Here is a 57,671-nt window from a genome sequence, read left to right as displayed (position 1 = left end):
CCGCCGCACACGCGTGCTTCCGAGTGCCGCGCGGGAGGGCTCAGCGCAGGACCGCGGGCGTCGGCCCGTCCGGCCGCACGGTGATGCTGTAGACGGCGCCCGACGGCTTGGCGCGGAACTCCACCGGGCCCATCGGCAGCAGGAGTTCGAGGAGGGCCGTGGTCTCCCGGAGGGCGAACTGGGTGCCCAGGCAGGCGCGGGCGCCGAGGCCGAAGGGGAAGTAGGCGCCGAGCTGGCCCGGGCGTTCCGCGCCCGGGGCGAAGCGGGCCGGGTCGAACCGCTCGGGGTCGGGCCACAGGGCCGGGTCGCGGTGGGTGAGGTACGGGCAGACCAGCACGTCCGTGCCGGCGGCGATGCGGTGGCCGGCGACGACGTCGTCCTCGACGGCGTGCCGGGGGAGCAGCCAGGCGGAGGGGTAGAGCCGCAGCGTCTCGCTCACCAGCGCCTGCGGGTCGGCCGTCCGGGCCCCGGGGTGGTCGTCGAGGAGCAGGAAGAGCCAGGTCAGCGTGGTGGCGGTGGTCTCGTGTCCGGCGACGAGCAGGGTGACGAGCTCGTCGCGGATCAGGGTGTCGGTGTACTCCGGGAAGCGGTCGCCCGCGTCCAGCAGCACCCGGAGCACGCCCGGTTCCTCCAGCGGGCCGGCCGAGCGCGCCGCGTCGATCGCCGCGTGCGCGACGGCGTCGACCCGGGCCAGGTCCTCGGCGACCGCGTCCCGGGCGTCCGCCGCGTTGGTCGGAAGCTTCGGCATGGCGGCCACCACCCGTTCCACCGACCGGAGTTCGTGGTCCGTCCGGTCGTCCAGCGGCAGCCCGGTGAGCGCCCGCCAGACGGTGTCCAGGGCGAAGCGGCGCATCTCCTCGCCGACGTCGAAGGTCTCCCCGCTGCGCCGGTAGCCCGCCCAGCGCTCGGCGGTGCGGTGGGCCGCGGCGGCGATCCGCCGCTCGTACGCGCGCATTCCGGTGCCGGTGAACTGGGACTGCAACAGCCGTCGTTGGCGCTTCCAGGCGTCCCCGGTGGCGGACAGCACGCCGTCCCCGACGAGCATCCGCGCGCGGTGCGAGCGCTTGACGTAGCGGTCCGGGTGGCGGCCCAGGACGTGCTGCACCGCCGCCGGGTCGGTGACCAGGACGGTCGGCGTCGGGCCGAGCCGCACCGCGGCAAGGCCGCCGACGCCGCGCTGCGCCCGGGCCAGCAGTTCGACGAGTTCGGCCTCCTCGGCCCGCCACTGCTCGACGGCCTCCGGGGCCAGCTCCGGTACCGGGCGGGTGTCCGTGCTCACGGGTGGTGTCCTTCCGCTGTGCTGACGGTGCGTCCGCTGCGACTCTATGCCAGGCCGGGGTGCGGCCGGGCTGCGCCGACCGGGTGGCGGTCCCGGCCGGGGCCGGCGCGGCGGCCCCGGCCAGCCGTATACGAACGGGTATCGTGCGGCGGGGCCGACCGGCCCCGCTCGCTGCGCGGATGGGAGAACGCATGCCCGGGACCCGGCACCTCGGACGCGGCCGGACCGGCCGCACCGCCCGGTGGCTGGCCGCCGCCCTGCTCGTACCGGCCCTGGCGGCCTGCGGAGGCGGCGGCGGAGACTCCGCCTCGGGGCAGCGCAGCGACACCGGCCAGAGCGGCGCCGGGCAGACCGACGACGGTGGCCGGACCGACGAGCAGCGGACCCAGGACACCGGGAACCAGGGCGGGTTCAAAACCGCGGGCGAGCCGACGGCGAGCGTCCAGGGCGCGGACAACAGCGCCCTCATCACACTGCACTTCACGTCGAGGAACAGCTTCGACGCCACCATCAGCAAGGTCGCCGACTGCGGCAGTTCGCACTACGCCACTCCGCTCACCCCCCAACCGATCCGGGTCACGGACGGGCAGAGCGAGGTCGCGGAGTTCACCCTCCCGGACTGGAAGCCGGGCACGAAAAAGCGCACGATCTGCCTCACCGTCACGGTCGACGGCTCCAGCAAGGGGATCCAGGCCGAGGGGAACGTGGAGATCATCTCCTCCACCCCCGACACCACCACCTCCCCGGACACCACCACCTCCCCGGGCGGCAGGACTCCCGACGGCGGGGTGAGCCCGGACGGCGGCACCTCCCCGGGCGCGGGGAGCAACTCCTGAGCACTGCCGAGGAGGAGCCCCCGCGCGAGTTCCCGCACGAGCGCACGGGCGGGCCCCGGGACGAGCCGCAGGAGCCGCCCGTGCGGCCCTGGACCGACTGGATCGCCAAGCTCGCCACCTGGGTCGCCCCGACCACCATCCTCACCGCGCTCCTCTTCTTCTTCGGCTACGCCTACACCAGCTCGCTCTACAGCTACTTCGGCATCGACGCCGGAACGATCGGCTTCGCCACCCAGGACCTGTTGCTGCGCAGCTCGCCCGCGCTCTACGTCCCGGCCGGAGTGGCGCTGTGCGGGGCGCTGGTCGGCGCGCTGGGCTACCACCTCGCCACCAGGGCGGTCGGGGGCGGTAGGGGCGGCGCCCGGACCGTCCGGTGGATCTGCCTGGCCGTCACCGCGCTGACGCTGCCGCTGCTGGTGCTCGGCTTCCTGGCCGGGTTCGAGGTGGTCGACGCCGGCCCGATGGGCACCCCGCTGCTGCTCGGGGGCGCGCTGCTGCTCGCGGTGCTGGCCCGCCTGATGTACGTGCGCAGCACCGGCGCGGCCTACCCGCTGACCGGGGAGCGCGCGGCGCTGGGCATCAGCGTGGCGCTGGTCGTGCTCTGCTCGTACTGGGCGGTCGGCGGCTACGCCCAGCAGAAGGGGACGGCCGACGCCGAGCAGCTCGCCCACCACCTCTACCGGCGTCCGGCGGTCGTCCTGGACACCTCGGAGCGGCTCCACCTGGGGTGGGCGGGGGTGCGGGAGACGGTGCTGCCCGATGTGGAGCAGGGCGCGCGGTTCCGGTACCGCTACGAGGGCCTTCGGCTGCTGGCCCACTCCGGCGGCCGGATGTTCCTCGTCCCGCGCGACTGGACCTGGGAGACGGGCAACGGGCTGATCCTCCCCTTCGACTCCACCGTCCGGGTCGCCTTCCACCCCGGGTGACCGCCCGCCCCGGATGACCGCCCGCCCCGGCACACGGCTGCGCCGCGGTCCGTCCCCCTCGACGGTCCGCGGCGCAGCGCTCTGTGGATAACGTCAGGTCGCCCCGGTCACACCGGCTGCCAGAGGGCCGGGACGATCGGCGGCTCCCAGCCGACCTGGGCGGTGTGGCCCTGGACGCAGCGGTAGCTCACTCCGTTGTAGGTCACCAGGTCGCCCGCCCGGTAGGTGGCGCCGGGCGTCCAGGTGCCTCCGGGGTTGGGGTTCCCGTTGCCCACGACCAGGGAGAAGCCGGTGCTGTGGGTGGCGGAGCCGGTCCCGGTGAGGGTGATGGCGTAGGTGCCGGCCGGGGTGGCGGCGGAGGTCGCGACGGTGACGGTGGCGGAGCCGCCGGACTGCACCGAGGACGGGCTGAAGGTGACGGTGACGCCGGCCGGGGCGCCCGAGGCGGTCAGGTTGACCGTCTGGGCCGATCCGGAGGTGGTCGCGGTGGAGACCGTCGCCGTGGCGCTGTCCCCGGGGTTGACGGTGGCGGTGGCCGGGTTCACCGCGAGGGAGAAGTCGTTGGTGGGGGTGCTGCCGCCGACCGAGGTCTTCCAGATGGTGTAGGCCACGCCGTCGGCGCTGCGGTTGAGCACCGTCGCGTCGACGTTGCCGGTGGTGTCGCAGGACTGGTGGTAGCAGGAGTCGTAGGAACGGCCCGCCGTGCCGCCCCACTTGGCGGCCTGCGCCGAGGTCTTGGTGTCGCTGGCGCCGGCCGCGTAGCCGGAGGTGGGGATGCCGGCCTGCTGGAAGGAGTAGTCGTCCGAGCGGCCCTGGCCCTCGACGTTCTCCTCCGGCTGCAGGTTGAGCGAGTCCCAGTAGGCCTTCATCGGTGCGGAGGCCGCGGAGGAGATGTTGTTGACGAAGTAGCCGGCGTTGGGCGAGCCGACCATGTCGAAGTTGTAGTACGCCTTGATCGCGGAGCGCTGCGTGGAACCCAGCTGGCCGACGTAGAACTGCGAGCCCTGCAGGCCCTGTTCCTCGCCGGTCCACCAGGCGAACCGGACGTGCCGGGTCAGTGTCGGGTTCTGCTGGGCCAGCACGAGCGCGTTCTCCAGCAGGGTGGCCGAGCCGGAGCCGTTGTCGTTGATGCCGGGGCCGGCGCCGACGCTGTCCAGGTGGGCGCCGAACATGGTGACCTGGTCGGCCGGGCCGCCCGGCCAGTCGGCGATCAGGTTGTCGGACTGGTAGGTGCAGGAGGTGCAGGTCTGCTCGCTGACGGTGTAGCCGGCGGCCTGCAGCTTGCCCTTGAGGTACGCCACCGACTGGCTGTGCCCGGCGGTGCCCGCCCGGCGGTTGCCGCCGTTCTGGTTGGCGATGCCGTTCAGCTGCGCCAGGTGGGCCTGGACCTTGGCGACGTCGATGTCGGGCGCGGGCCCGCCGGGGTTGCCCCCGCCGCCGACGGTCAGGGTGTACTGGGCGGTGTGGGTGGCCGCTCCGGCGGTGCCGGTCACGGTGATCACGTACGTCCCGGCCGGGGCGCCCGCGGAGGCAGCCAGGGTCAGCGTCGCGGACGCACCGGTCTGCACGGACGACGGGCTGACCGTCGCGGTGACCCCGGCCGGGGCGCCGGAGACGCTCAGGTTGACGGACTGCGCGGTGCCCGAGGTGAGGGTGGTGCCGACCGTCGCCGTGGTCGAGGAGCCGGGCTGGACGGAGCCGGACGCCGGGCCGAGCGACAGCGAGAAGTCGTTGTTCCCGGACGGCGTGCAGGTCGGGTCACCGCTCTGCGCGGGCACGCTGATCGCGTCCCAGGCGGCCTTGGCCCGGGTGAAGAAGGTGCAGGACGGGTCCAGGTTCTTCGCCGCGGTCAGGGTGGCGGTGCGGTAGCGCTTGTACGTCATGCCGCTGGTCTTGAGCAGCATGCCGCCGTAGAAGACCCGCCCGGCGTCCTTGATGCCGATGCCGGTGACCGAGGAGTTGTTGCAGGTCGGGCTGGTGGGCTTGCCGCCGCCCGGGTTGGAGCCCTCGGCCAGCAGGTAGAACCAGTGGTTCAGCGGGCCGGCCGCCGCGTGCTCCTCGGTGTTCGGGATGGAGGAGGAGTAGCAGTTGGGGTTGTTGCTCACCAGCGAGGGGTTGTACATGTTGCGGATCGGCCCGCTGCCGACCAGGTTGATCATCTCGCCGACGGTGTAGTCCGGGTTGTCGTACGGCGCGGGCTCGTTGGCGTAGGCCTCGGTGAGCGCGCCCATGATGTCGCCGGTGGACTCGCCGAGCCCGGCCTCGTTGTTGGCGCCGCCCGGGGTGTACTGGTCGATGCCGTGGCCGAACTCGTGGCCGACCACGTCGATCGAGGCGATCCACTCGTTGGCCTGGCTGTGGCCGATGGATATCGTGCTGCCGTCCCAGTAGGCGTTGACGTCGTTGAGGCCGACCTTCACCGGCCAGCTGCCGCCGTTGCCGTTGTGCCCGTTGCGACCCAGCCAGTCGCGGAGCATGTCCCATTCCTTCTGGGCCGCGAACATGGCGTCGCCGCAGCCGGTCTCCTTGCTGGTCGGGCTGCCGGTGCCCCAGGAGTCGGTGGACTTGGAGAAGACCTGGCCGGTGCTGTAGTCGGAACAGCTCAGGCCCGGCCGGTTCGGGTCGCGCAGCGAGTACGAGCCGCCGGATCCGGTGGTGCTGATGGTGACCGGTGCCGGGCCGTTCCACTTGCTGTTGACGGTGCCGGCGTGGACGTCGTCGTAGCGGTCGACGACCTCGCCGGTCGCCGCGTCGACGAAGACGTGCAGCCGGCTCGGGGCGTTGCCGTTGCGGCCGCTCAGCACGGTCTCCCAGGCGAGCCGGCCGCCGTTGCCGTCCTTGACCCGGACGACCAGCCGGTTCGACTCCACCGCGTCCACCGCGGGCAGTTCGGCGCGGGCGGTCCGCTCGGCCCGGTCGGCGTCGATCTGCGGGGTGACGGAGCCGCCGATCGGGCCGGGGGCCGCGGACTGCAGGCCGCGGACCTTGCCCTGCCCGTCGGCGAGCACGACCGCGTCGCCGCCGACGACCGGCAGGCCGCGGTAACTGCGTTCGTAGGAGACGGAGTAGAGGCCGCCGACCCAGGGGGTGACGGCCCGGCGCTCGTAGGTCTCGCCGGGGCCCTTGGCGAGTGCGTCCAATCCGGCCGCGGCCGCCGCGTCGGCCGCGTCGACGGCGGCGGCCAGGGCGTTCGGCGGTGCCGGGGAGGGGGTGGGCGCGGCGGTGGCCGGCCCCGCGGTGGCGGCGATCAGGCCGGCCAGGACGGTCAGGGTGGTCGCCGTGGTGAGCAACCGACCGGTGGAAACTCTGCGTTGCATCGAGGCTCCTCGCATGTGGGGGTCCTCGACCGCGGACGGCAACGGCTGGTGGCGCACCGCAGGCCGGGGCAGGGGGAGGGCCGTGCGGGCCGTCCGCGCTCGGGTGCCCGAACCCTCACATGGCGTCATGCCCGGGTCAATGGCTGGTGCGGGCGAGGCATGGGGTTGGCAAATTCCGTCAAGCCCGCGGCTCCGCTTTGCGTCAAGCTGGGCTTTCCTCCCAGTGGTTGAGACCACGTCATGTACGGGGCGGGCGGCCATCGAGTACCGTCCTGGTCATCGGAGTCGTCGGAACCACTGGAATCGTCGGCGGGCCCCGCGATCGGCCGGGGCCGAGGACGCACCCCGGGGAGGCAGCCGTGGAGCGGAACCGCGTGGCCCCAGCGACGGGCGTTCCGGCACCGCCGCCCGACCAGGGCCGGGGCGCCTGGCGGGAGTTCGGTGCCCGACTGCGGCACTGGCGGCGCCGGGCCGGCCTCACCCAGGCGCAGCTCGGCGCCGGGATCGGCTACGACCACACCGCCGTCAGCAAGATCGAGCACGGCGCCCGCCGGGTCACCCCCAGGGTCGCCGACCGGATCGACCGACTCCTGGGCGCGGGAGGCGAGGTGAGCGCCGCCTGTCTGCGTGCCGAGACCGCCGAGCTGTGCGGCGTCGACGTCTTCTCGCCCGCGCTGCTGCGGCCCCCGCTGCCGGGCGTCGCCCCCGCCGGTCCGGCGCCCGCCGCCCCCGCCCCGGCGCGGCTGCCCGACTACGGCCTGCTCTGCCCGCTGCACGGCGCCGAGGGCTGCGACGTCCCCGCGGCCGCCGAACTCGCCGGTCTGCACGCCGAGTTCTGCGCCATCGGGACGCCCACCGGGACAGCCGCCGGCCCGGCCGCCGGCCCGCCGCTGGACGCCGCCACCGCGCACGCCCTGACCGGACTGCTCGCCGCCCGCCTGCGCTCCGGCGAGACCGGCGACCGGCCGGGCCTGGCCGCCGCCGTCGAGCGCACCCTGCACGCCGTGCTCGCCAGGCTCGCCGCCGCACCCGCCGCGCAGCGCCGTCCGCTCGCCCGGCTGGCCGCCGAGCACGCCCACGCGGCCGGCGCGCTGCGCATGCAGGACGGCCGCAACGCCACCGCGATGGCCTGCTACGACCGCGCGCTCACCTGGGCCGGGCTCGCCGGGGACCAGGCCACCCAGGTCGGCACGCTCAGCGACCTGAGCATCCTGGCCCGGCTGGACGGTGACCCGGAGGCCGCGCTCGGCTACGCCCGGGAGATCGACCGGGTCGCCCCCGGCCGGCCCTGGGCCGGTGCGATGGGCCGGATCAGCCGGGCCCGTGCGCACGCCCTGACCGGCGACGTCCGGGAGACCGTGCGGCAGATCGGCCTGGCCCGGTCGCACCTGGACCACGTCGGGGTCGAGGACGAGGCCGACGTGCCCTGGCTCTCCATCGCCTCGATGCGGATGCGGGTCGAGTCCGCGGCGGCCGCCGCGCTGCGCGACCTCGCGGCGGCGGGGGACGACCCCCGGCTGGCCCGCCGGGCGCTGAGCGCCACCGAGACCGCCCTGGGTCTGCTCGGCCCGACCCAACTCCCGGCCAGTCGCCTGCTGTTCGTCGTCCGGGCAGCCGACTGCCTGGTCTGCGCGCACGATCCACGGGCGGCCGTCGAACTCCTCGCTCCGGCCCTGGAGGCCACGCCCGCGGCCGCCCTCCCCGCGCTGGTGGAGCACGAGCTGCGCGGCCTGCGCGACCGCCTGGCGGCGTGCGAACCGCGCGCCGCGCACCGGCTGGCGGCGCTGGTCCGGGCCTGAGCGGCGGCCTCCGGCGCGGTGTTCGGCGCGGTGTCCGTCACGGGGCATTGCGGGGTGCGGGCGAGGATGGGGCGCTCGACGGCGCTCACCCGGCGGTGTGACGGCTCCGCACCCCGGCAACTCCCGTAACTGCGCCAAAATGCGCCCTCTTCACGCCGTTCGAGCGTCAACTTCGTGCGCGTATCGTCCGCCGATCGGGTCATTCATGGCGTTAACACGTCGAATGACTGCCCCGACCATCGGCTCCCGCTAGAGTCGTGGACGAATCCAGTCGTTAGTCCGCGAAGAACGGGGGGCGCGTGCTGTACGCCATCGCACGCCGGCTCGCCCATCCGCTCCTGCTCCTGGGCGTTCTCTGCACCGCCGTCGCCACCCTGCACCTCCACTGGGCGCCGGACCGGGTCTCCCCGCTCGTCCTGGTGGCCGTCATCGGATACCTGGCGGTGCTGGAGCGGGTGATCCCGTACCGGACCGACTGGCACCCGACGCGTCGCGAACTCGGCTGGTACAGCGTCTACTTCGTGCTGAGCATGGTCGGCGGTGCGCTGGCCCAGGGCGTGGTGACCGCGCTGGTCGAACTGCTCGGCCCGGCGCACCCGGCGCTCCCCTTCGCGGTGGAGATCCCGCTCGCGCTGCTGGTCGGCTCGCTCGGTGACTACCTCGTGCACCGCTGGTCGCACCACAACCGGTGGCTCTGGCGGCTGCACGGCGTGCACCACGTCCCGGAGAAGGTGAACGTCGCGAACAATGGCGTGAATCATTTCCTGGACGTCTTCTTCGCACAGTCCGTCGTCCAACTCTCATTGGCTCTGATCGGGTTCTCCGCGGATTCAGTGTTCGTGGTCGGAATATTCGTTCTGGCGCAGGGGTATTTCGTCCACGCGAACATCGACGTCCACCTCGGCCCGCTCGGTCACGTCCTGGCCGGACCGGAACTCCACCGCCTGCACCACAGCACCGACCTCGCCGAAGCCGGCCACTACTCCTCCGACCTCTCGCTGTGGGACCACGTGTTCGGGAGCTTCACCTGGCGGCCCGGCCGCGTGCCCACCGCCGTCGGCCTCACCGATCCCGCGGCGTTCCCCACGACCGGCGAGCTCGGCGCCAGCCTGCTCCACCCCTGGCGCCGGGCGAAGACCACCGAGCAGTCCGTCTGAGCCCGGTCCGCGCAGCCGCCCCTCGCCCGTGCCCCGGCGCCGCCCCAGCATCCATCACCCTCCGGATTGGACCATGACCTCCTCGCCCTCCGCCGCGCCCCGCGAACCGATCGCGATCACCGGTATCGGCTGCCGCCTACCGGGACACGCCAACGACCACCGGACCTACTGGCGCAACCTGATCGAGGGCCGGGACTGTCTTACCGACACGCCCGCCGACCGGTACGACACCGGAACCCTGGGCAGCCGGGACCGGGCCAAGCCGGGGCGGCTGATCGGCGGCCGTGGCGGCTACATCGATGGCTTCGACACCTTCGACCCGGACTTCTTCGGCATCAGCCCGCGCGAGGCCGAACACATGGACCCGCAGCAGCGCAAGCTCCTGGAGGTCAGCTGGGAGGCCCTGGAGGACGGCGGCCTGCGCCCCGGCGAGCTGGCCGGCCGCGAAGTGGGCGTCTACATGGGCGCCTTCACCCTCGACTGGAAGATCCTGCAGTTCGCCGACCTCGACTTCGCCACCATCGCCGCGCACACCGCCACCGGCACCATGATGACGATGGTCTCCAACCGGATCTCGCACTGCTTCGACTTCCGCGGCCCCAGCGTCTCGATCGACACCGCGTGCAGCTCCTCCCTGGTCGCGGTCCACCTGGCCTGCCAGAGCCTGCTCCGCGGCGAGACCGAACTCGCCCTGGCCGGCGGCGCGTTGCTGCACATGGCGCCGCAGTACACGATCGCCGAGACCAAGGGCGGCTTCCTCTCCGCGGACGGCCGGTCGCGCGCCTTCGACGCCTCCGCCGACGGCTACGTACGGTCCGAGGGCGTCGGCGTGGTCGTACTCAAGCGGCTCTCCGACGCCCGGCGCGACGGGGACCCGGTGCACGCGGTGATCCTCGGCAGCGGCGTCAACCAGGACGGCCGCACCAACGGCATCACCGTCCCCAACGCGGACGCGCAGGTCACCCTGGTCGAGCGGGTCTGCGCCGAGGCCGGCGTGCTGCCCGGCAGCCTGCAGTACGTCGAGGCGCACGGCACCTCCACCCCGGTCGGGGACCCGATCGAGGCCGCCGCGCTCGGCCGGGTGCTCGGCGTCGGCCGCCGCACCGGGGACCGCTGCTACGTCGGCTCGGTCAAGACCAACATCGGGCACACCGAGGCCGCCGCCGGCGTCGCCGGGCTGATCAAGACCGCGCTGGCCCTCAAGCACGGCCGCATCCCGCCGCACCTCAACCTGGAGCGGCCCAACCCCGGCATCGACCTGGCCGCACTGCCCTTCGAGATCCCGACCGAAGCGGTCGACTGGCCCGAGCACCGCGGCCCGGCCCGCGCGGGCGTCAACTCCTTCGGCTTCGGCGGCACCAACGCGCACGTCCTGCTGGAGGAGCCGCCCCGCCCCGGGCCCGCCGCACCGGTCGCGGAGCCGGCGTGCACCGTCCTGCCGCTGAGCACCAAGGACGCCGCCGGACTGCCCGAACTCGCCGCCGCCGTACGGCAGGAGCTCGCCGCCGGGGCCTCCCTCGCCGACCTCGGCCACACCCTGGCGCACCGCCGCCAGCACCTGCCCGAGCGGCTGGCCGTCGCGTACGGCTCCCGGCAGGACCTGGACGAGGCACTGGCCGCCTGCGAGCGCGGCGAGGAGCACCCGCGGGTGGCCCGGGGCCGCGCCCGGGAGCGCGGACAGCGGCGCCTGGCCTGGGTGTTCACCGGCATGGGCCCGCAGTGGTGGGGGATGGGCCGGGGCCTGTACGAGAGCGAACCGGTCTACCGCGAGGCCGTGCTGGCCGTCGACCAGGAGATCCGCGAGCAGGCCGGGTGGTCGCTGCTGGCGGAGCTGGAACGGGACGAGGCGGACTCCCGGATGGCCGAGACCTGGCTGGCCCAGCCCGCCAACTTCGCCGTCCAGGTCGGGCTCTCGGCGCTCTGGCGCAGCCACGGTCTGCGCCCCGATGCGGTGGTGGGCCACAGCACCGGCGAGGTCGCCGCCTTCCACGAGGCCGGGGTGTACGACCTGGCCGACGCCGTCCGGGTGGTGCTGGCCCGCAGCCGGCTCCAGCAGCGGCTGGCCGGCACCGGCAGCATGCTCGCGGTCGGCCTGCCGGAGGCGGAGGCGGAGCGCCGGATCCGGCCGTACCGCACCCGGATCTCGCTCGGGGCGGTCAACAGCCCGTCCGCGGTGACCCTGGCGGGGGACACCGAAGCCCTCGGTGAGGTGGCCGAGGAGCTGAAGCGGCAGGGCGTGTTCGCCCGGCTCCTGGACGTCGAAGTCCCGTACCACAGCGTGCGGATGGACCCGATCCGGGACGAGCTGATCGCCGCGCTCGCCGCCCTCAAGCCGCAGGAGGCGCGGCTGCCGCTCTACCTGACCGCGCGGGAGGGGCTCGCCCGCGGTCCGGAGCTGGACGGCGGGTACTGGTGGGAGAACGTCCGCAACCCGGTCCGGTTCCGGGCCGCCGTCGAGCGGATGGCCGAGGACGGGCACGCCCTGTTCCTGGAGCTGGGCCCGCACCCGGTGCTCGGGCACGCGATCCGTGAGTGCGCCGAGCAGGCGCACACCCTGCCGTCGATCCGCCGCCGCCAGGACGAGCCCGAGCGCCTCGCCCGCAGCCTGGCCGAACTGCACACCCTCGGCGTCGAGTTCAGCTGGCAGGCGCTGCACCCGGCAGGGCGGCCGGTGCCGCTGCCGGGCTACCCGTGGCGGCGCGACCGGTACTGGGTCGAGCCCGCGGCGGTCGCGCAGGTCCGGCTCGGCCGGGTCGACCACCCGCTGCTCGGACGCCGCACCGCGAGCGCCCAGCCCGGCTGGACCACCGCGCTCGACCCCGAACGGCTGCCGTACCTGACCGACCACCGGATCGAGGGCCAGGTGGTCTTCCCGGCCGCCGGGTACCTGGAGATGGCCGCCCAGGCCGTCCGCGCCCTGACCGGCGGCACCGAGGTGGTGCTGGCCGAGGTCGAGCTCAACCGGGCGCTCTTCCTCTCCGAGACCGAGCCCGTCACCGTCCAGCTCGGCTACGCGCCCGAGGACGCCCGCTTCAGCATCGCCGCCACCCCGGCCGGCGGCGAGCCCACCGTGCACGCCTGCGGCCGCGTCCGCACCGGCCAGCGGCGCTCGTACGGGCCCGCGCTGGACGTCTCGACGCCGGACGCCCACGGGCAGCACCTCGACGGACCGGAGTGCTACCGGCGGCTGGCCGAGCGCGGCTACGACTACGGGCCCGCATTCCGGGCCGTCGAGCAGGTCTGGGCGGGCCCCGGCGAGGCACTGGCCCGGATCCGGCCGACCGCCGGACTCGGCCCCGACGCGGCCGACCACCACCTGCACCCGGTGCTGCTGGACGCCTGCTTCCAGACCCTGCTCACCACCACGCTGCACACGCCCGAGGGCGGCAGCGTCCGCCTGCCGGTCGCCATCGAGGAGGTCCGGCTCGACGAGATCGGCGACCGGCCCCTGTGGGCGCACGCCACCGTCACCCGGGACAGCGGCGACGAACTCGTCGGCGACATCGCCCTGTACGCCGAGCACGGCACCCCGCTCGGCCGGATCACCGGCTTCCGGGTCGCCGATGTCGCCCAGGCCCCGGCCTCGGTCGGCCTGGCCACCATCGACGGCTGGCTCACCGAGGTCGCCTGGGTGGAGGCACCCGCCCCGGCCGCCGAGGAGGCCACCGGTGACCTGCTGCTCTTCGCCGACGGCGGCGGCCTCGCCGAGCGGCTGGCCGCACTCGCCGCCGAACGCGGCGCCCGCTGCCACCTCGTCCGCCCCGGCCCCGAGTTCCGGTACGCCGAGGGGCACTCGACCGTACGCCCCGACTCCGCCGAGGACGTCCGGCGACTGCTCGCCGCCCTGGAGCCCGGCTACGACACCGTCGTCCACCTCTGGAACCTCGACCTGCCCGCGCTCGACGCCACCACGGCCGACCGGCTCGACGGCCTCGCCACCCTCGGCGCCTACTCCCTGATCGCCCTCGCCCAGGCGCTGCCCGAGGCCCGCCCGGACGGCCGGCTGCACATTGTCACTCAGGGCACCCAGCCCGCCGCCCCCGGCGACCGGGTCGAGCCACTGGGCGCCCCCGCCTGGGGCATCGGACGGGTGCTGTGGCAGCAGGAACTCGTCGCCCAGCGCGGCAGCCTGATCGACCTCGACCCGGCCGTCGCCGCGACCGACCAGGCCGGGGCGCTGCTCGCCGAACTCGCCGCCCGGGACGAGCAGGAGATCGCGCTGCGGGCCGGCGGCCGCCTGACCAGCCGACTGCGGCAGGCCGAGGGCCTCACCCGGCCGCTCCCGCCGGTCCTGCGCCCCGACGGCAGCTACCTGGTCACCGGTGCCTTCGGCGCCCTCGGCCGGCTGCTGTGCCGCACCCTGGTCAAGCGCGGCGCCCGGCGGCTGATCCTGGTCGGCCGCACCGCCCTGCCCGAGCGCTCCCGCTGGGCGCACACCGACCCGGACACCCCCGCCGGGGAGCGGATCGCCTTCCTGCGCGAACTCCAGGGGCTCGGCGCCGAACCCCTGCTCGCCCCGGTGGACGTCACCGACGAGGGAGCCCTCGCCGCCTGGCTCGCCGACTACCGGGAGCGCCAACGCCCGCCGATCCGCGGCGTGTTCCACCTCGCCGGGCAGGTCAAGGACACCCTGCTGGCACAGATGGACCGGCCGTCCTTCGACGCCGGCTACGCCCCCAAGGTCGCCGGCGGCCACCTGCTGCACCGGCTGCTGCGCGACGAACCGCTCGACCACTTCGTGCTGTTCGCCTCCGTCGCCTCCCTGCTCACCACCGCCGGGCAGACCAACTACGCGGCCGGCAACGCCTTCCTGGACGCCCTCGCGCACCACCGCCGGGCCGACGGCCTGCCCGCGCTCAGCCTGGACTGGGGCCCCTGGGCCACCGGCATGATCGAGGAGCTGGGCCTGGTCGCCCACTACCGCGACGCCCGCGGCATGAGCTCGCTGCCGCCGGACGCCGGGACGGCCGTCCTGGAGCGCGTCCTCGGGCAGGACCGCGCCCAGCTGCTGGTCGCCACCGTGGTCGACTGGCCGACCTTCCTCGCCTGGTACCCGGCGCCCCCGCCGCTGGTCGCCGACCTCGCGGCGAGCGCCGCCGAGCAGGCCCCGGCCGAGACCGGCGGCTTCCTGGACGCCTACCGGGCGGCCGACCCGCAGACCCGGCGCGCGCTGGTCACCGAGCGGTTCACCGCCGCCGCGGCGGCCGTGCTGCGGATCGGCGCCGAGCGGATCGACACCGACACCCGGCTCGGCGCGCACGGCCTGGACTCGCTGCTCGCCATGGAGCTGCGCGCCCGGGTGCACGGCGAGCTGGGCGTCGCCCTGCCCGTGGTGGCCCTGCTCAGTAACGGCACCGTCGGAGACCTGGCCGACCTGCTCACCGCGGGCCTCGCCGAGCGGCTCGACACCGACGGCGACGCCGCCCGGGCCGAGGTCGACCTGCACACCGACGAGTCCCGCTACCCGCTCACCCACAACCAGCAGGCGCTCTGGTTCCTGCGCCAGCTGCACCCGGACGGCTTCGCGTACAACATCGGCGGCGCCGTCGAGGTGCGGGCGGTGCTCGACCCGGAGCTGGTCTTCGCCGCCTTCCGCCACCTCGTCGCCCGCCACCCCGGACTGCGCGCCGCGTTCACGGCGGAGGAGGGCCGGCCGGTCCAGCGCATCCGCGCGCAGGCCGAGGCCGACACCGGGCTGTTCGACGTCGAGGGCCGCCCGTGGGAGGAGATCCACGAGCTGATCGTCCGCGAGTACCGGCGGCCGTACGACCTCGCCGAGGACCCGCTGGTGCGGCTGCGGCTGTTCCGGCGCGGACCGGACCGCTGGGTGCTGATGAAGGCCGTCCACCACATCGTCTCGGACGCGATCTCCACCTTCACCTTCATCGAGGAGCTGTTCGAGGTCTACGAGGCGCTGCGTCAGGGCCGCACCCCCGACCTGCCCCCGGTCGCCGCCCGCTACCTGGACTTCCTCAACCACCAGAACCGCTTCCTGGCCGGGCCCGCCGCACAGCGGATGCTCGACTACTGGCGCGGCCACCTGCCCGCCGAGATGCCGGTGCTGGCGCTGCCGACCGACAAGCCCCGGCCGGCCGTGCAGACCCACAACGGCGCCTCCGAGTTCTTCCGGCTGGACGCCGAACTCACCGCCCGCGTCCACGAGCTGGCCCGCGCGCACAACGCCACCCCGTTCATGGTGCTGCTCAGCGCCTACTGCCTGCTGCTGCACCGCTGGTCCGGGCAGCCGGACATCGTGGTCGGCAGCCCGGTCACCGGCCGCACCCAGGAGGAGTTCGCCTCCGTCTACGGCTACTTCGTCAACCCGCTGCCGCTGCACGTGAGCCTGGCCGGGGAGCCGACCGTGGCCGAGCTGCTGGCCCGGGTGCGGGAGAGCGTGCTCGGCGGGCTCGACAACCAGGAGTACCCCTTCCCGCTGCTGGTCGAGCAGCTGGGGCTGCAGCACGACCCGAGCCGCTCCGCGGTGTTCCAGGCGATGTTCATCCTGCTCACCCACAAGGTCGCCGTGGAGCGCTTCGGCTACCGCCTGGAGTACATCGAACTCCCGGAGGAGGAAGGGCAGTTCGACCTGACACTGTCCGCCTACGAGGACCGCTCGGACGGCTGCTTCCACTGCGTCTTCAAGTACAACTCCGACCTCTTCGAGCCCGCCACCGTCCGGCGGCTCGCGGCGCACTACCGCAACCTGCTGGACGCCATGACCCGCGCCGCCGAGCGCGAGCCGGTCGGACGGCTGCGGATGCTGGACGCGGCCGAGCGCCGCGAGATCCTCACCGGCTTCAGCGGCGCCGAACGCCGGATCGACCACGACACCCCGCTGCCCGAACTGATCGCCAAGGCCGCGGCCGAGCACCCCGAGGCCGTCGCCGTGGTCGCGCCCGGCCGCGACGAGGTCCGGCGCCTCACCTACGGCGAACTGGACCGGCGCTCCCGGCGCGCGGCCCGGCGGCTGCGCGAACTGGGCGTCGGCGAGGGCTCGGTGGTGGCCGTCTGCCTGGACAAGTCACCCGAGCTGATCACCACCCTGCTGGCGATCTGGCGGGCCGGCGCCGCGTACCTCCCGCTCGACCCCGGGCACCCGGCGGACCGGCTGGCGTACCAGGTGGCCGACGCCCGGGCCGAGCTGGTCGTGGTCGACCAGCGCTGCCCGCTGCCCGCCGAACTGTCCGCCCGGCCGGTCACCCTGGAGGAACTGGAGCGGCCCGCCGCGGCCGCGGGGCCGCTGCCCGCCGCCGACCCCGACCGGGCCGCCTACGTCATCCACACCTCGGGCTCCACCGGCCGCCCCAAGGGCGTCCGGGTCGACCACCGCAACCTGGCCGCCGTCACCGCCGGCTGGCGCGCCGAGTACCGGCTGGACACCGAGGCCCGGGTGCACCTGCAGATGGCCGGGACGGCCTTCGACGTCTTCTCCGGCGACCTCGCCCGGGCGCTCGGCACCGGCGGCACCCTCGTCCTGGTCGACCGCGAACTGCTCTTCGACACCGCCCGGCTGCACCGGGTCATGCGCGAAGAAGCCGTGGACTGCGGGGAGTTCGTGCCCGCCGTGGCCCGCGCACTGCTGACCCACTGCGAACGCGACGGGCTGCGACTGGACTTCCTGAAGCTGGTCGTCGTCGGCTCCGACTCCTGGAAGGCGGCGGAGCACCGCCGGCTGCGCGCCCTGTGCGGCGAGCGGACCCGGCTGGTCAACTCCTACGGGCTGACCGAGGCCACCGTCGACAGCACCTACTACGAGGGCGCGGCCGAGGAGCTGGAGCCCGGCCGGATGGTGCCGATCGGCCGCCCCTTCCCGAACAGCGCGCTGTACATCCTCGACCCGTACGGCGAGCCGGTCCCGGCGGGCGTGCCCGGCGAGCTGTGGATCGGCGGCGCGGGCGTCGCCGCCGGCTACCCCAACGACCCGGAGCAGACCGCCGAGCGCTTCACCACCCTGGAGCTGGACGGCCGGCCCGTACGCCTCTACCGCACCGGCGACCTCGGCCACTGGGACACCGCCGGCACCGCGCACCTGCTCGGCCGGATCGACAACCAGGTCAAGGTCCGCGGCCACCGGATCGAACCGGGCGAGATCGAGGCCCACCTCACCGCCCGCCCCGAACTCGCCCAGGCCTGCGTGGCGGTGCGCCAGGACTCCTCCGGCGAGACCGTGCTGGCCGCCTACGTCGTGCCCGCCGAGGGCACGGTGCTGGACCGCCGCGAACTGCGCCGCCACCTGGCCGAGCACCTGCCCACCGTGATGATCCCCTCCTACCTCACCGAGCTGCCCGCCCTGCCGCTCACCCCGAACGGCAAGGTCGACCTCGCCGCCCTGCCGGAGCCGAAGGCCGACACCGGCGGCGCCCGGCACGAACCGCCCGTCACCCTCTACGAGACCCGGGTCGCCGAGCACTGGCGCACCCTGCTCGGCCTGGAGGAGGTCGGCCTGCAGCACGACTTCTTCGAACTCGGCGGCAGCTCGATCCGGCTCATCGAGCTGATCCACCACCTCCAGACCGAGTTCAACATCGGCATCCCGGTCGGCCTGCTGTTCAAGGTCACCACCCTGCACGGCATGGCCCGCACGATCGAGCAGATCATCACCGGCGAGGTGGCCGGCGGCCAGCCCCACCTCTGGTTCAACGCCGGGGCCACCGGCGGCCGGACGGTCTTCTGCTTCCCGCCCGCCGGCGGCCACGGCCTGGTCTACCGGCAGCTCGCCGCCCACCTGCCCGAGCACCGGATCGCCGCCTTCAACTACCTGACCGGCGACGACAAGACCGCCCGCTACGCCGACCTGGTCGAGGAACTGGACCCGTCCGGCCCGCACGTCCTGCTCGGCTACTCGCTCGGCGGCAACCTCGCCTTCGAAGTGGCCAAGGAGCTGGAACGCCGGGGCCGGACGGTCGGTTCGGTGCTGCTGGTGGACGCCTACCGGGTCCTGGACGCCTTCGACCTCGGCGAGGAGCACGTGGCCGTCTTCGAACGCGAACTCCACGAGCACCTGCACCGCCACACCGGCTCGCGAATCGTCGCCCGCGAGACCCTCGAACAGGCCCGGGACTACCTGGAGTTCTGCAGCCGCACCCCCAACACCGGCACCGTGCGCGCCCAGCTCGACGTGGTCTGCGAGCGCGAGCGGCTGGGCGTGCACGTCGGCGGGGAGGACGGCTCCTGGCACGGCGCCTCCACCACCGGCACCGCCGTGTACGCCGGCCACGGCAGCCACGCCGAGATGCTCGACGGCGAGCACGCCGCCCGCAACGCCGAACTGGCGGGTGCCATCCTGGCCGGAGGCACCGCCGATGGCCGCGGCTGACCGCGGACCGGACTGGTCCACGAGGGAGCGGGCCCCCGGCGGCCCGCCCCGGGTCATCGTGATCGGGGCCGGCCTGGCCGGCCTCGCCACCGGCTGCTACGCGCAGATGAGCGGCCTGGAGACCCGGATCTTCGAGAAGCACGTCCTGCCCGGCGGCTGCTGCACCGCCTGGTCCCGGCAGGGCTACCTGTTCGACTACTGCATCGACTGGCTGATCGGCACCGCCGAGGGCACCGGCGCGCACCAGGTCTGGAGCGAACTCGGCGCCCTCGACGGCAAGTCGGTGACCCGCTTCGACACCTTCAACCGGGTCGTCGACGAACACGGCCGCGCCGTCACCTTCTACGGCGACCCGGACCGGCTGGAACGCCACCTGCTGGCCCTCGCCCCCGGCGACGCCGGGCCGATCCGGGCCTTCTGCCGGGACCTGCGCCGCTTCGCCGCGATCGACCTGCCCTGGGAGCTCACCCCGCCACCGCTGCGCACCACGGCGGAGCGGCTGCGCACCCTGCGCACCGTCCTGCCCGCCTTCCGGCTGTTCTGGCGCACCGCGACCACCCCGATGAGCGGCTTCGCGGAACGCTTCCAGGACCCGCTGCTGCGCCGGGCCTTCCCCAACATGTTCCTGCAGGAGCCCGCGGGCTTCCCGCTGCTGCCGTACCTGTACACGCTGGCCGCCGCGCACAACGGCAACGCGGGCTTCCCGCAGGGCGGTTCGCTGGGGCTGGCGCGCTCGGTGGAGGAGCGGTACACCGGGCTCGGCGGGGTGATCGGCTACCGCTGCCGGGTGGAGCGGATCCTGGTCGAGGAAGGGCGCGCCGTCGGCGTCGAACTTCGCGACGGGTCACGGCACTTCGCCGACCACGTGGTCGCCGCCTGCGACGGCCCGACGGTCCTGGACCGGCTGCTGGAGGGCCGCTACTCCAGCCCCGCCACCGACCTGCTCTACGGCGAACTGCTCGACAAGCCGGGCAACCTGTACCCGGCCGTGGTCTCGGCCTTCGTCGGCGTCGACGGCCCGCTGCCCGAGGGCGAGCCGCACAGCACCACCTACCTGCTGGCGCCCGAGGAGGGCGCCCGGCTGCCCGGCTCGCTGCAGCACAGCCTGGTGGTGCAGCTGCGCTCGTCCTACGCGGACGGCTTCGCACCGCCCGGCAAGTCGGTGCTGCACTGCACCTACTTCAGCGACTACCGCTCCTGGAAGGACCTGAGGGTCCGGGACCGCAAGGCGTACCGGGCGCGCAAGCAGGAGGTCGCCGCGTTCGTCCGGGGCTTCCTGGAGCGGACCCACCCCGGCCTCGCCGGGCGGATCGAACTGGTCGACGTGGCCTCGCCGGTGACCACCGAGCGCTTCACCGGCAACACCTACGGCAGCATCCTCGCCTGGCAGGCCTTCTCCGAGGCCGAGGACGCCGCCAACCGGCTGGTCAACCGGGACCGGATGCGGCTGCCGGGCCTCAGCGGGTTCTCCATGGCCGGGCAGTGGACGGCGCTCGGCGGGCTGATCCGGGCCGCCACCAGCGGCCGGTTCGCCGCGCAGTACCTCTGCCGGGAACTCGGCCGGCCGTTCCGGGCCTGGCCCAGCGACAACCGGGAGCCCTGGCACCCGGGCAAGTGGGGCAGCCTGCCGCAACTCGACCGGGCCACCGTGGGAGCGCCGGACGCGGGGCTGCCCGAGGCGGTCGGGCCCGAGGCGGTGGTGCCCGAGGCGGTCGTGCCGGAAGCGGAGGCGGCGGAAGTGGGAGTTGCGGAGTGAGCGGGACGACGGCCGACAGGCGGACCATGGTCATCATCGGCGCCGGGCTCGGCGGCCTGTCCACCGGCTGCTACGCGCAGATGAACGGCTACCGCACCCGGATCCTGGAGATGCACGAGATCCCCGGCGGCTGCTGCACCGGCTGGGAGCGCGGCGAGTTCACCTTCGACTGCTGCGTCAGCTGGCTGCTGGGCAGCGGGCCGGGCAACGAGATGCACCGGATCTGGCTGGAGCTCGGCGCCCTGCAGGGCAAGCGGATGCGCAACTTCGACGTGTTCAACGTGGTGCGCGCCCGGGACGGCCGGGCGGTCTACTTCTACTCCGACCCGGACCGGCTGGAGGCCCACCTGCTGGAGCTGGCGCCCGAGGACACCCGGCAGATCAGGCAGTTCTGCGCGGGGCTGCGCAAGTTCCGCCTGGCGCTGGCCCGTTACCCCTTCCTCAAGCCCGTCGGACTGATGGGACGGCGCGAGCGGTGGCGGATGCTCGCCTCCTTCCTGCCGTACTTCAACGTGATCCGGCGCTCGATCACGGTGCTGATGAGCGACTACTCGGCGCGGTTCCGGAGCCCGCTGCTGCGCGAGGCGTTCAACTTCGTCCTGTACGAGAAGCACCCCAACTTCCCGGTGCTGCCGACGTACTTCCAACTCGCCTCGCACGCGGGGCAGTCGGCCGGGGTGCCGGAGGGCGGCTCGCTCGGCCTGGCGCACTCGGTCGAGCAGCGCTACCGGCGGCTCGGCGGCGAGATCACGTACAACGCCAAGGTGACCGAGATCCTGGTCGAGCGGGACCGGGCGGTCGGGGTGCGGCTGAGCGACGGCCGGGAGGTGCGGGCGGACATCGTGGTGGCGGCCTGCGACGGCCGGACGACCGTGCTGGACCTGCTCAAGGGCCGCTACCTGAACGACACCTACCGCCGGCTGTACACCCGGACCATCACCGAGCCCGGCATGGTCTTCCCCGGCTACCTGACCGTCTTCCTCGGCCTGCGCCGCCCCTTCCCGGCCGGCGACCCGTGCACCACCTACCTGCTGGAGGACGACGTCGCCGCCCGCCTCACCGGGATCCGGCACCCCAGCATCAACGTCCAGTTCCGCAGCCGCCACTACCCGGAGCTGTCCCCGGCCGGGACCACCGTGGTCTACGCCAGCTACTTCTGCGACATCGCCCCCTGGCGCGCGCTGAGCACCGGCCCGGAGCAGACGCCCCGGCTGCGGCGCGGCGAGGAACTGCACACCCTGCCGGTCGGCCGGGGCCGGGAGTACCAGCGGGAGAAGCGCCGGGTGCGGGACGCGGTGATCGACTTCCTGGACGGCCACCACCCGGGCCTCCGGGACGCGGTGGCCGTGCGGGACGTCTCCACCCCGCTCACCCAGGTCCGTTACACCGGCAACTACGACGGCACGGTGCTGGGCTGGCAGCCCTTCGTGGAGAGCGGCGAGACCCTGGAGGAGGAGATCAAGCGCAACGGGCCGGGGCTGCCGGGCCTGGAGAACTTCTACCTCTCCGGCGTGTGGGCGACCACCGGCGGCCTGATCCGGGCGGCGGCGGCCGGGCGGCACGTCGTCCAGTTCATCTGCCGGGACGACGGCCGGCCGTTCGCCGCCGAGGTGGACGACAGCGCGCCGCCGCCCACCCTGCTCATCGACCCGGTCGGACCCGTCGAGCGCCAGTTTGGAGTGACCTCGTGAGGATCGAGAAGTGGACCGTCCGGGAGCACCTGGAGGGCGTGCCGGACATCGAGCGGATGTACCGCAAGGTCGTGGAGGACGTGGACGTCCGGCTCGCCGAGGACGAGATGCTGCTGCGCACCCGGTACGTCTCGGTCGACCCGTACCTGCAGGGCATCGCGCTGGACACCCCGATCGGCGACCACATGGGCGCCGACTCGATCATGGAGGTGCTGGAGGCCGGGCCGGCCGCGCGGTTCGCGGTCGGCGACCTGGTGCAGGGGTTCGGCGGCTGGCGCAGCCACGTGATCGGCAACGGGGCGCCGAGGCTCTGGCAGACCGGCACCTTCCCGATGGTCTTCCCGGCCTTCCGCCGACTGGACCCCGGGGACTACGACGAGGTGCTGCCGCTGTCCACCGCGCTGGGCGTCCTGGGCGGGCCGGGCATGACGGCCTGGGGGACGGTGGAGAAGTTCCTGGACGTGCGCCCCGGATCGACCGTGCTGGTCAGCGGGGCCTCCGGGGCCGTCGGTTCGCTGGTCGGGCAGCTGGCCAGGCACCGGGGCGCGCGGGTGATCGGCACCACGGCGACGCCGGAGAAGGCCGAGCAGCTGTGGGAGCTGGGCTTCGACGGGGTGGTGCTGTACCGCGACGGCGACGCGCCCGAACGGCTGGCGAAGGAGCTCGCCGAGCTGGCCCCGGACGGTGTCGACCGCTACTTCGACAGCCTCGGCGGGGTGTTGACCGACGTGGTCTTCGGGATGCTCGCGGTGGAGAGCCGGGTGGCGGTCTGCTGGCAGTGGGGGAGCCAGGTCGGCGGTGACTGGGCGGGGCCCCGGCTGCTGCCGATGATCATGTACCCGCGCACGACGATCCGCGGCATCTTCTCCCTGGAGTGGTTCACCGAGGAGAACTGGGCGGCGCTGCGGCGGGACTTCGGCGCGCTGGTCCGCGGCGGGGAGTTGAGCTACCAGCAGACCGTGCACCGGGGTTTCGAGAGCATCCCCGCCGCGTACCGCAGCCTCTACGTGGACCGCTCGGCGAGCCGGGGGAAGGTGCTGGTGGAGCTCTGAGCGGCGGCCCCGGCGCTCCGGGCAGTGTTCGCTGCCGTGTTCCGGCGCAGTGTCTCGAAGTCTCGAAGCAGTGTTCCGGTGTAGTGGTTGAGGGCGGACCGCGGCGTTCACCGCCTGCCTGCAGGAGCGCGGGCTGACCGGGATCCAGCAGAGCCTGCAGCCGGCGAGCCGGCTGGGCACCTTCCACCTGATCGAGAACGGGCTGAACCTGGGGCTGTTCCTGGTGTCCCTGGCCGTGACCTGGTGGCTGGTGCGCCGGGCCCGCACCACGGTGTAGCGGGGCGCGGGCCCGGGGGGCCGCCGGTGGCCCGGCGGGGAGGTCCTAGCCGGTGATTCCGGCGGCCCGCAGGCGGCGGAGGACGGCGTCCCACTCCGGGGTGACGGGCTCGGTCCGGCGGCTGCCGACGCCCAGGTCCTTGAAGCCGGTGGAGGTCGACACGCACACCACCGGTCCGTCCGACAGGTCCGGCTCGCCGAGGCTGCGCAGCCCGGCCAGGCCGGCCGCGGCGGACAGCTCGGTCCACAGGCCGGCGCGGGCCAGCTCGCGCTGGGCGTCGGCGAGGCGGCCGTCGTCCAGGGTCAGTGCCCGGCCGCCGCTCTCCCGGACCGCGACCACCCCGCGGTAGCCGCTCACCGGGGAGGCGATCGAGTAGGCGTTGCTCGGACCGACCGTCACCTTGGCGGCCGGGAGGCCCTGCTCGACGGCCCGGGCCAGCGGCCCGGAGGCCGCCGCCTCGCAGGAGTGGATGCGCGGCACCCGGTCGGTCAGGCCCAGGCGGCGCAGCTCGGCGAAGCCCTTCCAGACGCCGAAGAGCAGCTCGCCGTACCCGGTGGGCACGAACACCGCGCTGGGCACGCCGACGTCCTGGAAGATCTCGTACGCGACGGTCTTGTAGCCCTCGGGGCCGTACGCGTGCCCGGTGTGGGTTGTGGTCAGGTTGCTGACCGGGTGCAGGCCGAGCCGGTCGACCACCTGGCGCAGCAGCGGCCAGCGCGCCTCCCACGGCACCGGGAGCACCACCGCGCCGTACGCGTTGAGGAAGGCGTCGACGTTCGGCGGGACGTCGGGGCCGGTGAACACGACGCAGCGCAGCCCGGCGCGGGCGGCGTAGGCCGCGGCCGAGGCGCCGTGGTTGCCGGAGGAGGCGACCGCGATGCCGGGCGCGCCGACGCCCACGGCGGCGCCGGCGGTGCAGCGGTTCAGCCGGTCCTTGTGGCTCCAGGTGGGGTTGCGCGACTCGTCCTTGACGTACACCCCGGGCTCGATCTCGACCAGCGGCGTGGCGCCCTCGCCCAGGCCCGGCGCGAGCAGCGGCGGCAGCAGCGGGGCCCACCGCTCCAGGCCGCCGCGGGTCGCGACGGGGGCGAACAGGCTCGCCGGGTCGGCCTTGTCGTAGGCGTAGTCGACCTCGACGGGGTAGGAGACGTCCTCGGTGCCGGTGCCCGGGCAGCCCGCGGTGAGCGGGGGCCAGAGCGGGTAGTCGAGGTCGGGGTCGCCGAGGGAGCGCTGGCCGGTCGCGAGCGAGTCTGTTGTTGCCATGTCAGGAGACTAACCGGGCGGTGGGCGTCCGGTCCGGCGGTTTCCGGGCTCCCGCCCTGGGGTCTGCGGGCTGCCGCCCCGGGGCCGGCGGGCTCCCGGCGGAGCCGCCGGGCACCCGCGGCGGTCACTGGTTCTGGCGGACCGCGGAGATGTCGAACTCCAGGACCACCTTGTCGCCGACCAGGACGCCGCCGCCCTCCAGCGCCGCGTTCCAGGTGACGCCGAACTCCTTGCGGCTGATGGTCAGCGAGCCCTCCAGGCCCACCCGCAGGTTGCCGTACGGGTCGACGGCGTTGCCGGTGTACTCGAAGTCGACGGTGACCGCCTTGGTGACGTCCTTGATGGTGAGGTCCCCGGTGACCCGGTAGTCGGTGTCGGACTTCTGCTCGACCCTGGTGGTGCGGAAGGTGATGTCCGGGAAGTTCGGCGCGTCCAGGAAGTCGTTGGTGCGCAGGTGCTGGTCGCGCTGCTCGACGCCGGTGTCGATGCTCTCGGCCTTGATCACCAGCTGGGCGGTCGAGCGGGTCGGGTCCGCGCCGTCGAGGTGGGCGGTGCCCTCGAACCGTTGGAACGCGCCGCGGACCTTGGTCACCATGGCGTGCCGGGCGACGAAGCCGATCCGGGTGTGGGCGGGATCGAGGACGTAGTCGCCGGTGAGGTCGGAGAGGGTGGCGGGCATGGTCGGTGTGCCTCCTGGTACGGGTGTCGGCCCCCGGCCCGGGGGTGGCCGGGCGGTCCCCGGACCACGCTAGGGGCACTCCCCGGGCGTCGCCCGTCGGATTGGGCCTCTGCGGGGCGGGGGAGGGATGGGACGTAGGAGGAGTCGGGACGACCAGGGAGCCGGGATGGACAGCGGGATCGGGACCGTGATCGAGGCGGTCCGGGCGGCGAGGACGAAGATCCGGGAGGACGCGCTGCCGATGGCCCGGGAGAGCGGGCGGGAGCCGGTGCCGGCGGCGGAGGAAGCGACGCTGCTGCGTGCGATCGCCGAACTGCTCGACACTGTGGGCGAGTTGGTCGACTCGACCGCCGGGCGGCTGACCACCGGTGCCACTCGGACGACGTACATGGTGGCGCGCCGGCGGATTCGCGACGAGGCGAACAATCTGAAGGGGGACGCGGAGGTGGCCGCCGCCCGGGTGAAGTGACGGCCGCCGGGGTCCCGTGGGGCGTCGGCGGCCGTCCGGAGGTCACGAGGCGGTGAGCAGGAGGGCGACCAGGCGGCCGTCAGCGTCACGGCCCTCGAAGCAGCCCGCCGACTCGGCGCTGACCGGGAGGGCCAGGACGTTGGCGCCGGTGCGCTCGTCCACCGTGACGTCGACCCAGACGGGCAGGCGGCCTTCCTCGTCGGGGGTGGCGAGCCCGGACTCGACGTGCGCCACGAAGGCGTCGAGGTCCGGGTAGGCGTCCGGGCGCGGGCCGTCGAACCGCAGGGCGTCCATCGCGGTGGAGTCCCAGAGGAAGCCGAGGTCGGGCCCCATCGGCTGGTAGTCCTCGATGGCGTCCTCGAACTCGGCCTCCGCGATGACCTCGGGGTCGGCGAAGGGTATGAGCACCATGGTGACGTTCGCCGACTCCTTCCCGCTCTCCGGGTCCTGCCACCGCCGCGCCCCGACGTGCACGGGGTGGCTGCCGGCCGGAATCTCGTCGCAGGCGGACCACTCCGACGCGTCGGGGCTGCTGAAGACGAGCGACGAGGTGACCGTCAGGTCCGCGATGCGGTGGAACTCCTGCGGGCGGTCACCCATGTCCTCGTCGGTGAATTCCTCGGCCAGCCGGTGCAACAACGTTTCGATGTTCATGCCGGTCATGATGGCAGCCCCCGCCGACAGTCCGGCGGGGGCTGCCGTCCGGCGGCTCAGCGGTGGGCGGGGAACTGCACCACCTGCTGGTAGGTCGGGCGGTTCTGCCAGGTGGTCTTGGCGTCCGTCACGCCGCCCAGCGGGCGCTGGATGACGGTGTCGGCGCACCACTGGTCGCCGGCCGAGCAGTCCGGGTCGCCCGGGTAGACCTGGGCTGGGGTCTGGGCGGCGGCGCGCTTGAGGGTGTCGAGCAGGACGTTCCGGCAGGCGGTGAGGTCGCCGCCGCCGCAGAACGGGCGGGCGAGCGGGCCCTTGACCTGGTCGCCGAGGACGGCGCGCAGGTCCTTGTCGAGGTAGCTCCACCAGCCGTACTGGAAGGACGAACCCTTGTGCGGGATGCCCTCGTTGGCGCTCACCGGGCCGCCGCCGGGGCCGGTCTGCCCGCCGGAGGGCGACTCGTTGATCTGCAGGGCGCCGGTCAGCGCGCCGAACAGCTGGTCGCCGAGGCCGGGCCGCATGACGCCCTCGGCGACCAGCGGCCACCAGGCGTCCAGCACCCGGATCGCGGTCGCGTCCGCGTAGGTGTGGCTGCCAGGCGAGGTCTCCTTCCGCCGGGCGCCGTCGGCGAGCCAGGTCTCCAGTTGCTGCAGGGCGGTGAGGGTGGCCGGGTCGGTGACCGGCGCGCTGCGCAGCACCCGGATCAGGTCGGGCAGCACGTCCTCGGCCCGCAGGTCGGCGAGCGCGGCGCTCTCCATGGCCTGGGTGAGGGAGACCCGGCTGACCTTGCCGCCGCCCTGCAGCAGCGCCTTGACCCGGTCGTCGAGCAGGTTGCCGCGGTGCACCGAGCCGTTGCCGAAGCCGGCCGAGGTGTAGCCGTTCGCCTGCTTGTTGTTCCAGGAGACGTAGTAGTCCTGGTCGACGGACTGCGGATGCTCGGCCGCCGGAGTGTACCGGGCGGTGTTGGCGGTGGGGTCGAAGTCCGCCCATTCGTAGGCGGGTTCGGCGCGGACGGGCAGTCCGGCGTCGACGCCCGGGGCGCGCACCGGGTTGCTGCCGGAGTTGTAGTACGCGATGTCGCGGGAGTCGGCGTAGAACCAGTTGAAGGTGTAGTCGATGTCCTGCGCGGCCCGCTGGAAGCTCGCCGCGTCGTGCACCGCGCCGGGGTCGTTGAGCTCCTGGAAGCCGATGATGGATTCGGCCTCGTGGCGGTAGGTGGAGCGCAGTGAGGTGAAGGCGACGGGTGCGCCGCCGACCGTGCCGCGCGCGGTGACCAGGCCGTACTTCGAGCGGTACATCACCAGGGTGTAGGAGCCGGCCGCGGTGGAGTCCGCGGTGGTCGGGTTCCAGGCGTTCTTGCGTTCCAGCCGGTCGAGGGGCACGCACTGGCCGTGCCAGAGGTAGGCGTTCGAGGCGGTGGTGACCGGCGAGCCGTCGGTGGTGCAGAGCGGGACGGCGTAGCTGTCGGTGATGTCCTGGCCGGCCGAGGTGGCGCTCCAGGCGTAGTCCTGGCCGCGGCCGAGCTGCACGTAGAAGCTCAGGCCGGCGAAGGCGGCCCCGCGCGCGCTGATCCCCGGGCCCTGGATCTCCTCCAGCATCAGCAGCTGCGGGGCGAAGTAGCCGGTCTGCGGGCCGAACACGGCGACGGGGTGGCCGTCGTCGGTGTGCGCGCCGGAGACCAGCAGGGCGTTGGACATGCCGTGCTTGGCGGTGAGCAGGTTGCCGGGCAGGACGCCGTTCGCCTGCGTGGCGGCGGTGTTCGCGGAGCCGGTGCCGTCGTAGATCATCCGCTCGGGCACCACGGAGCCGGGGTCGGGCAGTGCCTCGCCCTGCGGCCGGTCGGGGACGGTCGCGTACGGGAAGCTCTGCCCGTCGTGCAGGGTCTGGACGGCCTCGGGGTCGTCGGACTCGCGCAGCGACTTCCAGAGCGCGTCCCCGGCGTCCTTGCCGTAGCGGGCCTCGGCGGCCGACTTGACCTGGGCGGAGGCGAGTTCGTTGCCTCCGCCGGAGCCGAACAGGGCGCCGACCACGGAGGCGAGGGCGACCAGGTCGGTCAGTTTGAACGGCTCGATCGACCCGGCGTTGGTGATCGGGTCGATGTGCCCGGTCAGGTCGTACTCGCCGGGGAAGGTGCGGGCGTTGTAGGACTCCTTGGCGTACTGGTTGATGCCGTCGAGGTAGGCGTTGGCGTCGGCGAGGGCCTGGGTGGCCCGGCCGCCGCGGGCGGCGATGGCGTCGATCTGCTGCTGCAGTTCGGCCTCGGTGTACGGCGCGGCCTGCCAGAAGCTCTGCTCCAGCTGGCGGTTGGCGGCGGCACCGCCGGCGAAGCCGGACAGCTGGCCGCGGCCGACGTGCCGGAAGAGGTCCATCACCCACAGCCGGTCCTGGCCGGCGGCGTAGCCCGCGCCGAACTCGGTGCCGTAGCGGGTGGTGCCGGTGATGTGCGGGACGCCGGTGGCCTTGTCGCGCACGATGGTGACGTCCGGGCGGGGGTTGGTGGTGCTCGCGACCTGGTCGGCGGGGACGCCGAAGGAGGCGTCGTTGAAGAAGTCGCGGAGCTTGGCCTCGGTGAGGCCGGGGTAGCCGGAGGCGAGCGCGGCGTAGGGGCCGAGCTGGTCGTCGGTGTGGGCGGGGCGGGTGCCGAACATCCGGTTGAGCAGGATGTCGGCGAGGGTGGCGTTGCCGTTCTCGCCGGGCGGCAGGATGTCGGCGCAGTGGCCGCCGCAGTAGTCGCCGGCGGCGGCGCTCGGCGCGGTGGGGGCGGCGGCCGCGGTGGGGACGGCGGTCAGGACGGCGGTGACGAGCAGGGCCGACGCGAGTGCGGCGGCCGCCTGGGATCGGAAGGGGTGTCGGAGGGGGTGGGGGCGTAGGCGCAAGGCGGACTCCTCCGTCGAAGCCACGGGAGCTCGACGGTAGGGGCGCTACTGGCCGGTTGGCTAGTGGCGTGCATGCCATTTCATGTGGCACGCCGCGGAGTTGACGCCTCCCGGGCCTGGGCGGCCGGTGCGTTCGGGCCGGTTGTCGGTGGTGTCGGCTAGGGTCGGTCGCGTCGAGGCAGGATCGTCCGTCGGAACGGCGGGGGAGGGGGCGAGCGGGCATGAGCGCGGAGCCGTACGTCGGGGTGGAGCCGGATGCGGTGGCGGTGCAGGACGCCGGCGCGGCGGGGGACGTCGGCGCGGCGACGGGGGTCCCGGTGCCGGAGGGCTTCGGGCCCCGGGAGCTGCCCGCCGGGCTCACCCACGGGCCGAGCCGGGAGCGGCTGGCCGCCGGGGGCCTGCCCCGCGCCTTCGCCCACCTGGACCTGACCGCGTCGTGGCACGAGCCCATGGCGACGGCCGCGACGTGGTACGACGGGCTTCGGGAGGACGGTGCCGAGGCTCTGGTCGTGCTCGGCGAGACGACGTACCGCGACGCGTTCGGCGACGCCCTCGCCGATGTACTGCTCGACGGGGCCACCGGCGAGGTGTACCTGGCCTGCCGGGACGACTCCGGTGCCCTGAAGCGGGACTTGCTCGCCACCGGCCTGGACCCGCTGGTCGCGCTGATGATCGAGGTCGAGGCCGTCACGGCGGGTGCCGACGAGCCGTACGAGCCCGAGGAAGGCGAGGAGGAGGAGCCGCGCGGCCCGGCGGCGGTCGCCGAGGCCGCCAGGATCTCCCTGGAGCGGATGCGCGCGGCCGATCCGGAGCTGTTCCGGCGGACCGACGGCCGGCCGGCGCACTGGGAGACGGCCATGCGGGTCCGGGCGCTCGCCTGGGGGGCACTGCCCGGCGAGGCCGGCGGCCTGCGGTACGCGGTCGACGCGTCCCTGGTCGAGGAGCTCGCGGCGCTCACCGACGGCACCGTCCAGCGCTTCGAGGAGTCGGACCTGCCCGCGGCGCTCGCCCACGCCCCCACGCGGCGGCTGCTCACCGGGATCGGCCTGCCGGTCTCCGACCGGGGGGTGTTCCGGATCGACGCGGTGGGGCCGCTGTACACGATGGCGGAGATCTTCCCGGACCTCTACGACCCCGATGACCCCGAGTACGGCGCGGAGCACCGCCGCGACCACCAGGGCGAGTTCCTGGCCCTCGCCGACTGGCCGTACGAGTTCACCGTCGCGCTGGACGGTGCCACCGGCCGGGTCGAACTCCCGGCCTGGTTCGACGACGGCGAGCCCGCCGCGTACCTCCACCGGGACGTCTCGGCCCTGCTCTACGTGGTCTGGACGTACGAGCGCCTGCGCGCCGACCGGCGCCGCTGGGGCGGTCGGTACGCACCGGTGCCCTGGGAGGTCTTCCACCCGAGCGAGCTGCTGGACGCCGCGGCGGAGGAGGCCCTGCGCAGGCTGGACCCGGAGGCCTTCGCGTCCGACACGCACTTCTGGCCGATCCGGGTCGACGACGGCCACATGGGGGGCCTGTTGGAGTAACGGCGGGCGGCGGGCGGCCTGATCAGGGGGCCGGCCGGGCGAGCAGGGCGGCGGCGGTGGCCGCGTCGGTGGCCGGCAGCAGCGGGGCGAGGTCGGCGAGGCCGTGGAGCAGGTGCTGCCGGATCGGGCCCGGTGCGGTGGCCACCGAGCCGGTCAGGACGAGCGGTTCGGCGGGCACGGCGGTCGCCCGGACCAGCGCGGCCAGGTGGTCGGCCGCGGCGCGGGCGATGGCGAGGGCGTCGGCGTCGCCGGCATCGGACAGCCGGGAGACCAGCGGGGCGAGGTCGGCGAGCCGGCGCGGCGGGCCGTCGTAGGCCCAGCGCAGCAGCCGGTCGGGGGAGTCGGCGGCGCAGTGGGCGCGCACGGCGGTGCCGAGCGGGCCGTCCGGGTCGGCGTGGGCGTGCCGGAGCGCCTCCCGGCCGAGCCAGAACCCGCCGCCCTCGTCGCCGAGCAGCCAGCCGAGTCCGCCGCTGCGGGCGAGCGTGCGGGTGCCGTCGAGGCGGACGCAGATCGCGCCCGTCCCGGCGATCAGCACGGTGCCCCGGCCGTCGGCGACGCCGCCGCAGGCCAGGGCGGGGACGGTGTCCGGGACGAGCCGGACCGGGCAGCGGAGGCCGAGCGCGGTGCGGACCAGCCCGGCGAAGCCGTCCGGGTCGGGCAGCGCCCGGTACCCGGCGAGGCCGACCAGGCAGGCCGCGACCCGGGCCGGGTCGAGCGGCCCGAGCGCGGCCGACACCGCGGCGGCCAGCTGGTCGACGGCGCCGGCCCGGGCCTGCCCGGCGGGGTTGGCGCCGCCGCTCTCGCCCCGGCCGAGCGGCGTGCCGGAGGTGTCGAGGACGACGGCGCGGGTGCGGCTGCCGCCCGCGTCGACACCGAGGCGGAGGGTGGTCATGGGGCGGCTCCGGTGGGTGGGCGTGCCCTGGGTCGATCAGCCGTCAGTCTGCCAGGTGCAGCGTCACGTCGGCCGGGCCCTGGGCGAAGCGGGTGAACCGGACCTGCAGGCCGTCCCGCTCGGGTGAGGCGCAGAACGGCCCGGCCGCCGCAGGTGCCGCCGGCGGGAGCGGGGCCAGCCGGACCAGGCGCCAGGGGCCGTCCTCGCAGCGGGCGCGGACCGTCACGGCGTCCCCGCTGCGGCTGGCTCTGACGGTCACCTCTCTGCCGTGCCACTCGGGCACGGGGGCGAGCGACCAGTCCGAGACGCCGCGGGTGACGACCGCGCCCAGGTGCGGGAGGCCGTCGCTCATCTCCACCCCGGCCTTGATCCAGGTCTGCGGGTCGACCCGGACCAGCAGGCCGGCCTGGTCGTAGAGGGCGCCGAAGTCGGCGACGAAGGTGACCTCGGTCGCGCTGCCCGGCGGGAAGCCGGTGAGCAGCGCGTGCCCGTCGTCGCGGACGAAGCCGTAGCCGGTGGTGCGCCAGAAGTCGCTGCGGCCGCGGGCGGTGACCAGGAGGTCGGTGCCGTCGGCCCGCGCCCGCTCGGGCTGGTTGAGCCAGCTGCCTTCGTGCCAGGCGATGTCGCGGGGCGGGTGCATGGGAGGCCTTCCTTCCGGTCTGCCAGCCGACGGCTGCAGGGGGCTGCAGGTGGCTGCAAGGGCTTTCAGAAAGGGCCATTCAACACCCGCCCGGGTGGACTTGGGGAGGTTTGTCAGGGCAACAACACGGGAGGGATCGGGGCGTCCTCCTTACGCTTCGGAACCCCGGCCGGGCGGGCGGCCGCGGGCGGTACGGAGCGGGCCGTGCGCCGGGCGGTCGGCGCGAACTGACAGACCGTCAGCACGGCTCGGATGGCGGATCGTCAGCGCCTCCTCAGGACCTGCGCCCCGGGGTGCTGCGGCGTGCGGGCGGCGTGATGCGGACCCGCTCGGTGACGGGTGCCCGCTCGATGTCGTCCAGCTGGGCGAGGACGGTGGCGCGCAGGCCGTCGTCGTCCTCGAAGTGGTGGTCGTTGAAGAGGGTGTAGCCCGTCCACATCAGGTTGGCGCAGACCCGGGCCGGCACCCGCCCGGTCTGGGCACCCATGCCGACCAGTGCGACCGACCGGATGGAACCCGGCTCCAGCCGGTTCTGCCGGTGGACCGCCTGGAAGGCGGCGGCACAGGCCAGTGCCACGTTCAGCGTCTCGCTCACGTTCTGCGAGGAGGTCTGCATCGTCGGGGCCGAGATCAGGAAGCGCGGGCTGACGGCCCCGGACGGCACGCACACCGCGCTGCCGACCGGGAGCGAGCCGGCGTGCAGCGCGCGGATCGCCCGCTGCACCCGCAGCTGGATGCCGGCGCCCAGGTGGCGCTTGATCGCGGCGTCCGTCCCGCCGTCCATCCGGCCGCGGGAGTTGGTGGGGCTGACCCAGGCGTCGACCTCGGTGGCCAGGATCGAGGCGTTGCGGATCTCCACGCCGGGGGTGTCGGCGAAGGCCGACCGCCACGACTCGACCACCGTCGCGTTGAGGTCGGTCAACACCACCTTGAGCGGCGACTGCGCGCGGTCCGTGGTCATGCTGGGGCTCCTGTCGGTCGGGGGTGGTTCCTGCTGACGTCCATGAAGCTAGCCCGCGGCACTGACAGTCCGTCGGTGCCCGCCGGCCGCGGCCGGGGCCGGCGTCCGGCAGGCCGGACCGCGGGCGGCCGCCGACCCGGACCGCGGGCGGCCGCCGACCCGGACCGCCGCCGTCCGGCGGCCCGGACTGTCGGTGCCCGCTGGTAGGACTGTGGTGTCCGCCAGGGAAACCGACTGGCCGTCACATCCCTTTCGTCTGCCATTCGTGCGGCCCCGACCGTCCGGGCCGCCTCACAGTCTTGGGGCACCACCATGAGCGCTGCCGACACCCCCGCCACCCAGCCCGACCCGAACGACCCGCTCGCCCTCGCGGAGCTGTTCACGGGCGGCGGCGAGCCGTGGCTCCCGCTGCTGAAGCCGGTCATCGAGGCCCAGCCCGGCGCGGCCTCGTTCATCGGCCCCGGCCGCGGCCCGGACGTCGTGCCCGTCCGCGAGCTGACCTTCCAGGCGCTCAAGCCGCACGCGCCGCACAAGTGGAAGGTCGTGGTCTTCGGGCAGAACCCGTACCCGCGGCCGGAGAGCGCCACCGGCATCGCGATGTTCGACAACACCTTCCACGACTGGAAGGACAGCAAGTTCGGCCGGGTGGTGAGCATCCGGTGCATCATCAAGGCGGCGGCGATGTGGAAGTACGGCATCGCCAAGAAGACGCCCATCGCCGACATACGGGCGCTGCTGAAGGAGCAGGAGACCGTCCAGCCGCCGGAGTGGTTCCAGGCGATGCTCACCCAGGGCGTGCTGCTGCTGAACGCGGCGCTGACCGCCAGCAGCGACGGCGCGATGGGGCCGGACCAGCACACCGCGTTCTGGCGTCCGGTCGCCGAGCGGATCGTCGAGGAGATCCTCCGGGCGAAGCAGCAGGGCCCGGAGGAGGACCGCTACGTGGTCTTCGCGTGGTGGGGCGCGCACGCGCGCAACCTGAAGAACGTCGTGCTGCGGCTGCAGAAGAAGTACCCCGAGGTCGAGGTCCGGCACCTCGACCACGCCAACCCGGCCGCGCAGGGCGACATCTTCTGCGACGGCGAGCACTTCGCGACGGTGAACGACGCCCTCGTCGCGCTCGGCGCCGAGCCGGTGGACTGGCTGCCCAGCACCGGCTGGAACGCGCAGTCGGCCGACGGCGGCGGGGCGGACGGCGCGGTCGCCGAGCGGATGGGCGCCTTCATCGCCTCCACGATGGAGCTGCACCAGCTCTACCTGGACCGCCTCGCGAGCGTGAAGGACGAGGGCCTCGTCCTGCCCGCCATCACCGGTGTGTTCGACACCCCGCTGATGGGCTTCCGGGAGGCCGCGGCCCCGGTCGCCGAGGTGCTGCGCGGCCTGGACCGGCACGTCGAGCTGTCGCACGAGTTCGGCAAGCGGCGCGCGGACGAGGCGGGCACCGGCCCGTCGGCCGACGAGATCGCCGCGCTGTACCTGTACACCTGCGAGTCCGCGTTCTACCGGGAGATCAACGCCGTCCTGCGCTCGCCCGACCGCAGCCGGCTGGTGCCCTACCTCCCGTACCTGCGGCTGCTGTTCGCGGCGGTGTCGCGGCTGCCCGTCCGCACCGAGCCGCTCTGGCGCGGGGTCTCGCTGGACCTGCGCCGGCAGTACCCGCTGGGCAAGACGGTGACGTGGTGGGGCGTCTCCTCCTGCACCTCCAAGCTCGGCGTGGCGCAGGCCTTCCTCGGCAGCCGCGGCAAGCGGACGCTCTTCGAGGTGCGTCCGGCCAGGGCCACGGGCATCCAGGACTTCTCGGCCTTCACCGGCGAGGAGGAGTTCATCCTGCTGCCGGGCACGCAGCTGGAGGTCACGGACGTGCGCACCGAGCGCGGCGGGCTGTGCACCGTGACGCTGACGGAGCGGGCGGAGGCGCCCCTGGTGTCCTGAGCCGGTCCGGGGCCCCGCCCCGCCCCGCCCCGTCTTCGCCCTGGCCCTCGCATCCGTCCTCGTTCCCAGATTGCGTAACCAAGTCAGTAACTTTACTGAGTTCAGTTATGCTGGATCCCTAGCGAGCGGTGAGCCCGTTGGCTCGGGACGGGAAGGGACGCGGAACGATGACCTCGGAAGTCCAGCGGACGGCGCCGGAAGCCCGGCACCTCGACGACGAGCTGCGGCGGGAACGGGCCTACGTCGAGGCCTGCCGGGCGGCGACGGCCCGGCAGGTCGAGGACGCGAGCCACCTGGTCGTCGCCGGGGAGGACGTCTCCGGCGACGGCGCCAGCGCGGAGGCGCTCGGCCGGTACCTGCGGACGCGCGCCAAGCGGATGGGGGAGCTGGCGGAGAGCCCGTCGTTCTTCGGCCGCCTCGACTTCGCCGACACCCCGGAGGCGGGGGACCACCGGCGCCAGCGCTACTACGTGGGCCGTCGGCGGATCTCCGAGGACCCGACCGTCCCGCCGCTGGTGGTCGACTGGCGGGCCCCGGTCTCCCGGGCGTTCTACCAGGCGAGCGCCCACACCCCGCTCGGACTGGCGCAGCGCCGACGGTTCGGCTGGGCGCCGTGGAGCCTGGGCCGCCCCGACGAGCTCACCGGCCTGGAGGACGAGCGCCTCGACGGAGCCGGCCGAAGCGCGGCGGGCAACGGCCCGGGCGGCATCCTCGCCGCCGAGATCGAGCGGCCCCGCACCGGCCCGATGCGCGACATCGTCGCCACCATCCAGCCCGAGCAGGACGAGCTGGTGCGGGGCGGGCTGAGCGAGTCCGTCTGCGTGCAGGGCGCGCCCGGCAGCGGCAAGACCGCCGTCGGCCTGCACCGCGCCGCGTACCTGCTCTACAGCTTCCCCCAGCGGATCCGGCGCGGCGGCCTGCTGGTGATCGGCCCCAACCGCACCTTCCTGCGCTACATCGCCGAGGTGCTGCCCGCACTCGGCGAGATCGACGTCGGCCAGTGCACCGTCGAGGACCTGGTCGCCGACCGGCCGGTCGCGGCCGTGGACGACGAGCGGGCCGCCGCCGTCAAGCAGGACGCCCGGATGGCGACGGTGCTGCGCCGGGCGCTGTACGCGCGGATCCGCACGTCGGGGGCGGAGCCGCTGGTCGTCCCGGACGGCTCGTACCGGTGGCGGGTGGCGCCGGAGCGGCTGGACCGGATGGTCGCCGAGCTGCGCGCGCAGGAGCCGCCGTACGCGATCGGCCGGGAGAGCGTCCGCACCCGGGTGGTGGCGGTGCTGCAAGACCAGGCGGAGCGCCGGGCGGGCGTGATGTCCGGCGGGTGGCAGCGGAAGGTCGGCCGCTGCAAGCCGGTCGCGGCGTTCCTGGAGGCGGCCTGGCCCGCCCTGCGGCCGGAGGCCGTGGTCGCCGCGCTGCTGAGCGACCCCGCCGTGCTGGCCGAGGCCGCCGACGGGGTGCTCGACGCCGGGGAGCAGGCGGCGGTCCTGTGGCGCAGGCCGCCCCGCTCGGCGAAGAGCGCGAAGTGGTCCGAGCACGACCTGATGCTCCTGGACGAGGTGGCGGGCCTGATCGAGCGCCCGGCCGGCTTCGGTCACGTCGTGGTGGACGAGGCCCAGGACCTCTCCCCGATGCAGTGCCGGGCGATCGCCCGCCGCAGCGCCTTCGGCTCCCTCACCGTCCTCGGCGACCTCGCCCAGGCGACCGCCCCGTGGGCCGCCCGCAGCTGGCCCGAGCAGCTCGCCCACCTCGGCAAGCCGGAGGCCGCGGTGGTGCCGCTGACCACCGGCTTCCGCGTCCCGGCCGACGTGATGGCGCTGGCCAACCGGGTGCTCGGTGCGCTGGACGTGGACGTGCCGCAGGCGGTGTCGCTGCGGCGGGACGGCGAGCTGACAGTGCGCCGGGTCGACGGGTCGGGCGGCGGGGGTGAAGCGGGAACAGGCGGGACATGCGGGAGAGGCGGAACGGGCAGTGCGGGCGGTCCGGCCGGGCTGGGCGGTGCGACGGTCGCCGCCGTACGGGCCGCGCTGGAGCGGGAGGGTTCGATCGCGGTGATCGCGGCGGACGGCGCGGTGGCGGAGGCCGGCACGGCGCTCCGGGCGGCCGGGATCCCGACGGCCTCGGCCGAGCAGGTCGGCACCACGGCCCGGGTGACGGTGCTGCCCGCCTCGCTGGTCAAGGGACTGGAGTACGACCACGTGGTGGTCCTGGAACCGGCCGCGATCGTCGAGGCCGAACCACGCGGCCTGCACCGGCTGTACGTCGTGGTGACCAGGGCGGTCTCCCGGCTGGACATCCTGCACTCCCGGCCGCTGCCCGAACCGCTGGCCGGGTGACCGGGAGCGCCGCCCCGGACCGGCCGGGACGGCGGTCGGGGTGGGAGCGGGCGGGCCGCGCGCCCGTTCGCGGCCGGAGCCCGGGCGGGCCGCTCAGTCCCCGGCGAGTCGCAGCGGCACGTGCCCGACGGCCAGGGCCGCCGCCGCGGCCGCGAAGCCGAGGACGGCGCCGGCCGCGACATCGCCCGGGTAGTGCACGCCGGTGTGGACGCGGGAGTAGCCGACGGCGACCGCCAGCGCCCCGAGCGGCACCGCCGCCGGGGGCAGCACCACCCCGACGGCGGTGGCGAAGGCCGTCGCCGACGCCGTGTGGCCGGACGGGAAGGAGGCCGACTTCGGCATCGGCACGTGCCGGGCCACGTCCACCCGGGCCTCCTCCCGGTCGGGCCGTCGGCGGCGGACCAGCCGCTTGCCGAGCAGGTTCGACGCCGCCGAGGCCAGGGCGACGGCGCCGACCCCGACCGCGGCCGCCTGCCGGGGACGGCCGGGCAGGAGGGCGAGGCCGGCGGCGACGGTCAGTGAGATCTTCGAGTGGTCGGCCGTCCGGGACAGTCGCCGCAGCGCGGAGTCCAGGGCCGGCGTGGGGGTGGCGGCCACGGCCGCGTACAGGGCGCCGTCGATCGCGCGCAGGTCGGCGAGGACGGCCGCCGCGGAGACGTTCCGGTCAGGCACGGGACCGCCCCCCGCCGTTTCGTCCGTCGCCGTCCCGGTCCTGCCCGTCCTGGCCCTGCCCGTCCCGGTCCTGCCCGTTCCGGTCCTGCGCATCCCGCCCGCCCCGGCCCCGACCGGCGTCCGGCGTGCCGCGGCCGAACGCGAGCGTGGCCAGCTGCCGCCAGTCCACCCGCTGCCGGGTGGGCGCGACGCCGGGGCGGTCACGCGGCACCAGAACCCGCAGCGCGCCCGGGCGCAGCGTGCACACCACCGGCGTGGGCAGCCGCAGCGCCTCGCCGTCGACGGCCACCGGGATCTCGGCCTCCTCGGACGTCACCTCGACCCGGCGCGCGGTCAGCACCGTCAGTCCGGTCGCCTGCGCGCCCCGGACGGCCAGTTCCGCGGCCTGTGCCGCGCCCTCGACCCTGATGCCCGTGACGCCGAGCAGGCCGCTGTCCAGCCGGGCGCGACGGCCGCCGCTTTCGAGGTCGTCGGGGGAGCCGTACGGGTTGTTGCTGATCAGCAGCGCCTGCTGGGCGGAGAGGGCTGCGACGCTGCCGCCCTCGATCCGGGCGTCGACGCGCCGCACCCCCTCGCCGACCAGGAGGTCCGGCAGCAGGTTCAGGGCGGTGCCGGCCTTGGCGTCGCGGTACTCGGGGCGCTGCACGACGTCCGCGTACACCCCGAAGGAGACCGTGTTGACGAAGGGCCGGCCCGCGACCTCGCCGAGGTCGATCCGCAGTTCCTCGCCGGCGGTCAGCGCGTCGAGGCAGCGGGACGGATCGGCGCGGTCGAGGCCGAGGTCCATCGCGAAGTGGTTGCGGGTGCCGGCGGAGATCACCAGGAACGGCAGCCCGTGGTCGGCGGCGACGGCCGCGACCAGGGCCTGGGTGCCGTCGCCGCCCGCGACGCCGAGCAGGTCGGCGCCGCCGGCCACCGCCTCGCGGGCGAGTGCGGCGACGTCGGCGTGCACGGCGGGGTCGAGCAGGACCACCCGGGCGCCGAGCTCTTCGGCCCGCTCGACCAGGCCGAAGCGGCCGACCTTCCCGCCCCCGGACTTCGGGTTCATGATCAGTACCGGGTGCACCGGCCGGGTGGCGGGGACCGCCGGGTTCGCCCCGCTCGGGCGCACGCGGCGCAGCGCCGCCCGGGCGAGGGCCAGCGCCGCGCCCCAGCAGAGGAACAGCACCAGCGCCGTCGGCCACAGGTCGTGGTAGGCGAACAGCACCACGAGGCCGACCGGCGCGGCGACGGTGAGCAGCCCCCCGACCAGCCGCAGGGCGCCGCGGTGCGCGACGAACCACCAGGCCCCGGCCGCCCAGACGACCAGCACCAGGAAGCCGATCGCCACCACGGCCAGACTGCCCTCGCCCAGTGCGATCAGCAGCACGACCACGGCACCGACCGCGGCCAGCAGCGCGCACCGCGCGAGCACCCGTGCGGTCACGTCCCCGTCGGGGCCCACCTGTCGTGTCCCGTCGATGTCGTCCTCCCTGAGCCGTGCCCCGGGTGTGCCCACGCGAGCCCGGTCCGTGCCAGCAGCCTGCGCACTCCCACCCCGGTGGGCATCCCGGCCAGGCTGTCCGGGTGAGCCCCGACCTCCGTGCCCTCACCCTCCGAGCCCCGGCCTCCCGGCCCCGTCCTCCGTGCCCCGACCGTGGTCAGGGCGCGGTCAGGCGTGCCGGACGAGGGCGACCGGGCAGCGGGCGTGGTGGATCGCCGCGTGGGCGACCGGGCCGAGGTGGGCGCCGAGCAGGGTGCGCCGGACGCGCCGTCCGACGACGAGCAGCCGGGCGGCTCCGGCGGCGTCCACGAGGGCGACGGCGGCACTGCCGCGGATCAGGTCGGTCGTCACGTCCAGCTCGGGGTAGCGCGCCCGCCAGGGCTCCAGCAGCTCGGTGAAGCGGGTCCGCTCGACGGAGGAGAGCTCGGTCTCCAGGCCGCCGATCGCCTCGAAGGCCATGTACTCGCTGCCGACCGGCGGGGACCAGACGTGCACCACGCGCAGCGGGGCCGAGTACCGGACGGCCGCGTCGAAGGCGAAGGCGAGCACCTCCTCCATCGGGTGGACGAGGTCGAGGCCGACCAGGACCGGGCCCTCCGGCTCGTCCTCGCCGGGGCGCACCAGGACCACCGGGCAGCCGGCCCGGCGCAGGACCTCGTGGCTCACCGAGCCGACCAGGAAGCCGCGTACGGCGCCCAGGCCGCGGGAGCCCAGCACGAGCAGGGCGGCGTCGCGGGAGGCGTCCTCCAGCGCCGCGGCCGGGGCGTCGGGGACGAGTGCGGAGCTGACCGGGACCTCGACGAGGGCGCGCAAGTCGGTCTCGCGGGAGCCGAGCCGCTCCACGGCGTGCCCGCGCTCCCGCTCGTCGTCGGCCGCGTTCCGCTTCGGTCGGGGCCGGGCCTGGAGGAGCCGCAGTGGGCAGTCCCGGCGCTGCGCCTCGCGGGCGGCCCAGGCGGTGGCGGCGACGCTCTCGGGTGAGCCGTCGAAGCCGGCGACGACGGGCCCGGTCACGGCCCGCTCCGGGAGCCGCGCAGGGTGTCGAGTGCTGCGCCCAGCCGCCGGGCCGCCTCGTCCGCGACCTCGCCGAGCCCGCCGTCGGGGCCGGCCAGCGCGACCAGCGTCTGCGGGTCGACGGCCTCCACCACGGTGGCGCCGCCGTCGGCGCGGACGACGACGTTGCAGGGCAGCAGCAGCCCGATGCGGCGGTCGGCCCCGAGCGCGCGGTGGGCGAGGGCGGGGTTGCAGGCGCCGAGGATCAGGTAGTCCTCGATCTCGGCGTCGATCTTCTCGCGCAGGGTCGCCCGGACGTCGATCGTGGTCAGGATGCCGAAGCCCTGCTCCTTGAGGGCGGCGGTGACCGCCTCCACCGTCTGCGCGAACGGCCGGTCGAGCCGTACGCCGGTCCCGTAGTCCATGGTTCCTCCCGGGGGTCGCGGCCCCAGTATCGGCGGCGGCCGGGCCCGGCGCCTTCCGGGCCCGGCGCCTTCCGGGCCCGGCGCCTTCCGGGCCCGGCGCCCGACGGCGGCCCGCCCGGAAGGCGCCGGTGCCTCCAGGCGGGCTTGAGGCGGGGCGGGCACGCTGGCTGCCCGCGCTGGACGGGACGCCGACAGGAGGCGGACGTGATCGCTCTGTGGTGGGTGCTGCGGGCCCTGGCCGCACTGGTGGGGTGGTTGTGGTCGGGATTGAAGGTGCTCGGCGGGGCGGACATGTACGAGGCCGCCGCACGCGCCGCCGCGGCTCCGGCGGAGGTGCCGGAGCCGCGGCGGCTGCGCGGTCCCGCCCCGGGGCACCCCGAGCGACTGTGCCCGGAACTGCCCCTGAGCGAGGTGGAGTTGCGGTTGTTCAGGGAGCTCAGCGCACTCCCGGAGCCGCCCGGTCGGGGTGAGGGCCGGCGGTCGGCTGGTTGAGCGGGGTGCGGGTGGGGCGTGGTCGGTCCGCGCCCACCAGCGCGGCGGAGAGCTCCCAGAGCCGGTCGGCGCGCTCCGGGTCGAGGGCCGCGGGGAGGTAGCCCCGGGCCGGCGCCGTCCCCTGCCACGGGCCGGCGACGGCGCAGTCCTCCAGGTAGGCCCCGCCGGTCTCCGCGAGCTCCGGGGCGACCGCCGCCCACACCGAGGTGGCCGCGCCCTGGGCCGCCGTGCGCAGGCGCGGGTCGGGCGTGCCGTCCGGGCCGATCAGGCCCACCGCGCGCTTGGTCTCGGTGCTGAGGTGGCGCTGGAGGCCGGTGAGGGTGGCGCCGGGGCTGACGGTGTTGGCGAGCACGCCGTGCTCCCGGTGCCGGCCGGTGAGGGCGACGGCGAACAGGGCGTTGGCGGTCTTGGACTGGGCGTAGGCGAGGTACGGGTCGTACGGGCGGTGCGCGAAGTGCGGGTCGTCGAGGTCCAGTCCGCCGAGGTGGTGCGCGCTGGAGCCCACCACGACCACCCGGGCGTGCCCGGCCGAGCGCAGCGCGGGCAGCAGCCGGACGGCCAGCGCGAAGTGGCCGAGGTGGTTGACGCCGAGGTGGGTCTCGAAGCCGTCGACGGTGCGGCCGGGGGGCACGCCCATGACGCCCGCGTTGGCGATCAGCAGGTGGACGGGGTCGCGCCGGCGCAGCAGTCCGTCGGCGAACTCCCGGACCGAGTGCAGGGAGCCGAGGTCCAGCGCCGCGACGGTGACGGCCGGGTTCCCGGTGCCCTTCCGCAGTCCGGCCGCGACGGCCCCGGCGGTCCGCGGGTCGCGGGCGCCGATGACCACCCGGGCGCCGGCCAGGGCGAGGGCGCGGGCGGTCTCCAGGCCGATGCCCGAGGCTCCGCCGGTGACCACCGCGGTGCGGCCGGTCAGGTCGTGGCCGGCGACCACGTCCAGGGCCGTGGGGGCGGGCGCCGCCGGCCCGGTCGACGTACTCGGCGGGACGGCGGACGGGCTGACGGGCCGCATGTCAGCCCCTCCTCGCCCCGGAGCCGACCGGCATCCGCTGGACGGCGGGGCCGTCCACCCGCAGCACTTGCTGGTGGACGCGTTGGAGCTCCGCCGACGGGTCGAGCCCCAGCTCCTCGCCGAGCAGCCGGCGCACCCGCTGGTAGGCGTTGAGGGCGTCGCCGCGCCGGCCGGAGCGGTTCAGCGCCAGGATCAGCTGGGTGTGGAACCACTCGTTGAAGGGATAGGTGTTCACCAGGGTCTGCAGCTCGGCCACGAGTCGGCGGTGGCGCCCGAGTTCCATGTCGGTGCGGACCCGGGCCTCCAGGGCGCTGATCCGCCGCTCCTCCAGGTGGGTGGCGTAACTCGCCAGCACCGGGCCGCAGCTGACGTTGGACAGGGCCGGCCCGCGCCACATCGCCAGGGCGTCCGCCAGGAGTCCGGCGGCCCGGAGCGGTTCGCCGTCCTCGTTCAGCAGCCGGGCGTCCTCGACGAGCCGGTCGAACCGGGGTGCGTCGAGCTGCCGTTCGTCGATCCGCAGGACGTAGCCGGGGAGGACGGTGGAGATCATGTGCCCGGCCGCCTCCTCGCCGACCTCGGCGGCGAAGGCTTTTCGGAGCTGGTAGATGTAGGTCTGGGCGGTGGTGACCGCGCTCCGCGGCGGGCGGTCGTCCCACAGCTCGGTGATGATCGAGTCCAGGCTCACCACCTGGTTGACCCGCAGGAGCAGCAGGGCCAGCAGCTGACGGGTCTTCGGGGGGCTGGGCGTCCGCGGGCAACCCAGGTGGCTTACCTCCAGTGGTCCCAATACCTTGAAATCCATGGGAAGCTCCTCGCCGGTCGGCTGAATCCTCATGAACGCGGGTGGCCGGCCCGTTTTGGTGGCCGGCCTGCGATCAGGACCCTAGGAGCGTTGTCGGGGAACGCTCAAGGCGAATGCTTCCAATGGGGCGCCGGACACCCACCTTCGGGGTATCCGGCGATGTCACTGAAGAGAGATGGCGCGCGGCGCGGTCGCTGTGCGATCACCCGTACGGGGGTGACGGGTGGGCGCTGGGCGGCCGCGCCGCGGCCGGCTTCTCGGGATTGACGTTCCATCAGCTCTGACGCTGCGTCAAGCCTCCTTCGTATCCGCCTGGTTGGGCGGGGACTTCGAAGGCGTCGGCCGGGCGGTCGGCGTCGGGCGAGGCGCCGTCGGGGGAGGCGGCGGAGTCGTCGCCCTCGTCGTCCTCGTCGAGGTCCAGGTGGGCGAACTCGCCCAGCGGGACGCTCTGGTCGAGGTGCACGTTCTTGAGGAAGGCGGAGATGACCAGCACCCCCACCATCACCGGGGTGAGCCAGAAGAAGACGTCGGTCAGGGCGTCGCTGAAGGCCAGTCGCAGGCCGTCCCGGATTGCCGGCGGCAGGGCTTCGACCACGGTCGGCGACACCGAGCCGTCGGACGGCACGGCCGCGACCTGCGCGGCCGTCAGGTGCTTGGCGAGGCCGTGTTCGTACTGGTGGGCGAAGAGCGCACCGAGTGCGGCGAGGCCGATCGAACCGCCGATGCGCTGGGAGAACGCCGCCGTCGCGGTGCCGACGCCGAGGTCGCGGCGCTCGACGGTGACCTGCACGGCGATCACCAGGGGCTGCATCATCAGGCCGAGGCCCGCGCCGAGGATGGTGACGTAGACGGCGAGCAGCCACCAGCCGGTGTGCTCGTTCATCGTGGAGAGCAGGAACATGGTGAGCGCGCCGATCACCGCACCCACCATGGGCGACCACTTGTAGCGCTCGGTCTTGGTGATCAGGTTGCCGCCGACGACGGAGGAGAACATCAGGCCGACCATCAGCGGCAGGGTGAGCAGCCCGGTGTTGGTGGCGGTGATGCCCGTGACCAGCTGCAGGAACATCGGGATGAAGGTGGCCAGGCCGTTGACGCAGGTGAAGACGAGCATGCTGGCCAGGCAGGCGAGCACCACCGTGCGGACGGTGAACAGCCGCAGCGGGATCAGCGGATCGGGGGCGTAGCGCTCGGCCACGACGAAGGCGGCGATGAAGACCGCCATGCCCGCGAAGAGTCCGAGGATGGTGGTGGAGGACCAGGCGTACTTGGTGCCGCCCCACGAGGTGGCCAGCACCAGGCAGGTGAGCGCGCCGGCCAGCATCAGGAACCCGGCGTAGTCGATCTTCCCGCCGCGGGTGCGCGCCGGCAGCTTGAGCGCGGTGCCGGCCACGGCGAGTGCGACCAGGCCGAGCGGCAGGTTGATGTAGAAGACCCAGCGCCACGTGGTGTGGTCGACGAAGTAGCCGCCGATCAGCGGGCCGGCCACCGAGGACAGGCCGAGGACGGCGCCGTACAGGCCCATGTACTTGCCGCGTTCACGGGTGGGCACGATGTCGGCGATGATCGTCAGGGTCAGCACCATGAGGCCGCCGGCGCCCACGCCCTGGATCGCCCGGAAGGCGATGAGCTGGAAGATCGACTGGGCGGCGCCCGCGAGGGCCGAGCCGGTGAGGAACGCGACCAGGGCGAACAGGTAGAGCTTGCGCCGCCCGTAGAGGTCGGCCAGCTTCCCGTACATGGGGGTCGAGATGCCCGAGGCGAGGATGTAGGCGGTGAACAGCCACGAGGTGTACTTGAGGCCGTGCAGATCCCCGACGATCGCGGGCAGCGCGGTGGCGACCACGGTCTGGTCCAGCGCGCCGAGGGACATGGACAGTAGCAGGGCCGACATGACGACGGCCAGTTGGCGGCGGCTCAGGGCGCTCCGGGCGGCGTCGCCAGCTGTTGGTGGCACGGGTGGCTCCTTGGTGCGGCTGGTCACGAGGACGGTGGTCTGGGGTGGTGCCGACAAGCAGTGGGGAGCGGTGCAGCTGCGGTGGGGCGCGGGTCGTGCGGGGTGTGCGGGTCGTGCAGGGGGCGCGGGTCGTGCGGGTCGTGCTGTTCCGGCGGGTCCGACCGGCCGTGCGGGGCCGGTGGATCCGGCGGACTCAGAGGCCGCGTTCGAGCAGGTCGAAGGCCTCGTCGATGAGGTTGGCGGATGTCCGGTCGTCCTCGTTGATCCAGGAGAAGCGGACCGCCCACTGGATCACCGAGAACGCCGAGGTGACCACGACGCTCGGGTAGCTGTCCTTCATCGGGTCGGTGCCCGTCCGCTCGGCGACCGCCAGGATGAGGCTCCGGAAGATCTCCTCCTCGCCCTCCGAGCTGCGCTTGGCCAGGAGTTCGGGGTGTCGGCGCCACAGTTCGCGCCAGAGCTCGGACTCCTCGCGCGCCGGGACGAACGAGTCGGCGATCTCCTGGGCCACCACGCGCATCGAGCGGAACACCGGCTCGTCGGTGGGGCGGTCCTGGAAGAGCGCCGTCAGCGACACGGCCGACCAGGACGGCCGCATCTGGAGCGCCTCGTCCTTGCTGGAGAAGTAGTTGAAGAACGTTCGGGGGCTGATGTCGGCGGCCTCGCTGATGGCCTCGACGGTCATCGCGTCGAGGCCCTTGTCGAGGACCAGTCGGACGGCCGTGAGCGTGATCGCATGTCTCTTGGCCGCCTTCTGGCGTTCTCTGCGTTGATCGGATGCACTCATCACCACTGCACTCTATGCAATCTTGGCGCGGCCTGCAAGAAGTGCAGAGCTTGCACTTCCATCGGATTATGCAAATTTTGCACTGAGTGCAACGTGGCGTGGTCCGTGCCGGCTCAGCCCTCCGCGGCCAGGGTGATCGCGGCGGACGCCTCGTCCGGCTGGGCGGGCCACGTCCCGTACTGGCTGCGCCAGTACATGAGCGGGGTGGACAGCCCCTGGTGCGCGGTGCCGTCCACGACCGCGCCCACCAGCACCGTGTGGTCGCCGGCCCGGACGGCGCCCGCCAGCCGGCACTCCGCGTGCGCGATCGCGTGCCGCTCGATCCACGGCAGGCCGGTCACCGGGTTCGCCCGCCACGGCGTCACGCCGAAGCGGTCGCCGGTCCGGGAGGCGAACAGGTTGGAGACCCCCTCGCCGCGCTCGCGCAGCACGTTGACCACGAAGGCGCCCCGCGCCAGGACCGCCGTCAGCACGGTGCTGCGGTTGTCCAGGCAGGCCAGCAGCAGCGGCGGACGGGCGGAGACGCTGCACACCGCGCTGCAGGTCAGGCCCTTGGGGCGGTCCTCCTCGTCGAGCGTGGTGATGACGGTGACCCCGGTGGGCAGCGTGGCCATGATCGAGCGGAACACGCTGTCGTCCACGTGCGGTCCGCTGTCGTCGTAGTCGATCCGCAGCACCCCGCCGTCGGTGTGCCGGTTCCCGGTCTCGGTGCTCATGCTTCCTCCCAGTCCTCGGGTAAGCCCCGCGACCGGCAGTCGCGGCCGCGCGGATGGCGGCGAGGCTGGCAGAGCCGTTTCGACCCGGGTTCGAACTCCGGCCGACGCGCCGGCTCGGCCGATGCCCCTGTAGGGGCCGGAGTCGGACGGGGGAGAGGTCTCGAACCGCTCTCCAGACGGGCCGGGCAGGCTCGCGACGGGATCCGCTCGATCCCCCGGGAGCCGGCCCGCCCGACACCGGGCCGCAAGGAGGCAGCGTGGAACTCGCAGTCGCGGACCGGGTGGTCCTGGTGACCGGTGCGACCGGAGGGATCGGGCGGGAGATCGCGCGGGCCTTCGCCGCCGAGGACGCCAGGGTCCTGATCGGCTACCACAGCAAGGAACGCGAGGCGGCCGAACTCGCCGACGAACTGGGCGCCGCCAAGGGCCGGGCGCGGGCCGTGCGCTACGCGCTCACCGAGCCCGAGCGCACGCTCGCCGAGCTCGCCGCCGCCGGCGACGGCTGGGCGGACGTCGACGTCCTGGTCGCCAGTGCCGTCCGGATGATGGGCAGCCGCCGGGGCCCCGGCGTGCACTTCGAGGACGTCGCCGTCGAGGACTGGGAACCGGTGGTGCAGCAGAACCTCGCGCCGACGCTGCGGCTCGCCCAGCTGGTCGTGCCCGGCATGCGGCGCCGCGGCTGGGGCCGGATCGCCCTGCTCTCCTCGCACGTGGCGGTCGACGGCCACCGGGGCCAGGAGTTCTACGGCGCGGCCAAGTCCGGACTGCACGGCTTCGCCCGCAGCCTGGCCTGGGACACCGGGGCGGACGGCATCCTGGTCAACGTGGTCTGCCCCGGGCTCACCCTGACCGAGCGGGCCCTGACCGGCCTGCCCGCCACGGTGCGCGAGCAGGAGACCGCGCGGACCGCGAGCGGCCGGCTGAGCGCGCCCGCCGATGTCGCCAACGCCGTGCTGTTCGTCTGCTCCGGCGCCAACGGCAACATCACCGGAGAGGTGCTGACCGTCGCGGGCGGCCGCTGAGCGCCCCGGCGGCCGCCCGGCGCCCGGGGGTCCCCGGGCGTGCGGACGGGGCGGCCGGTTCGACCCGGCCGCCCCGCACGTCGCCGCTGCCTCAGCCCAGTTGCTCCCGCGTGGAGAGCACCGTCAGCTCGGTCAGGTGCACCCCCGCCGGGGCGTGCAGCACGTGCAGCACCTGCTCCGCCACCTCCGCCGGATCCAGCCCGACCGCCTCCTGCACCTTGGCCAGCACCCCGCGCAGCGCCTCGTCCCGGATCCGCTCGCTGCCCCCGGTGCGTACGGCGCCGGGCGACACCAGGGTGACCCGGACGCCGTCCCCGGCGAGCTCGATCCGCAGCCCGTCGCTGATCGCCACCAGCGCGTGCTTGGTCGCCGCGTACACGCCCTGGATCGCGTGCGCCACCGAACGCCCGGCCGTGGAACCGATGTTGACGATCTGCGGGTGATCGCCGGAGAGCAGGGCCGGGATCGCGGCCCGGGTGACCGCCAGCAGCCCGAGGACGTTCAGGTCGACCATCGCCCGCCAGTCCGCCGGATCGCCGTCCCGGACGAGGCCCAGCGGGAACACCCCCGCGTTGTTGACCAGGACGTCCAGCCCGCCGAGCTCCGCGCAGGCCGTTCCCACCGCGGCCCCGGCCGCGTCCGGGTCGGCCAGGTCCACGCCCACCGCCACCGCGCCGAGTTCGGCCGCCAGGCCGTCCAACTCCGCCGAGGGGCGGGCCAGCAGGGCGAGCCGACCGCCGTCGGCGGCCACCGCCCGGGCGATCGCCGCCCCGATCCCGCGTGAAGCTCCCGTCACCAGCACCCGTCGCCCGTTCGATCGCGTCATCCTCGGTTCCCTTCCCGATGTCCCCGGCTTCCCCGGGGTCCTTCCCCGTTCCCCGACCGCTCAGCAGTAGCGGGCGCGGTTGGAGAACGGCTGGAAGGAGGCGCCCGCCGGAGCCTGCGAACCCGCCCTGGCCGCAGGGCTGTCGGCGGCCGGAACCAACCGGTGGGGTCGGGCGGCCGGGCGGGCGGGAGCCGGGGCGCGCAGCCGTTCTCCAGCACCGTTCGAGGCGGACCGGCCAGGGTGAGGGGGCGCGGGCGCGCGAGCGGCACCGACGTCCGCGCCCAGCCATGGACACGGTCGGACGAGGGAGAGTCATGGACGACGAAGAAGTTTCGGTGCTCGTGGTCGGCGGTGGCCTCGTCGGGCTGTCGGCGGCCGCCTTCCTGCGCGGCCACGGCGTCACCACGACGGTGGTCGAGCGGCACCCGGGCACCTCGGTGCTGCCCCGCGGCCGGGTGATGAACTCCCGCTCCATGGAGCTCTACCGCGCCTGCGGACTGGAACCGGTGATCCGGGCGGCGCCGCCGTCGGTGTTCGAGCGCTACCCGGAACTGGCCCGGGTCGAGACGCTGGCCGGTCCGGAGGTCTACCGGGTCCGGCGCGAGGAGCCCGGATCGGTGGCGCACCTCAGCCCGTGCGAACCCGCCTTCGTGGACCAGCAGGTGCTGGAGCCTCTCGTCCTGGAGCATGGCCGCAAACTCGGCGCCGACATCCGCTTCTCCACCCGGATGCTGGAGTTCGAGCAGGACCCGGACGGCGTCACCGCGCTGGTCGAGTCCACCGCCACCGGCCGCCGCCACCGGATCCGCGCCCGCTACCTGATAGGCGCCGACGGACACCGCTCGCCGGTCCGCCGGGCGCTCGGCATCGCGACCCACGGGCCCGGCGTGCTCCACCACGTCGCCAACATCGTCTTCGAGGCCGACCTCACCGCCCTGCTGCGCGGCCGGCTGATCTCGGTCTGCTACATCGACCGGCCCGAGGCCGGCACCCTGCTGGCCATGTTCGAACGCCAGGACCGCTGGCTGCTGATGGTGCCCTACCACCCCGAACACGGCGAGCACCTGGACGACTTCACCCCCGAGCGGTGCCTGGAACTGGTCCGCACGGCCACCGGCGACCCGACGCTCGACGCGCGGATCGTCCCCACCCTGGAGGGCGCCGACCGGCCGGTCCAGGGCTGGGAACTGGCCGCCCGGGTGGCCGACCGGTTCCGGGACGGGCGGGTCTTCCTGGCCGGGGACGCCGCCCACGTGGTCTCGCCCGCCGGCGGCTTCGGCGCCAACACCGGCGTCCAGGACGCGCACAACCTGGCCTGGAAGCTCGCCGCCGTACTGAACGGCTGGGCCGGGCCCGGCCTGCTGGACTCCTACGAGCCGGAACGGCAGCCGGTCGCCGAGACCACCTGCGCCTTCTCCGCCGCCAAGCAGCACGAGCGCAGCCGGGCCGACGGCGCCGGAGGCGGCTTCTCGCCGCTCGCCCTGACCTTCGGCTACCACTACCGCTCGACGGCGGTGATCGGCGGTCCGCCGGCGGGCACCGACCCGTGCGAGCCCGCGGACCTGGCCGGGCTCGCCGGCACCCGCGCCCCGCACGTACGGCTGGAGCGCGAGGGCGCGACCCTCTCCGCGCTGGACCTCTTCGGCGAGCGCTTCGTGCTGCTCACCGGCCGCGACGGCACCCCCTGGGCCGAGGCCGGCACCCGCGCGGCCGACCGGCTGGGGGCGCCGTTCGCCGCCCACCGGATCGGCACCGACCTCGCGGACCCGGACGGCGACTGGGGCGCCCGCTACCACCTGGGCCACACGGGGGCCGCCCTCGTCCGGCCGGACGGCTTCGTCGCCTGGCGCTCGGTCGACCACGGCGGTCGGGGCGGCGCCGCGCTGGAGGGCGAACTGGCCCATGTACTGGGCCGGTTGCTGGCCCGTACCGGGCCCTGACGGGGCTGCGCACCGCAGCGGCCGACCCGGGGGACCGGGCCGGCCGCTGCGGTGCGTTCGGCGGTTGCGGTGGTCAGCGGTCGGCGGCGGGCGCCAGGACCTCCAGGACGGCGCCGGACCAGGTGAAGCCGGCGCCCACGCCCAGCAGCAGCACCCGCTGCCCCGGCGCGAGCCGGCCGTCCTGCCACAGCCGAGCCAACCCGGCGAACTGGTCGGCGGGCCCCAGGTGCCCGACCGTCCGGCCCCACTCCCAGGTGGAGCGCTCCACGGGGATCCCGTAGCGGCGGAAGTAGCCGGAGTCCAGGCGGTGCAGGCCCAGGTTGGGGAGCACGAAGTGGTCGATGTCGGCGAGGTCCGTCCCGGCCTCGGCGAGCACCGTCTCCAGGGAGGTCCGTCCGCCGCGGGAGACCCGTGCGGCCGTGTACGGCATGCCGTGCCGGGCGATGAAGGCCTTCTGCCAGACGCCCATGTCGATCGGCCGGCGGTGGGTGAACGGGGCGTCCGCGAACAGGTCGTCACCCCGGTGCATGCCCTCCAGCCCGGGCTCGGAGTGCGACACCAGCGCGACGATCCGGGCGAAGCCGGGCCTGCGGGTGACCACCACGGCGGCCGCGCCGTCCGCGTAGAACGTCCCCGGATCGGTGCGCCAGCGGTCGAAGCCGGGCGGGCTGAAGCGGTCCCCGGCGGTCAGCAGCGCGGCCCGGTCCTCGGGGGCGCCGTCCAGGTAGTGGCAGGCGAGGTCCAGCGCGGCCATGCCGCCGTTGGACATCTGCCGCACCTCCATCGCCGGGCAGTGGCTCGACCCGGCGACCTCCCGCTGGACGAAGGAGGGGGCCGGCCACTCGTCCAGCCCCTGGTAGTACGCGGTGGCGTGCAGCAGCAGCGCGAGGTCGGCGGGATCGCGCCCGGCCGACCGCAGCGCGGCGCGCGCCGCCCGTACGGTCATCTCGGGCGCCGAGAGGGTGTCGGAGACCCGCACCGACACCATCCGGGTGGACGACTCCAGCTCCGGCTCGCACCAGCCCGCGCGGACGGCGTCGCGCACGGCCACGGGCGGCGGCAGATGGAGGGCGGCGCCGGCGATGAACAGGCCCTCGAACCTCATCCTCACTCCGATGTCGACGGGTTGACGTGTCTGCGGGTCGCCGCTTCGCTTCGCTTCGCTTCGTCGCGGCGGGGTGCCGGACCGGGGGTGGGCGCTGTCGGCCCCGCCGGTCCGGCACCGTGCCGTGGTGGTCGGCCAGGACGACGCCGGCCGGCGGCTTGTGGCGCACGCCCGGGGGTCGTCCTCCGTCGACCGTCCCGCGGGTTCCGCGTGGGTCGGTCGGGACCCATCCTGGGCCGGGGGCTTCGACCTCGCGTGGAGCGTCGTTCGAGGCCGGGCCGGGCCGGTCGGACGGCCGTCGTCCGCCGGTCGAACGCCGGTCGAGACGGTCTCGACCCGGGGCGGGGAGCATCGGCGCCACTGACCCGCCCCTGGAAGGACGGACCGTGATGACGACACTCCCCGGCCGGACCACCGCCGCCGCAGCGACCGCCGCCGCCACCGCCGCCGCCACCGCCGCCGCCACCACCGCAGCGACCACCGCCGCCGCCACCGCAGCGACCACCGCGACCCCGGCGACCGCCGGCGGTGACGACGGCCCCGGCACCGGACCGCGTCCGGTGGTGCTGCTGCTGCCCGGCCAGGGCGCGCAGTACGAGGGGATGGCGGTGGGCCTGTACGACGCCGAGCCGGTGTTCACCGCCGCGATGGACGAGGTCTTCGAGCTGATGGGCGCCGAGGGCCGCCGGGTGCGCGCGGACTGGCTGAGCGACCGTCCGGCGGTGCCGCTGGACGACGTGACCCGCGCCCAGGCCCTGCTGTTCGCCGTGGACCACGCGCTGGCGCGGCTCGTGCTGTCCTGGGGGGTCCGGCCCGCGGCGGTGCTCGGGCACAGCGTCGGCGAGGTGGTCGGCGCGGTCCTGACCGGGGTGCTGGACCTCCCGGACGCGGTCCGCCTGCAGATGGACCGGATCTCCCGGATCAGCGCCGCCCCGCCCGGCGGGATGCTCGCGGTGGCCGCCCGGCGCGAGGAGCTGGCGCCGTACCTGAGCGAGCAGGTGGTGGTGGGCGTGGTCAACGGTGCCAGGCAGTGCGTGCTGGCCGGACCGGAGGCCGAACTCGCCCCGGTGGAGGCAGGGTTGCGGGCGGACGGGTTCCTCTGCCGGCGCACCCGGGCGGTCCAGGGTTTCCACAGCCCCAGCCTCGCGGCCGCCGCCGCGCAGTCGCTGCCGACGGTGGCCGACCTGCGGCTGTCGCCGCCGAGCCCGACCCTGTTCTCCGGCTACACGGCCGGGCCGCTCTCGCCCGAACAGGCCACCGACCCGGCGTTCTGGGCCGGGCAGCCGGCCGCACCGGTGCTGTTCGGACCGGCCCTCGGCCGCCTGCTGGACACCGGCCGGTACGTGCTCGTCGAGGCCGGCCCGGGGCAGGGCCTCACGGCGCTGGCACGGCGTCGGCCGGCCGTCTCCTCCGGGCGCAGCGCGGCGGTCCCCACCCTGCCGGCCCGGCGCGGCGCGCCCGCCGACGACCGGCGGACGGTGCTGGCGGCGGCCGCGTTCCTGCGGGCGGAGGGGCACGGGTCGGTACCCGCCGAGCCCGCCCTGACCTGACGCCGGCGCGCGGTGACGGCCGACGCGCGGTGACCGTCAGCGGATGGCGACGGCCGGCGGAGGACGACGCCGACGCGCGGCCCGGAACGCGCCGGGCCCGGCCCGCGGCTCGCGGACCGGGCCCGGCGCGGTGGCGCCCGGGTCAGGGCCGGACGACCAACTCGCTGCCGACGACCCCGCCCTCGGCCACCGCGCGCTCCAGGAGGCCCACCAGGCGGGCCGGCGCCGGCATGGCCGCGTTCTCGTCCCGCAGCCGGCCGGCGCTCTCCTGGTGGCCGGGCACGGTGAGCAGCGCGGTGACGGCCTCCGCGACGGCGTCGACGTCCGGGCCGTCCGGGACGTCCAGGGTCAGGCCGGCGCCGACCTCGGTGATCCGCTCCGCCCAGTGGTCCTGGATCGCGGTGTGCGGGACGACCAGCTGGGGCAGCCCGGTGACCGCGCTGATCATGCCGGTACCGACCCCACCGTGGTGGACCACCGCGTCACAGGTCGGCAGCAGCGTGCTCATCGGGAAGGCGCTCAACAGCCGGACGCCGTCCGGCAGATCGGCCGCGGAGACGTCGTGGTGGCCGGCGACCGTGACGACCGCCTCGGCCCCGGCCCGCCGCACGCCCTCGGCCAGCCGCCCCACCAGGCCGGTCAGGGCGGTGGTGGTCACCCCGCCGGTGACGCAGACCCGCGGCCGCTCCGGCCGGTCCAGCAGCCACTCGGGCAGCACCAGCGGCCCGTTGTACGGCACCAGCCGCATCGGCGCCCACGGCACCGGGTGCGGTGAGCGCAGGGTCTGCGGGCAGGGGTCGATCCAGGCCTCCGGCGCGAACCGGGGCTCGACGCCGAAGCGTTCGAAGAGCCGGGCGAAGGGCGCCCGGAGGTCCTCGTCCCGTTCGAAGTCGAAGCCGAAGGAGAACCCCCAGGTGTGGCCGAAGGCCGGGACCTTCACCGCCGCCGCGGTGACCAGTCCGGCCAGCGCGACGGTGTCGTACACGACCACGTCGGGCCGCCAGGCGCGGGCGAGGGCGACCATGTCGTCGGTCATCGCGTCGGCGGAGGTGATCTGCCGGGTGCCGAGCAGCCGCCGGGCCTCCCGGTCGAGCCGTTCGGGGTTGCTGACCCAGCCGGAGGCCAGGTGGCGGGGGCCGCCCGTGGAGGCGAGGCCCCGGTGGGCGGACTGCGCCGTACGGATGGCGTCCTCGTCGCCGACCGGGGCGACGGTGAGCCCGGCCGCGGTGAGGAACCCGGTCGCGGCCGGACGGGAGGCCACCAGCACCTCGTGGCCGGCGACTTGGCAGGCCCAGCTGAGCGGGGTGATCCACGGCAGGTGCGCCCCTGCGGTGGCCACGAACAACACGCGCATCCGCTACTCCCATCGGTCGGTTCTGCTCGGACGTGCGCCGGTCAGCCTGGACCGGTCCGCTCGCGGTCCGTTCGAGGGGCGCGTCCCCTCGAACGGGTCTCAATCCGTGCCCCAAGGAGGCCTGCCACCGTCCCGGTACCCGGGTGCGGGTCGCACCCACCGGACGGAGGAGAAGACCTGTGACCACGTCCAGCCCACCTGCCCGTCGTGGCAGCGCCACGGCCGGCGCTCCGCTGGCGGCGATCGCGGACCGGCTCGGCGGCCCCCGGGTGGACCACCTGCTGAGCCGCGCGGCGGCCCTGGCCCCGGACCGCGCCGCGCTGCGCACCCCCGACGGGTCGGTGCTGACCTTCGGTCGGCTCGACGGGCAGGTCGACGCCTTCGCGGCCGCCCTGCACGCCCTGACGCCCGGTCCGGAGGCGGTGGTGGCGGTGGCGGCCGAGCTGTCCCCGGCGTTCCCCGTCGCGTACTACGGGACCGCGCGGGCCGGCCGGGTCGCCGCGCTCGTCAACCCGCTGCTGCGGGAGGACGCCCTGGTGCACGTGCTGGCCACCTCGGGTGCGCGCACGGCCGTGCTGACGCCCGAGGTGTACCGGCGGGTGCGTACCGTCCGCGACCGCCTGCCGCGGCTGGAGACGGTGCTGCTGACCTCCGGCGCGGCGGAGGACGAGGGCGTGCCCGCCCTGGCCGAGGTGCTGGCCGCCGCGGCCGGGCGCCCGCTCCCGGAGGCCGCGGCGGATCCCGGGGCGGTGGCCAACCTGCTGTTCACCAGCGGCACCACCGGCGCGCCCAAGGCGGTCGAGCTGACCCACCTCAACCTGACCGTCAACGCGGCGCAGACGGCCCACGCGCACGGCCTGGACGCCGCGTCGGTGGTCTTCAACTACCTGCCGACCTACCACCTGATGCACCTCAACGCCGCGGTGCAGGCCGGCGCCACCCAGCTGCTGTGGACCGACCCGGACGTGCCGGGTTCGCTCGCCGCCGCCCGGGAGGGCGCCGTCACGCACTACTACAGCCTGCCGATGCGGCTGTCCCGCCTCGCGGCCGATCCCGCGGCCGATCCCGCGGCGGACGGGGCGGTCCCGACGCTGCGGGCGATCCTCTCCGGCGGCTCGGCCCTGCCGCCGGAGGCGACCCGCGGCCTGACCGCCCGCTTCGCGGTGCCGGTGGTGCAGGGCTACGGGCTGGCCGAGGCGTCCCCGCAGACGCACTTCGACCGGCTGGACGACCCGCGCGCCGGCTCCTGCGGTCCGCCGTCGGTCGGCACCGAGTCGCGGATCGTCCACGTCGACACCCGGGCGGAGCTGCCGGTGGGGGAGCGGGGCGAGATCCAGGTCCGAGGGCCGCAGCTGATGAAGGGGTACCTGGGCGCCGAGCCCGGCGCGCACCTCGACGCCGGGGGGTGGTTCTCGACCGGTGACATCGGCTACACGGACGAGGACGGCTGCCTGTTCGTCGTCGACCGGATCAAGGACGTCTTCAAGTGCGACAACTGGCTGGTGTCGCCGACCGAGGTCGAGGGGGTGCTCCGGCAGCGGCCCGAGGTCGCGGACAGCGTGGTGGTCGACCGCCCGGACCGCTTCAGCGGCTCGGTGGCGTACGCGCTGGTGGTGCTCGCGAAGCCGTACGCGGACGAGGCGGGGGCGGCGCTGGCGGCCGTGCGGGGCGCGAACGCGCGGATGCCGTACTACCAGCACCTGCGGTACGTGGAGGTGGTGGAGGTCATCCCGCGCTCGCAGAACGGCAAGGTCCAGCGGCGGGAGATCCGGGACGCGGTCCACGGCCGCGACCTGCCGGAGCCCTCCGCGGAGGGGCCGCTGGAGGTGACCCGGGCCGCCGGCCGGGGGTGAGCGCGGACACGGGACCGGCCCGGCGACCACCGTTGGTCGCCGGGCCGGTCCCGCGCCCCCCGGCCGTTCGCAACCGGCTGCCCCGGCAGCGCGTCGGCCGTCGTCGGTGCCGGGAGCGGTCAGGGTTGTCGGCCGGCCGTCAGCGGGGTTCCCCGGGTGCGGGTGGGGACCGGGATCAGCGACGCGGCGACGGCCTTGTTCACCGCGTCGATCCGGGACACCGCGCCCAACTTGCCGAAGACGTTGCGCAGATGACGCTTTACGGTGCCCTCGGCGATGCCGAGCCGGGAGCCGATCTGGAAGTTCGTCAGCGCCTGGGCGGCGAGCACGAGGACTTCGAGCTCGCGGTCCGACAGCGTGACCGCGGCCTGTCGGCTGAGCTGGGCGAGGCTGTGCTGGGAGACGGCGAGGGTCGACTGGTCGCGGCTGTAGACCCCGCGGATGGCCGCGAGCAGTTCGTACCGGCTCACGCTCTTGAGCATGAAGCCGCGCACGCCGAGGTCCAGCAGGTCGCGGACGTCGGCGGGCCGGTCGCTCATGCTCAGGACGATGACCCGGGCGTCGGGGGAGACCGTGGCGATCCGCCGGACCGCCTCGGCGACCTCCGAGTCGAGCAGTTCGCCGCCCAGCAGGACGACGTCGGGCGCGGTGGCGGCGACGAGGGTGACGGCTTCGTCGATGTCGCCGGTGTCGCCGACCACCGCGAGGTCGGGTTCGGCGGAGAGGACCTGCCGCAGCGACTGCCGCAGCAGGGTGTGGTCGTCGATGAGCAGTACCCGGGCGGGCTCAACCGGTTTCATTTCGACACCGTTCTGCCGTTGGGACGGACCGGGTTACTGACGATCTTTCCAGCAGGTCGGCCGGGAGCGCTTCGAATACCGGCGGGTAGTGATCCGCTTCGTTGGTGAAGAGAAGCCTCCGCGCATTCTGTGGTCGACATGACGGTTCTTCTCCCCCGTTCTGGGGCTCTGGGTCGATAGGTCGATCGTGCGTGGATCTTGTTGCTTGACCCTGCCACGGAGGAGTATTACCTGACAATACGAAGACT

39 protein-coding genes are annotated in these 57,671 nt (G+C 74.5%); 17 read left to right on the top strand and 22 right to left on the bottom strand.

Annotated elements, in window-relative coordinates:
• Positions 1-40: 40 nt before the first annotated feature.
• On the bottom strand, positions 41-1,279 hold the full coding sequence (locus tag ACIGG8_RS16995) for a cytochrome P450 (protein ID WP_396548790.1): 1,239 nt from the start codon (positions 1,277-1,279) through the stop codon (positions 41-43).
• A gap of 191 nt (positions 1,280-1,470) precedes the next feature.
• On the opposite strand from ACIGG8_RS16995, the gene ACIGG8_RS16990 reads away from it, so the two are divergent.
• Entirely contained in the window at positions 1,471-2,115 is a 645-nt protein-coding gene (locus ACIGG8_RS16990; RefSeq protein WP_396548788.1) for a hypothetical protein, read from the top strand.
• Positions 2,116-2,195: 80 nt separating this feature from the next.
• Positions 2,196-3,041, top strand: coding sequence for a hypothetical protein (locus tag ACIGG8_RS16985; RefSeq protein ID WP_396548786.1), 846 nt, complete (start codon positions 2,196-2,198; stop codon positions 3,039-3,041).
• Positions 3,042-3,148: 107 nt separating this feature from the next.
• Here ACIGG8_RS16985 and ACIGG8_RS16980 read toward each other — a convergent pair whose 3' ends face one another.
• Positions 3,149-6,358, bottom strand: a complete 3,210-nt coding sequence (locus tag ACIGG8_RS16980) for a M28 family peptidase (RefSeq protein ID WP_396548784.1) — start codon at positions 6,356-6,358, stop codon at positions 3,149-3,151.
• A 374-nt stretch (positions 6,359-6,732) separates the two neighbouring features.
• Here ACIGG8_RS16980 and ACIGG8_RS16975 point away from each other — a divergent pair, with 374 nt between their 5' ends.
• The 6 genes from ACIGG8_RS16975 (at position 6,733) to ACIGG8_RS16950 (ending at position 23,129) form a co-directional block, all read left to right on the top strand.
• Positions 6,733-8,157, top strand: coding sequence for a helix-turn-helix domain-containing protein (locus ACIGG8_RS16975; protein ID WP_396548782.1), 1,425 nt, complete (start codon positions 6,733-6,735; stop codon positions 8,155-8,157).
• A 299-nt stretch (positions 8,158-8,456) separates the two neighbouring features.
• Positions 8,457-9,314, top strand: coding sequence for a sterol desaturase family protein (locus ACIGG8_RS16970; protein WP_396548780.1), 858 nt, complete (start codon positions 8,457-8,459; stop codon positions 9,312-9,314).
• 73 nt (positions 9,315-9,387) lie between these two features.
• Entirely contained in the window at positions 9,388-18,630 is a 9,243-nt protein-coding gene (locus ACIGG8_RS16965; protein ID WP_396548778.1) for an amino acid adenylation domain-containing protein, read from the top strand.
• Complete coding sequence (locus tag ACIGG8_RS16960; RefSeq protein WP_396548776.1) at positions 18,617-20,386, top strand: phytoene desaturase family protein; 1,770 nt, start codon at positions 18,617-18,619, stop codon at positions 20,384-20,386. Before ACIGG8_RS16965 ends, ACIGG8_RS16960 begins: the two co-directional genes overlap by 14 nt.
• Before the next feature lie 26 nt (positions 20,387-20,412).
• Positions 20,413-22,077, top strand: coding sequence for a phytoene desaturase family protein (locus tag ACIGG8_RS16955; RefSeq protein ID WP_396548933.1), 1,665 nt, complete (start codon positions 20,413-20,415; stop codon positions 22,075-22,077).
• Entirely contained in the window at positions 22,074-23,129 is a 1,056-nt protein-coding gene (locus ACIGG8_RS16950) for an MDR family NADP-dependent oxidoreductase (RefSeq protein ID WP_396548774.1), read from the top strand. The genes ACIGG8_RS16955 and ACIGG8_RS16950 overlap by 4 nt, the downstream gene beginning before the upstream one ends.
• Positions 23,130-23,451: 322 nt before the next feature.
• Here ACIGG8_RS16950 and ACIGG8_RS16945 read toward each other — a convergent pair whose 3' ends face one another.
• Both ACIGG8_RS16945 and ACIGG8_RS16940 read right to left on the bottom strand, forming a co-directional pair.
• Positions 23,452-24,669 (bottom strand): pyridoxal-phosphate dependent enzyme, encoded by a 1,218-nt coding sequence (locus ACIGG8_RS16945; RefSeq protein WP_396548772.1) that lies wholly within the window; start codon positions 24,667-24,669, stop codon positions 23,452-23,454.
• Between the two features lie 124 nt (positions 24,670-24,793).
• On the bottom strand, positions 24,794-25,348 hold the full coding sequence (locus tag ACIGG8_RS16940; RefSeq protein WP_396548770.1) for a YceI family protein: 555 nt from the start codon (positions 25,346-25,348) through the stop codon (positions 24,794-24,796).
• 166 nt (positions 25,349-25,514) lie between these two features.
• Between ACIGG8_RS16940 and ACIGG8_RS16935 the strand changes: the two genes are divergently transcribed.
• On the top strand, positions 25,515-25,817 hold the full coding sequence (locus tag ACIGG8_RS16935; protein ID WP_396548768.1) for a hypothetical protein: 303 nt from the start codon (positions 25,515-25,517) through the stop codon (positions 25,815-25,817).
• A gap of 42 nt (positions 25,818-25,859) precedes the next feature.
• On the opposite strand, the gene ACIGG8_RS16930 is transcribed toward ACIGG8_RS16935, so the two are convergent.
• Positions 25,860-26,471, bottom strand: coding sequence for a hypothetical protein (locus ACIGG8_RS16930; RefSeq protein ID WP_396548766.1), 612 nt, complete (start codon positions 26,469-26,471; stop codon positions 25,860-25,862).
• 56 nt (positions 26,472-26,527) lie between these two features.
• Entirely contained in the window at positions 26,528-29,344 is a 2,817-nt protein-coding gene (locus ACIGG8_RS16925) for a penicillin acylase family protein (RefSeq protein ID WP_396548764.1), read from the bottom strand.
• A 221-nt stretch (positions 29,345-29,565) separates the two neighbouring features.
• On the opposite strand from ACIGG8_RS16925, the gene ACIGG8_RS16920 reads away from it, so the two are divergent.
• Positions 29,566-30,879 (top strand): SUKH-4 family immunity protein, encoded by a 1,314-nt coding sequence (locus tag ACIGG8_RS16920; protein WP_396548762.1) that lies wholly within the window; start codon positions 29,566-29,568, stop codon positions 30,877-30,879.
• A gap of 22 nt (positions 30,880-30,901) precedes the next feature.
• Here the strand turns inward: ACIGG8_RS16920 and ACIGG8_RS16915 are convergent, their stop codons facing one another.
• The 3 genes from ACIGG8_RS16915 to ACIGG8_RS16905 form a co-directional block, all read right to left on the bottom strand.
• Positions 30,902-31,771, bottom strand: coding sequence for an N-acetylglucosamine kinase (locus ACIGG8_RS16915; RefSeq protein WP_396548760.1), 870 nt, complete (start codon positions 31,769-31,771; stop codon positions 30,902-30,904).
• Positions 31,772-31,814: 43 nt separating this feature from the next.
• Positions 31,815-32,411 (bottom strand): DUF1349 domain-containing protein, encoded by a 597-nt coding sequence (locus tag ACIGG8_RS16910; protein WP_396548758.1) that lies wholly within the window; start codon positions 32,409-32,411, stop codon positions 31,815-31,817.
• A gap of 274 nt (positions 32,412-32,685) precedes the next feature.
• Positions 32,686-33,372, bottom strand: coding sequence for a macro domain-containing protein (locus ACIGG8_RS16905; protein ID WP_396548756.1), 687 nt, complete (start codon positions 33,370-33,372; stop codon positions 32,686-32,688).
• Positions 33,373-33,684: 312 nt separating this feature from the next.
• Between ACIGG8_RS16905 and ACIGG8_RS16900 the strand changes: the two genes are divergently transcribed.
• Both ACIGG8_RS16900 and ACIGG8_RS16895 read left to right on the top strand, forming a co-directional pair.
• Entirely contained in the window at positions 33,685-35,304 is a 1,620-nt protein-coding gene (locus tag ACIGG8_RS16900) for an ADP-ribosyltransferase domain-containing protein (protein ID WP_396548754.1), read from the top strand.
• A 167-nt stretch (positions 35,305-35,471) separates the two neighbouring features.
• Positions 35,472-37,640, top strand: coding sequence for a HelD family protein (locus tag ACIGG8_RS16895; RefSeq protein WP_396548752.1), 2,169 nt, complete (start codon positions 35,472-35,474; stop codon positions 37,638-37,640).
• Positions 37,641-37,733: 93 nt separating this feature from the next.
• On the opposite strand, the gene ACIGG8_RS16890 is transcribed toward ACIGG8_RS16895, so the two are convergent.
• From ACIGG8_RS16890 to ACIGG8_RS16875, 4 genes are all read right to left on the bottom strand, one after another.
• Positions 37,734-38,312 carry a phosphatase PAP2 family protein gene (locus tag ACIGG8_RS16890; protein WP_396548750.1) on the bottom strand — a complete coding sequence of 193 codons (579 nt, stop codon included), beginning with the start codon at positions 38,310-38,312 and terminating at the stop codon, positions 37,734-37,736.
• Positions 38,305-39,810, bottom strand: a complete 1,506-nt coding sequence (locus tag ACIGG8_RS16885; RefSeq protein WP_396548748.1) for a diacylglycerol/lipid kinase family protein — start codon at positions 39,808-39,810, stop codon at positions 38,305-38,307. Before ACIGG8_RS16885 ends, ACIGG8_RS16890 begins: the two co-directional genes overlap by 8 nt.
• A gap of 153 nt (positions 39,811-39,963) precedes the next feature.
• Complete coding sequence (locus ACIGG8_RS16880) at positions 39,964-40,806, bottom strand: universal stress protein (protein ID WP_396548746.1); 843 nt, start codon at positions 40,804-40,806, stop codon at positions 39,964-39,966.
• The gene (locus ACIGG8_RS16875) at positions 40,803-41,210 is read right to left on the bottom strand and encodes a DUF302 domain-containing protein (RefSeq protein WP_396548744.1); all 408 of its coding nucleotides are present in this window, start codon (positions 41,208-41,210) and stop codon (positions 40,803-40,805) included. The genes ACIGG8_RS16880 and ACIGG8_RS16875 overlap by 4 nt, the downstream gene beginning before the upstream one ends.
• A 204-nt stretch (positions 41,211-41,414) precedes the next feature.
• On the opposite strand from ACIGG8_RS16875, the gene ACIGG8_RS16870 reads away from it, so the two are divergent.
• A complete protein-coding gene (locus tag ACIGG8_RS16870) occupies positions 41,415-41,702 on the top strand; it encodes a DUF6059 family protein (protein WP_396548742.1) in 288 nt (95 codons plus the stop codon).
• On the opposite strand, the gene ACIGG8_RS16865 is transcribed toward ACIGG8_RS16870, so the two are convergent.
• The 5 genes from ACIGG8_RS16865 to ACIGG8_RS16845 all read right to left on the bottom strand — a co-directional run bounded on the left by ACIGG8_RS16865 (position 41,647) and on the right by ACIGG8_RS16845 (position 46,973).
• Positions 41,647-42,711: an SDR family NAD(P)-dependent oxidoreductase gene (locus tag ACIGG8_RS16865; RefSeq protein WP_396548740.1), complete on the bottom strand. Its 1,065-nt coding sequence runs from the start codon at positions 42,709-42,711 to the stop codon at positions 41,647-41,649. The genes ACIGG8_RS16870 and ACIGG8_RS16865 overlap by 56 nt on opposite strands.
• 1 nt (position 42,712) lies before the next feature.
• Positions 42,713-43,513, bottom strand: coding sequence for a BTAD domain-containing putative transcriptional regulator (locus tag ACIGG8_RS16860; protein WP_396548738.1), 801 nt, complete (start codon positions 43,511-43,513; stop codon positions 42,713-42,715).
• 274 nt (positions 43,514-43,787) lie between these two features.
• Positions 43,788-45,470, bottom strand: a complete 1,683-nt coding sequence (locus ACIGG8_RS16855) for an MDR family MFS transporter (RefSeq protein WP_396548736.1) — start codon at positions 45,468-45,470, stop codon at positions 43,788-43,790.
• A 193-nt stretch (positions 45,471-45,663) separates the two neighbouring features.
• The gene (locus ACIGG8_RS16850; RefSeq protein ID WP_396548734.1) at positions 45,664-46,257 is read right to left on the bottom strand and encodes a TetR/AcrR family transcriptional regulator; all 594 of its coding nucleotides are present in this window, start codon (positions 46,255-46,257) and stop codon (positions 45,664-45,666) included.
• Positions 46,258-46,370: 113 nt separating this feature from the next.
• Positions 46,371-46,973, bottom strand: a complete 603-nt coding sequence (locus ACIGG8_RS16845; RefSeq protein ID WP_396548732.1) for a flavin reductase family protein — start codon at positions 46,971-46,973, stop codon at positions 46,371-46,373.
• Between the two features lie 257 nt (positions 46,974-47,230).
• Between ACIGG8_RS16845 and ACIGG8_RS16840 the strand changes: the two genes are divergently transcribed.
• A complete protein-coding gene (locus tag ACIGG8_RS16840; RefSeq protein WP_396548730.1) occupies positions 47,231-47,995 on the top strand; it encodes an SDR family NAD(P)-dependent oxidoreductase in 765 nt (254 codons plus the stop codon).
• A 91-nt stretch (positions 47,996-48,086) separates the two neighbouring features.
• Here ACIGG8_RS16840 and ACIGG8_RS16835 read toward each other — a convergent pair whose 3' ends face one another.
• Complete coding sequence (locus tag ACIGG8_RS16835) at positions 48,087-48,821, bottom strand: SDR family oxidoreductase (protein ID WP_350521968.1); 735 nt, start codon at positions 48,819-48,821, stop codon at positions 48,087-48,089.
• A gap of 314 nt (positions 48,822-49,135) precedes the next feature.
• On the opposite strand from ACIGG8_RS16835, the gene ACIGG8_RS16830 reads away from it, so the two are divergent.
• Complete coding sequence (locus tag ACIGG8_RS16830) at positions 49,136-50,761, top strand: FAD-dependent monooxygenase (protein WP_396548727.1); 1,626 nt, start codon at positions 49,136-49,138, stop codon at positions 50,759-50,761.
• 73 nt (positions 50,762-50,834) lie between these two features.
• On the opposite strand, the gene ACIGG8_RS16825 is transcribed toward ACIGG8_RS16830, so the two are convergent.
• The gene (locus tag ACIGG8_RS16825; RefSeq protein WP_350521965.1) at positions 50,835-51,866 is read right to left on the bottom strand and encodes a ketoacyl-ACP synthase III family protein; all 1,032 of its coding nucleotides are present in this window, start codon (positions 51,864-51,866) and stop codon (positions 50,835-50,837) included.
• Between the two features lie 389 nt (positions 51,867-52,255).
• On the opposite strand from ACIGG8_RS16825, the gene ACIGG8_RS16820 reads away from it, so the two are divergent.
• On the top strand, positions 52,256-53,416 hold the full coding sequence (locus ACIGG8_RS16820; protein ID WP_396548725.1) for an acyltransferase domain-containing protein: 1,161 nt from the start codon (positions 52,256-52,258) through the stop codon (positions 53,414-53,416).
• A gap of 142 nt (positions 53,417-53,558) precedes the next feature.
• Here the strand turns inward: ACIGG8_RS16820 and ACIGG8_RS16815 are convergent, their stop codons facing one another.
• Positions 53,559-54,770: a nucleotide disphospho-sugar-binding domain-containing protein gene (locus tag ACIGG8_RS16815; RefSeq protein WP_396548723.1), complete on the bottom strand. Its 1,212-nt coding sequence runs from the start codon at positions 54,768-54,770 to the stop codon at positions 53,559-53,561.
• A gap of 179 nt (positions 54,771-54,949) precedes the next feature.
• On the opposite strand from ACIGG8_RS16815, the gene ACIGG8_RS16810 reads away from it, so the two are divergent.
• Positions 54,950-56,623, top strand: a complete 1,674-nt coding sequence (locus ACIGG8_RS16810; RefSeq protein WP_396548721.1) for a class I adenylate-forming enzyme family protein — start codon at positions 54,950-54,952, stop codon at positions 56,621-56,623.
• A gap of 119 nt (positions 56,624-56,742) precedes the next feature.
• Here the strand turns inward: ACIGG8_RS16810 and ACIGG8_RS16805 are convergent, their stop codons facing one another.
• Positions 56,743-57,423, bottom strand: a complete 681-nt coding sequence (locus tag ACIGG8_RS16805; RefSeq protein WP_350521961.1) for a response regulator transcription factor — start codon at positions 57,421-57,423, stop codon at positions 56,743-56,745.
• Positions 57,424-57,671: the final 248 nt, after the last annotated feature.

Origin of the sequence: Kitasatospora sp. NPDC085464 (assembly GCF_044541955.1) — a bacterium.
GTDB lineage: Bacteria > Actinomycetota > Actinomycetes > Streptomycetales > Streptomycetaceae > Kitasatospora.
This window is presented reverse-complemented; position numbering and strand designations above follow the sequence as displayed.

Bases quoted from the DNA above. Each gene is read 5' to 3' on its own strand.
- ACIGG8_RS16990 (WP_396548788.1), top strand. From the start codon at position 1,471: ATGCCCGGGACCCGGCACCTCGGACGCGGCCGGACCGGCCGCACCGCC.
- ACIGG8_RS16980 (WP_396548784.1), bottom strand. From the start codon at position 6,358: ATGCAACGCAGAGTTTCCACCGGTCGGTTGCTCACCACGGCGACCACC.
- ACIGG8_RS16965 (WP_396548778.1), top strand. From the start codon at position 9,388: ATGACCTCCTCGCCCTCCGCCGCGCCCCGCGAACCGATCGCGATCACC.
- ACIGG8_RS16960 (WP_396548776.1), top strand. From the start codon at position 18,617: ATGGCCGCGGCTGACCGCGGACCGGACTGGTCCACGAGGGAGCGGGCC.
- ACIGG8_RS16955 (WP_396548933.1), top strand. From the start codon at position 20,413: ATGGTCATCATCGGCGCCGGGCTCGGCGGCCTGTCCACCGGCTGCTAC.
- ACIGG8_RS16945 (WP_396548772.1), bottom strand. From the start codon at position 24,669: ATGGCAACAACAGACTCGCTCGCGACCGGCCAGCGCTCCCTCGGCGAC.
- ACIGG8_RS16940 (WP_396548770.1), bottom strand. From the start codon at position 25,348: ATGCCCGCCACCCTCTCCGACCTCACCGGCGACTACGTCCTCGATCCC.
- ACIGG8_RS16935 (WP_396548768.1), top strand. From the start codon at position 25,515: ATGGACAGCGGGATCGGGACCGTGATCGAGGCGGTCCGGGCGGCGAGG.
- ACIGG8_RS16930 (WP_396548766.1), bottom strand. From the start codon at position 26,471: ATGAACATCGAAACGTTGTTGCACCGGCTGGCCGAGGAATTCACCGAC.
- ACIGG8_RS16920 (WP_396548762.1), top strand. From the start codon at position 29,566: ATGAGCGCGGAGCCGTACGTCGGGGTGGAGCCGGATGCGGTGGCGGTG.
- ACIGG8_RS16915 (WP_396548760.1), bottom strand. From the start codon at position 31,771: ATGACCACCCTCCGCCTCGGTGTCGACGCGGGCGGCAGCCGCACCCGC.
- ACIGG8_RS16910 (WP_396548758.1), bottom strand. From the start codon at position 32,411: ATGCACCCGCCCCGCGACATCGCCTGGCACGAAGGCAGCTGGCTCAAC.
- ACIGG8_RS16905 (WP_396548756.1), bottom strand. From the start codon at position 33,372: ATGACCACGGACCGCGCGCAGTCGCCGCTCAAGGTGGTGTTGACCGAC.
- ACIGG8_RS16900 (WP_396548754.1), top strand. From the start codon at position 33,685: ATGAGCGCTGCCGACACCCCCGCCACCCAGCCCGACCCGAACGACCCG.
- ACIGG8_RS16895 (WP_396548752.1), top strand. From the start codon at position 35,472: ATGACCTCGGAAGTCCAGCGGACGGCGCCGGAAGCCCGGCACCTCGAC.
- ACIGG8_RS16875 (WP_396548744.1), bottom strand. From the start codon at position 41,210: ATGGACTACGGGACCGGCGTACGGCTCGACCGGCCGTTCGCGCAGACG.
- ACIGG8_RS16865 (WP_396548740.1), bottom strand. From the start codon at position 42,711: ATGCGGCCCGTCAGCCCGTCCGCCGTCCCGCCGAGTACGTCGACCGGG.
- ACIGG8_RS16860 (WP_396548738.1), bottom strand. From the start codon at position 43,513: ATGGATTTCAAGGTATTGGGACCACTGGAGGTAAGCCACCTGGGTTGC.
- ACIGG8_RS16850 (WP_396548734.1), bottom strand. From the start codon at position 46,257: ATGAGTGCATCCGATCAACGCAGAGAACGCCAGAAGGCGGCCAAGAGA.
- ACIGG8_RS16845 (WP_396548732.1), bottom strand. From the start codon at position 46,973: ATGAGCACCGAGACCGGGAACCGGCACACCGACGGCGGGGTGCTGCGG.
- ACIGG8_RS16835 (WP_350521968.1), bottom strand. From the start codon at position 48,821: ATGACGCGATCGAACGGGCGACGGGTGCTGGTGACGGGAGCTTCACGC.
- ACIGG8_RS16830 (WP_396548727.1), top strand. From the start codon at position 49,136: ATGGACGACGAAGAAGTTTCGGTGCTCGTGGTCGGCGGTGGCCTCGTC.
- ACIGG8_RS16825 (WP_350521965.1), bottom strand. From the start codon at position 51,866: ATGAGGTTCGAGGGCCTGTTCATCGCCGGCGCCGCCCTCCATCTGCCG.
- ACIGG8_RS16820 (WP_396548725.1), top strand. From the start codon at position 52,256: ATGACGACACTCCCCGGCCGGACCACCGCCGCCGCAGCGACCGCCGCC.
- ACIGG8_RS16815 (WP_396548723.1), bottom strand. From the start codon at position 54,770: ATGCGCGTGTTGTTCGTGGCCACCGCAGGGGCGCACCTGCCGTGGATC.
- ACIGG8_RS16805 (WP_350521961.1), bottom strand. From the start codon at position 57,423: ATGAAACCGGTTGAGCCCGCCCGGGTACTGCTCATCGACGACCACACC.